This is a genomic window from Enterobacter sp. C3_dUdeg (assembly GCF_057536195.1).
Genome location: NZ_BAAKFX010000014.1, coordinates 1 through 57,061 on the forward strand (window position 1 = coordinate 1; position 57,061 = coordinate 57,061).

Genomic DNA, 57,061 nt, shown 5'->3' on the forward strand with positions numbered 1-57,061 from the left:
AGAAGTGAAACGCCGTAGCGCCGATGGTAGTGTGGGGTCTCCCCATGTGAGAGTAGGGAACTGCCAGGCATCAAATAAGTAGAGAGGCCATCCGAAAGGATGGCCTTTTTGCGTTTAAGCATCACAGAGATTTGTAGGCCGGATAAGGCAAAGCTGCCACCCGGCAAGTCAGATCGCACTCCACTCCACAATAAACTCCGCAATCCCATCCACATCATTTAAATCCAGCATCGGAACTTCAAGCGGCAATACAACATCACTGGCCACCGCAATCACATGCTCATCCAGCGTTAATTCGCTGAAATCATGCCCGGCATCGCTTCTGAACAGCAGGATCTTAGGCACGGCCTCATGCTTAAATCCCTCGACCAGCACCAGATCCAGCGTGGCGTGATCCATCCGGCTGACCAGATAAGCGAGATCCAGCGGTGCCTCATCCGGCGTTTCTGTCATCAGCGCCCAGCGTTGAGTACTTGCCACCATCGTTTGCGCTGCACCCGCTTTACGCAACGCATAGCTATCTTTGCCCGGTTTATCGACATCCATATTATGGTGGGTATGTTTAATCAATCCTGGACGGATACCTCTGGCACAAAGCGCAGGAATGAGCTTTTTCAGCAGAGTGGTTTTTCCGGTCCCACTCCAGGCAGAAATGGCGACAACAGGTATCATCTTTTCTCCTGCATCATCTGCAAATCGTCAGGCGTATTCACATTCACAAATGCTGATTTTAAATCGCTAAAATCAACGGGATGACCGCCAGACTCGCGCATAAAAGCCATCACCCTGCGCTCTCCCGCAGCCAGATAGTACTGCAGGGCTGGCGCCAGGGATCGGTGCATCAATGCGATAGCAGGATGATCACGCTCGCCGTCATGTACCCAAACCACAGGAGCCGTACCCCGAAGCAGCAACAAACGTTCGACAAGACAGGACGGAATAAACGGGGTATCGCAGGGACAGAAGATGAACCACTCTCCGTGAGACTGTTGCATGACCGAAAGCATGCCGGCCAGCGGTCCCGGGTAATCCTCAAGGATATCCTGATAAACGGCATACCCGCTGAGCTGGTAAGTGTCGATATGCCGGTTAGCACTGATGGCCATTGTCGACACCTGGCCTGCGAGCGTATCAGCGACACATTGCCACAAGGGTTTGCCGTTCAGGCGTTGAAGCCCCTTATCTTTTCCCCCCATTCGCGTCGCTCTGCCACCTGCTAGAACGACCCCAATGATTTCCTGGCTAAGATTCACGAATATCGCCTCTTTTATTGTGGGATTGACCCTGCTAACGTGTCACTCTAAATGAAAGGAGCACCACCATGAAATGTAAACGTCTGAATGAAGTTATTGAACTCCTCCAGCCCGCCTGGCAAAAAGAGCCAGAGCTAAATCTGATGCAATTTTTACAGAAACTGGCGAAAGAGTCAGGTTTTGACGGCGATCTGGCAGACCTTTCTGACGACATCCTGATCTATCACCTTAAAATGCGTGACTCTGCCAAAGATGCTGTTATTCCTGGTATTCAGAAAGATTATGAGGAAGATTTTAAGACCGCATTACTGCGCGCCCGAGGCGTAATTAAAGAGTAAAAGCTTGTAAGCGGCGGCACCGAAATCGCCACAAGATGATATCCTGAATCATTCGTATAATTTCCGGATGATCGGATGAACGACCAGGCTTTTACTTTCCAGACATTACACCCGGACACCATTATGGATGCCCTGTTTGAACAGGGTATTCGGGTGGATTCCGGGCTAACACCGTTAAACAGCTACGAAAACCGCGTCTATCAGTTTCAGGATGAGGATCGTCAGCGCTTCGTCGTAAAATTCTATCGTCCTGAACGCTGGTCCGCAGAACAAATTCAGGAAGAGCATCAGTTTGCTCACGATCTGCTGGATGACGATGTTCCCGTTGCCGCACCGCTAAAATTCAATAACCAAACGCTCCTCACGCACGAAGGGTTTTACTACGCTGTATTCCCGAGCCTGGGTGGCCGCCAATTTGAAGCGGATAATATTGATCAGATGGAGTGGGTTGCCCGCTATCTTGGGCGCATACACCAGACGGGACGCAAAAAAGCCTTTATTGCCCGCCCGACTATCGGGATTCAGGAATACCTTCTTGAGCCGCGCGGAATATTCGAAACGTCTGCCATGATTCCCACTGCGTTAAAGGATGATTTCCTCAACGCCACCGATAAGCTCATTGCTGCTGTTAAAACCTGCTGGCGCGACGATATTTCTGTCCTGCGCCTGCATGGCGATTGTCATGCCGGAAATATCCTCTGGCGTGATGGCCCGCTTTTTGTCGATCTCGATGATGCGCGTATGGGGCCAGCGGTTCAGGACCTGTGGATGTTGCTCAATGGCGACAAAGCCGAGCAACGCATGCAGCTTGAAACCATTATTGAAGCTTATGAAGAATTTAGCCCGTTTAATTCAGACGAAATTGCCCTGATTGAGCCTTTACGTGCGATGCGTTTTGTTTATTATCTCGCATGGTTAATCAGGCGTTGGGACGATCCCGCATTTCCCCGGAATTTCCCGTGGCTTACCGGAGAGGATTACTGGCGTAGCCAGATATCTACATTTACTGAGCAGGTCAAGGTTCTTCAGGAACCCCCTCTGCAATTAACGCCGATGTATTAATTGGACACACCCAGGAGAGAGTTAATCATGAAAAAAATTTGGCTGGCGCTGGCAGGTATGATTCTGGCATTTAGCGCTTCTGCTGCGCAGTTTACCGACGGCAAACAGTTCATCACGCTGGACAAACCGGTTGCTGGCGAGCCACAGGTTCTGGAGTTCTTCTCGTTCTATTGCCCACACTGCTATCAGTTCGAGCAGGTTCTGCATGTTTCTGACAACGTGAAGAAAAAGCTGCCAGAAGGCACCAAAATGACCAAGTACCACGTCGAGTTCCTGGGTCCATTGGGTAAAGACCTGACCCAGGCGTGGGCGGTTGCGATGGCACTGGGCGTGGAAGATAAGATCACTGCGCCAATGTTTGAAGCCGTACAGAAAACCCAGACCGTTCAGACCACTGCGGATATCCGTAAAGTGTTCGTTGATGCCGGCGTGAAAGGGGAAGAGTATGACGCAGCATGGAACAGCTTTGTGGTGAAATCTCTGGTTGCTCAGCAGGAAAAAGCGGCTGCTGACCTCCAGCTTCAGGGCGTTCCGGCGATGTTTGTTAACGGCAAATACCAGCTGAACATGCAGGGCATGGACACCAGCAGCATGGATATCTTCGTACAGCAGTATGCTGATACCGTGAAATACCTGGTTGAGAAGAAGTAATTTCGCGGATGTAAAAACGCCGGTCACTGACCGGCGTTTTTGTATGAAGATTTAATATTGTCTATCTGTTCGTCTTTCTCTTTCCAGAGCGTATTAAGCCACTGCTGGAAACGACGCTTGAAATTCTTATCGTTAACGTAATCACCGTGCAGCCCGGCATCTATCGGAACCAGATCGACACGCACAACAATGCGCGTCAGTTTGCCGCTGAGCATATCGTAGAACGGCGTCTTATTGTTTTCCGGATAGCAGAGTGTGACGTTCAGGAGTTTATCGAACTGTGATCCCAGCACGTTAAGCGCCATCGCAATACCCGCAGCCTTTGGCGGCAGCAAGTGCTGGTAAGGGGAGCGAGTTTGTTGATGCTTCTCTTCCGTAAACCGGGAGCCTTCAACAAAGTTCACGATGGTCGTAGGATGCGCGCGAAACTTTTCGCAGGAACGGCGCGTGGTATCCACATCTTTGCCGCGACGCTCGGGATGACGAATCAAATAGCTGCGCGAATAGCGTTTCATAAACGGCATATCAAGTGCCCAGCAGGCCAGCCCGATAAAAGGCACCCAGGCGAGCTGCTGTTTCAGAAAATATTTGTTCATCGGGATGTGTTTGCGAAAAAGTACGCATAACACCACGATGTCCGCCCAGCTGTGGTGATTGCAGATCAGCAGATACCAGTTCTTCTTGTTAAGACTCTCCAGCCCTTTGATATCCCACTTCAGATGCGAGTTCAGGCACAGCAGTATCGCCAGTCCTTCGCACCAGCAGTACATCATGAAGTTACAAAATGCGGACACGGCTCGCCACACCATGGGAACAGGCAGCAGCAGTTTAACGATCCCGGCGATGATGATCGGCACAGAGCAGGCGACAGTCACCAGGATAGTTAAAATGATGCTTAACAGTAATGTTATTGCTGCGAGCAATCTCGGCATGATGAGCTTTTTCAGGTAGTTAGCTGTAAGTGAGCGGTCGGCTATGCAACGCCGGGCGCTGATTTTACCAGAAAACAGACAAATTAATGGCGCTTTGACGTGATGATTTGGCCGCTTTTACCCTGTCGCAGACGATTTCTCTGTGATTGCGCGCTTAACAAGGCTTATATCCACATAGACTAAATTGCCATCAGTTGACCATATAGATAAGATCTAATGCTATAACAGCATGATAATTAAGATCTAAAAATTAACGCATATGTATTTTTTACGTCTGTTATTCATATGAAGTGAAAATATACACAAACTTATCCACAGTTTGATTTTTGCGAGCGATCCTCACGATCGCAAAATCTTTTCCTGTATCTGGCGCTAATACCTGATGTTTTCATCCTTCTGTGGCATCCTTTACCCATAAATTGATTAAAGGCACGGACATTATGGTTCAGATCCCAGAAAACCCTCTTATTCTCGTCGATGGCTCTTCTTACCTGTATCGGGCATATCATGCGTTTCCTCCTCTGACCAATAGCGCAGGGGAACCCACCGGCGCAATGTACGGCGTGCTGAACATGCTGCGCAGCCTGATCCTTCAGTATCAGCCAACCCATGCGGCTGTGGTCTTTGATGCGAAAGGTAAAACTTTCCGCGACGAACTGTTTGAGCATTACAAATCTCACCGTCCGCCAATGCCTGACGATCTGCGCGCGCAGATTGAGCCGCTGCACACCATGGTAAAAGCGATGGGGCTGCCGCTGCTGGCCGTCTCTGGCGTTGAAGCCGATGACGTCATCGGCACGCTGGCGCGTGAAGCAGAAAAGATGGGGCGTCCTGTGCTGATCAGCACCGGTGATAAAGATATGGCGCAGCTGGTGACGCCAGGCATCACCCTGATTAACACCATGACCAACACCATTCTGGGGCCAGAAGAAGTGGTCACAAAGTACGGCGTGCCGCCTGAGCTGATTATCGACTTCCTCGCGTTGATGGGCGACTCCTCGGATAACATCCCGGGTGTCCCTGGCGTCGGTGAAAAAACCGCGCAGGCGCTGCTCCAGGGGCTGGGTGGTCTGGATACGCTCTACGCGGAGCCAGACAAAATCGCCGGGCTCTCCTTCCGTGGCGCAAAAACCATGGCCGGAAAACTGGAAGAGAACAAAGAGGTGGCTTATCTCTCCTATAAGCTGGCCACAATCAAAACCGATGTCGAACTGGAGCTGGGCTGTGAGCAGCTTGAAGTGCAACAGCCTTCCGCTGACGATCTGCTGAGCCTGTTTAAGAAATACGAATTCAAGCGCTGGACGGCTGACGTGGAAGCCGGTAAATGGCTGCAGGCGAAAGGGGCCAAACCTGCTGCAAAGCCGAAGGAGACGATCGTCGTTGACGCAGAAGAGCAGGCGGAAGAAGAAGCCGTGGCGCTTTCCTTCGACAACTACGAAACCATTCTTGAAGAGTCACAGCTAATTGCCTGGATCGAGAAACTGAAAAAGGCGCCCGTCTTTGCCTTTGATACCGAAACCGACAGCCTCGATAACATCTCTGCCAATATGATTGGTCTGTCATTTGCGACAGAGCCTGGTATTGCCGCCTACGTCCCTGTGGCGCACGATTACCTGGATGCGCCGGAGCAGATCTCCCGTGAACGCGTGCTTGAACTGCTGAAGCCGATCCTGGAAGACGAAAAGGCGCTCAAGGTTGGACAAAACCTCAAGTACGACCGCGGCATTCTGCAAAACTACGGCATTGAACTGCGCGGGATTGCCTTCGACACCATGCTTGAATCCTACATTCTGGACAGCGTCGCGGGCCGCCATGATATGGATTCCTTGTCTGACCGCTGGCTCAAGCACAAAACGATCACCTTTGAAGAGATTGCCGGTAAAGGGAAAAATCAGCTCACCTTTAACCAGATTGCTCTGGAAGAAGCGGGGCGCTACGCGGCGGAAGACGCAGATGTCACGCTGCAGCTGCACCTGAAGATGTGGCCAAAACTGCAGAAGCATGAAGGTCCGCTGAACGTGTTCCAGCATATCGAGATGCCGCTGGTGCCCGTGCTGTCCCGCATTGAACGCAACGGCGTGAAGATTGACCCAACGGTGCTGCATAACCACTCCGGGGAGCTGGCGCAGCGTCTGACCGAGCTCGAGCAAAAAGCGCATGAGCTTGCAGGCGAGCCGTTTAACCTCTCTTCGCCGAAGCAGCTGCAAACCATTCTGTTTGAAAAGCAGGGCATCAAGCCGCTGAAGAAAACTCCTGGCGGCGCGCCGTCAACCTCTGAAGAGGTGCTGGAAGAGCTGGCGCTGGATTACCCGCTGCCAAAAGTGATTCTGCAGTACCGTGGCCTCGCGAAGCTGAAGTCTACCTACACCGACAAGCTCCCGCTGATGATCAACCCGAAAACGGGCCGCGTGCACACGTCGTACCATCAGGCTGTCGCGGCGACTGGTCGTCTCTCATCAACCGATCCCAACCTGCAGAACATCCCGGTACGTAACGAAGAAGGCCGCCGTATTCGCCAGGCTTTCATCGCACCAGAGGATTATCTGATTGTCTCTGCTGACTACTCGCAAATTGAGCTGCGCATTATGGCGCATCTGTCCCGCGACAAAGGCCTGCTGACCGCGTTTGCTGAAGGGAAGGATATCCACCGGGCAACTGCGGCGGAAGTCTTCGGCTTGCCGCTGGACAGCGTGACCAACGAGCAGCGCCGCAGTGCTAAGGCGATCAACTTCGGTCTGATTTACGGCATGAGTGCATTTGGTCTTTCGCGCCAGCTCAACATTCCGCGCAAAGAGTCGCAGAAGTATATGGATCTCTACTTCGAGCGTTATCCGGGCGTGCTGGAATACATGGAACGCACCCGCGCGCAGGCGAAGGAAAAAGGTTACGTCGAAACCCTGGATGGCCGCCGCCTCTACCTACCGGACATCAAATCCAGCAACGCGGCGCGTCGCGCTGGCGCAGAGCGTGCGGCGATCAACGCCCCGATGCAGGGTACCGCGGCGGACATTATTAAGCGTGCAATGATCGCCGTTGATGCCTGGCTGGAAAAAGAGAAGCCTCGCGTGAAGATGATCATGCAGGTACACGATGAACTGGTATTTGAAGTGCACAAAGACGACCTCGACGCCGTGTCGAAGAAGATCCACGAACTGATGGAAAGCAGCATGACGCTTGACGTGCCGTTGCTGGTGGAAGTGGGAAGTGGCGAAAACTGGGATCAGGCTCACTAAGGGTTCTTCGCATAACGCGCTTTTTATGTAAGTTTGCAACATAACAACGCGCGTTTTGTGACAATCATTAGAATTCCCTATGTAAAGAATGAAAAAAAACTACAAAAAGTGCTTTTTCTGCAGCACAAAAAGGGGTAGAGTTGTCGGCGTAGGGTACAGAGGTAAGATGTTCTATCTTTCAGACCTTTTACTTCACGTAATCGGATTTGGCTGAATATTTTAGCCGCCCCAGTCAGTAATGACTGGGGCGTTTTTTATTGCGGCAAAGAAAAATTCAGGCAAAAAAAACGCGGCTATCGCCGCGCTCGGTATTACGCTTCTTCCGCTTCCGTCGCGGGTTCCAGCTCGCTAAACCAGGTATCGAGCTTCTGACGCAGCTTGTCCACGCCCAGCTTTTTCAGCGAGGAGAACGGCTCAACCTGCACATCACCGTTGAACGCCAGCACCGCTTCGCGAACCATATTCACCTGCGCTTTACGCGCGCCGCTCGCCAGCTTATCGGCTTTCGTCAGCAGCACCAGCACGGCGATATCGCTTGCTACAGCCCAGTCGATCATCTGCTGATCCAGATCTTTCAGGGGATGGCGAATATCCATCAGCACCACCAGACCTTTCAGGCACAGGCGTTTTTCCAGGTATTCACCCAGCGCACGCTGCCACTTGATTTTCATCTCTTCCGGTACCTGCGCGTAACCGTAGCCCGGTAAGTCGACCAGGCGTTTGCCCTCTGCGACTTCAAACAGGTTGATCAGCTGGGTACGGCCAGGTGTTTTTGAGGTACGCGCCAGGCTCTTCTGATTGGTCAGCGTATTCAGGGCGCTGGATTTCCCCGCATTGGAGCGGCCAGCAAATGCCACTTCAATACCGGTATCAGAAGGAAGGTGGCGAATATCGGGCGCACTGGTGACAAAATGCGTCTGTTGGTAGTTCCAGGTAGTCACGTGGTCGTCTCCAAAATCGTAATCTGAAGGGGATTATACCCGAATGCAGCCAAAAGGCTTTTCTGATTGCTATGAGCTGTAGGCGAATGCCCCAACCGGTGTGAGAGATCGGCCAGTGATGCTATGGGAGATTTCAGAGAATTCGCAGGCGTCAAAAAAGCCAAACTGTTTTAAATCATAAGCTTATTTCCGGGTAATTGTCTGAAAAATCCTTTTTGTACCGTTTCGTTGCTTGTTAGTTTAACGGAACAAGGTAAAGTGTGCGTCAGGGCGAGGAAGCCAACAGGAAATCGACTTAAGGATTAGGGTCAGGAGCGCCAGGAGGCGAAGACGCAGGATTGTCAGGATGACCAACGCCTGGAGGCGTTTTAAAAGGAAATGGAACCGTATCACGGACGGTATTAGCCAAGGGATAAACAGGGTTTGTTGTTGGCAAACACGGAAAGTCTGACCCGCTAAGGGTTGTGAGTCAGGAAAAAAGGCGACAGATTGCTCTGTCGCCTTTTTTCTTTGCTTGCTTTCTGCTAGATTTCGCCGCAATTCTATACTGAAGAAAACGACTTAAAGATAAAACATCATGAAAAAACCAACCTCCGCTGCGGGCGCGAAACGCCCTGCAAAAGCACGCCGCAAAACGCGCGAAGAACTGAACCAGGAAGCGCGCGATCGCAAACGCGACAAAAAACATCGCGGTCACGCTGCGGGTAGCCGTGCCAACGGTGGTGGTGCAGCGGGTGCATCTGCAAAAGGCAAACAGCAGAAAGACCCTCGTATCGGCAGTAAAACTCCCATTCCACTGGGCGTGACAGACACCCCGGTCACTAAGCAGCACAAACCAAAGAGCGAGAAACCTATGCTTTCACCGCAGGCTGAGCTGGATTTGCTGGAGAACGATGAGCGCCTGGACGCGCTGCTGGAACGTCTTGAAGAGGGTGAAACCCTGACCGCTGAAGAGCAGTCATGGGTGGATGCCAAACTGGATCGTATCGATGAACTGATGCAGAAGCTGGGCCTGTCATACGACGATGACGAAGATGAAGAAGAAGACGAGAAGCAGGAAGATATGATGCGTCTTCTGAAGGGTGGAAACTAACATTTGCACCCGGCAGGCACGATAGTCCTGCTTATAACCCTTCCGGTTATATGTTATCTGGTGTGGTTATTCGTTAAACTACGGCGGTTGTCGCGGCGACAGAAGTGGCTGCGCACCCGAATGATGGCCCGCGATGGGGCCAGAACGGGCCGCCGTATACGAACGCGACACCAACGGAAGGAGTGAGCATGTCAGCACCAACTATCGACTGGGATTTGGCCCTAATCCAGAAATATAACTATTCCGGGCCGCGTTATACGTCATACCCCACCGCGCTGGAGTTCTCCGATGCCTTCGGCGAGGCTGATTTCCAGCAGGCTGTCGCGCGCTATCCTGAGCGTCCGCTGTCGCTCTACGTCCATATTCCGTTCTGCCACAAGCTTTGCTACTTCTGCGGCTGCAATAAAATCGTTACCCGTCAGCAGCACAAAGCCGACCAATATCTTGATGCGCTTGAACAAGAAATTGTGCATCGCGCGCCGCTTTTTGCTGGCCGTCACGTCAGCCAGCTGCACTGGGGCGGCGGTACGCCAACCTATCTGAATAAAGCGCAAATCAGCCGCCTGATGACCCTGCTGCGCGGCAATTTCAGTTTTAACGCCGACGCTGAAATCTCGATCGAAGTCGATCCGCGTGAAATTGAGCTGGATGTACTGGAACACTTACGCGCCGAAGGCTTCAATCGTCTGAGTATGGGCGTGCAGGATTTCAATAAAGAGGTTCAGCGTCTGGTGAACCGCGAGCAGGACGAAGAATTTATCTTTGCCTTACTCAATCACGCGCGCGAGATTGGTTTCACCTCGACCAATATTGACCTGATTTACGGCCTGCCAAAGCAAACGCCGGAAAGCTTCGCCTTCACCCTGAAGCGCGTGGCCGAACTCAACCCGGACCGCCTGAGCGTCTTTAACTATGCGCATCTGCCGACGCTCTTTGCCGCTCAGCGCAAAATCAAAGATGCCGATCTTCCTTCTGCCCAGCAGAAGCTGGATATCCTGCAGGAAACCATTACCTCGCTGACCGAAACCGGCTATCAGTTTATCGGGATGGATCACTTTGCCCGTCCGGATGACGAGCTGGCGATTGCGCAGCGTGAAGGCGTTCTGCACCGCAACTTCCAGGGCTACACAACCCAGGGCGATACCGATTTGCTGGGGATGGGCGTCTCCGCTATCAGCATGATTGGCGACTGTTACGCGCAGAACCAGAAAGAGCTGAAGCTTTACTACCAGCAGGTTGATGAAACGGGCAACGCGCTGTGGCGCGGCATCGCGTTAACGCGCGACGACTGCATCCGGCGCGATGTGATTAAGGCGCTAATCTGCAACTTCCGTCTCGATTTCAGCGACGTTGAGTCGCAGTGGGATCTGCACTTCAGCGATTATTTTGCGGAAGACCTGAAGCTGATTGCACCGCTGGCGAAAGACGGGCTGGTGGATGTGTCGGAGAGCGCGATTGAGGTCACGCCGAAAGGGCGTCTGTTGATCCGTAATATCTGCATGTGCTTTGACGCGTATCTACGTCAGAAAGCGCGACTGCAGCAGTTCTCGCGGGTGATTTAAGGCGCATTGCAAAATGCACAAAACGTAGGCCGGGTAAGGCGAAGCCGCCACCCGGCTTTTACGTTCAACTCGCTAGCTAAACAGCCCCACCAACGCCGCACACAACATAGCCGCAACGGCTGTCTGTGGCGTGTGGCTTTCAGCGGCTCCGCTAGAGAGCATATTTACGATTGTTTCCAGCATGATGTTCACCCCCAATTTCCGGGCACGATCATACAAAACTCATCGGAACAGTAAAGCGCAAAATAACGGCAATTTGCGCTCAATGAATAACCTTTACACAGCGGCGTACGATCACTCCATTCCCAGCTCTTTAAGCTTGCGCGTCAGGGTATTACGTCCCCATCCCAGCAGGCGAGCGGCTTCCTGCTTATGGCCCTGCGTATGACGAAGCGCGGTAGTTAACAGCGTACGCTCCATCTCCGGCTGAGCTTCAGACAGCAGGTTTTGATGACCGGAACGCAGCGCGCGGTCGGCCCACTGCGCCAGCAGCGTCGCCCAGCTGTCCGGCAGCGCGTGCCCGGTACTGCTTTCAGGCGCGGTCGCTTCAAACAGCTCGGCCGGTAAATCCTGAATCAGCACTTCCTGCCCGGCGGCCATCACGGTTAACCAGCGGCAGGTATTTTCCAGCTGACGCACGTTGCCCGGCCACGCCAGACGCGTCAGAGCGGCATCGGTTTCCGGGTGAAGCTGCTTGGCTTCCACGCCCAGCTCGCGGGCGGCTACCTGCAGGAAATGACGCGCCAGGCGGGGAATATCTTCCCGGCGTTCACGCAGCGGCGGCAGATGAACGCGAATAACGTTCAGACGGTGGAATAAATCCTCGCGGAATTTTCCTTCCTGCACGCGTTGCTCCAGGTTCTGGTGGGTCGCGGCGATAATGCGCACATCCACCTTCACCGGCGCATAGCCGCCCACGCGATAAAACTGCCCGTCGGCCAGCACGCGCAGCAGGCGGGTCTGGACATCCAGCGGCATATCGCCAATTTCATCCAGGAACAGCGTACCGCCGTCAGCCTGTTCGAACCGCCCCTGGCGAATGGTATTGGCGCCGGTAAATGCCCCTTTTTCATGGCCGAACAGTTCGGACTCAATCAAATCCTTCGGGATCGCCGCCATATTCAGGGCGATGAACGGCGCTTTTGCCCGTGGACTATGGCGATGCAATGCATGCGCCACAAGCTCTTTACCGGTTCCCGATTCACCGTTAATCAATACGCTAATGGACGAGCGGGACAAACGGCCAATAATGCGAAACACGTCCTGCATCGCCGGCGCTTCACCGATGATGTCTGTCGTTGGCCCAAAATCGGGCGCGTGGCGCGGCTGTTGCTGCTCCTGATAATGGCTAATCGCGCGCTCAACCAGCGCCACCGCTTCGTCGATATCAAAGGGTTTGGGCAGGTAATCAAACGCCCCTTGCTGATAGGCGCTCACTGCGGCATCCAGATCGGAGTGCGCAGTCATTATGATGACCGGAAGCATAGGGTGGCGTTGTTTGATCTGCTTTAACAGCGCCAGCCCGTCCATGCCCGGCATACGGATATCCGAAAGCAGAACATCTGGCGTTTTGGTGGTGAGTGCGTCGAGCACTTCGCTGCCGCTCTCAAACGTCGTGCAGCTTAATCCTGCCCCAGTGAGCGCGCGTTCAAGCACCCAACGGATGGAGCTATCGTCATCGACTACCCAGACTATCCCTCGTTGCATAAACGTCACCTTTATTTTTTAATCGGCAGGAAAACCGAAAACTCGGTATGTCCCGGCCAACTGGTAAATTCAATTTTCCCGGAGTGTTGATCGATCAAACTGCGGGCAATGGATAAGCCCAGGCCGGTCCCGCCTTCGCGACCGCTTACCATCGGGTAGAACAGGGTGTCCTGCAAATGCGATGGAATGCCGGGCCCGTTATCCTCAACGTCGATTCGGGCCGCCAGCCGGTAGCGCACGCCGTGTAACGTGAGCTGGAAGGCGGTGCGGGTGCGTAAAATAATCTCGCCGCCTTCAGGCCCAAGCGCCTGCAGGGCATTACGCACAATATTCAACAGGACCTGCTCAATCTGGTCCGGGTCGTGGGCCAGTTCCGGCAGGCTTGGATCGTAATCACGTACCAGCGTGACGTTCTCCGGCAGCTCCATTGAGACGAGCTTCACCACCCGCTCAGCCACTTTATGGATGCTTTCAGTAACGTGCATTCCCGGCTGCTGCGGACCGAGAAGACGGTCTACCAGATTCCGCAGACGGTCCGCCTGCTCAATGATGACGTTGGTATATTCCGCCAGCGCGGGATCGGGCAGCGCCTTGGTCAGAAGCTGCGCCGCGCCGCGTAATCCACCCAGCGGGTTTTTGATTTCATGCGCCAGGCCCCGCACCAGGTCACGGGCGGCAATCTGCTGCGCGTGCTGAAGCTGCTCCTGGCTCAGTCGACGCTGATTATCCATCGGCGCCATTTCCAGCAGGATCAGGCCTTCGGGAAGACGTTGCGCGGTTAGCGACAGAATGTGCGAGCGCCCGTCGATCACCAGCGTCACTTCGTTATCGGTAAACCCCTGGCCGGCCTGCAAACTTTCCTGCATCAGGCCAATATTCAGTGAAAAATAGCTCAGGAGTTCAGGAAGCGGGGTGCCGAACAGTTTACGTGCGCTTTGGGCGAGCAGCTGCTGCGCGGCCGGGTTGGCGTAATGAACGGCCAGCTCGTCATCGACCAGCAATATGCTGTTAATCAAAGAATTGAGGATCTGCCCAGCATCGGGCAGCGTGCCAGTTGCCATTCAGCAGTCTCCTGGAGTCGTTTGCACTAATTTTGTGCAGTATAGCGTTTTCGGCGTAAAAAGCGCGTGAGATCAGGTTGTTGGTGGAGAAAAAAGCCCATCCGGAGATGGGCTAAAAGTTTCCACGGCAACTACCCCCGGCGCTTATCACGCCGGGTAAAACAACTTTAATTAAACGCTGTAGTACAGCTCGAACTCTACCGGGTGTGGCGTCATACGCACGCGGTCGTTCTCTTCCATACGCAGGGCGATGTAAGCATCGATAGCGTCGTCAGTGAATACGCCACCTGCAGTCAGGAACTCGCGGTCTGCGTCCAGCGCCTGCAGGGCTTCTTCCAGAGAGCCAGCAACCTGTGGGATCTCTTTCGCTTCTTCTGGCGGCAGGTCGTACAGGTTTTTGTCCATCGCTTCGCCCGGGTGGATCTTGTTCTTGATACCGTCCAGACCGGCCATCAGCAGTGCTGCGAAGCACAGGTATGGGTTAGCCGCTGGGTCCGGGAAGCGAACTTCGATACGACGTGCTTTAGGAGAAGCCACCACCGGGATACGGATAGAAGCAGAACGGTTACGTGCAGAGTAGGCCAGCATCACTGGCGCTTCGTAGCCCGGGACCAGACGCTTGTAGGAGTTCGTGGTTGGGTTCGCCAGGGCGTTGATCGCTTTAGCGTGTTTGATAACACCACCGATGTAATACAGCGCCTGCTCGGACAGACCGGCATATTTGTCGCCAGAGAACAGGTTGGTACCGTTCTTGGACAGAGACATGTGGCAGTGCATACCGGAACCGTTATCGCCAAACATTGGTTTTGGCATGAAGGTCGCGGTTTTACCGAAACGGTGCGCAACGTTGTGCACAACGTATTTGTAGATCTGAATTTCGTCCGCTTTTTTGGTCATGGTGTTGAAGCGGGTTGCCACTTCGTTCTGACCAGCAGTCGCCACTTCGTGGTGGTGAGCTTCAACAACCAGGCCCATCTCTTCCATCACCAGACACATAGTGGAACGAATGTCCTGTGCAGAGTCGACCGGAGGAACCGGGAAGTAACCGCCTTTCACGCCAGGACGGTGACCTTTGTTACCGCCTTCGTATTTGGTGGAGGAGTTCCATGCACCTTCGATGTCGTCGATAGCCACGTGGGAGCCAGAAATAGAGGCACCGAAGCGGATGTCATCGAACAGGAAGAATTCTGGCTCTGGCCCGAACAGAACGGTGTCTGCGATGCCGGTAGAACGCAGGTACTCTTCAGCGCGTTTCGCGATAGAACGTGGGTCGCGGTCGTAGCCCTGCAGCGTGCCTGGCTCGAGGATGTCGCAACGGATGATCAGGGTTGGTTCTTCGAAGAACGGATCAATGACCGCAGTGGTCGCGTCTGGCATCAGAACCATGTCGGATTCGTTAATGCCTTTCCAGCCACCAATGGAGGAGCCGTCAAACATTTTGCCTTCTTCAAAGAATTCGGCGTTCACCTGATGAGCAGGGATTGTGACGTGCTGTTCTTTACCTTTGGTATCGGTGAAGCGCAGATCAACAAACTTCACTTCATGTTCGTTCAGCATCGTCAAAACGTGTTCAGCGGACATACTTAACTCTCCAGATTGGTCATTGTCGTCGTGGTAACGAGGTCTTCAATTTCTGTTTGTACTGGCTGGTGCCATGTATTTTTTATAAAGCGAAATCTGTGCCAACTTTTAAATCACCCCAAAAAGGCGTTATCATGCGCACCATAGTGCAAAAGGGCTGCACCACAATGGATTTGTTGCACCAGTATGGTGCTTCAATGTGAACATTGAGCACCATATTGGTGCAATTTACGTTAAAGTGCCCTTTTACCGCTCCGTGAAAGCGATCACAAAGCATCTCTGCAATACTTGTTTGCGGGGGATGTTTGTGATCCTGTTTTGTAGTGCGATTAATCCGTGTACAATAACGCGCTATTTCTAAATGCCTGAGGCAAAGTTGTGATCGAAAATTTGCGTAACATCGCCATCATCGCGCACGTTGACCATGGTAAAACTACCCTGGTCGACAAGCTGCTGCAGCAATCCGGTACGTTTGATGCGCGTGCCGAAACCCAAGAACGCGTGATGGACTCCAACGATTTGGAGAAAGAGCGTGGGATTACCATCCTCGCGAAAAACACCGCGATTAAATGGAATGACTACCGTATCAACATCGTTGATACCCCAGGGCACGCCGACTTCGGTGGTGAAGTTGAACGTGTAATGTCCATGGTAGACTCCGTTCTGCTGGTCGTTGACGCAATGGATGGCCCAATGCCACAGACGCGCTTCGTGACCAAAAAAGCTTTTGCCCATGGTCTGAAGCCAATCGTTGTTATCAACAAAGTTGACCGCCCTGGCGCGCGTCCTGACTGGGTTGTTGACCAGGTCTTCGACCTGTTCGTTAACCTCGACGCGACCGACGAGCAGCTGGACTTCCCTATCGTTTACGCCTCTGCGCTGAACGGTATCGCAGGTCTGGACCACGAAGACATGGCTGAAGACATGACCCCGCTGTATCAGGCGATTGTTGACCGTGTTCCTGCACCAAACGTCGATCTCGACGGCACCCTGCAGATGCAGATCTCTCAGCTCGACTACAACAACTACGTTGGCGTAATCGGCATTGGTCGTATCAAGCGCGGTAAAGTGAAGCCTAACCAGCAGGTTACTATCATCGATAGCGAAGGCAAAACCCGTAACGGTAAAGTCGGTAAAGTACTGACTCACCTGGGTCTTGAGCGTATCGAGAGTGACGTTGCGGAAGCGGGCGACATCATCGCTATCACCGGTCTGGGTGAACTGAACATCTCCGACACCATCTGCGATCCGCAGAACGTCGAAGCGCTGCCAGCCCTGTCCGTTGATGAACCAACCGTATCCATGTTCTTCAACGTCAACACCTCTCCGTTCTGTGGTAAAGAAGGTAAATTCGTTACCTCTCGTCAGATCCTTGACCGCCTGAACAAAGAGCTGGTGCACAACGTTGCGTTGCGCGTTGAAGAAACCCAGGATGCCGATGCATTCCGCGTTTCTGGTCGTGGTGAGCTGCACCTGTCTGTTCTGATCGAAAACATGCGTCGTGAAGGTTTCGAAATGGCGGTTTCCCGTCCGAAAGTAATCTTCCGCGAAATCGACGGCCGTAAACAAGAGCCGTTCGAAAACGTAACGCTGGACGTTGAAGAGCAGCACCAGGGTTCTGTGATGCAGGCTCTGGGTGAGCGTAAAGGCGACCTGAAAAACATGAATCCAGATGGCAAAGGCCGCGTACGTCTCGACTACGTGATCCCAAGCCGTGGTCTGATCGGCTTCCGTTCAGAGTTCATGACCATGACCTCCGGTACCGGTCTGCTGTACTCCACCTTCAGCCACTACGACGACGTTCGTCCGGGCGAAGTGGGCCAGCGTAACAACGGCGTGCTGATCTCCAACGGTCAGGGTAAAGCGGTTGCGTTTGCGCTGTTCGGTCTGCAGGATCGCGGCAAGCTGTTCCTGGGTCACGGTGCTGAAGTTTACGAAGGCCAGATCATCGGTATTCACAGTCGTTCTAACGACCTGACCGTAAACTGCCTGACCGGTAAGAAACTGACCAACATGCGTGCGTCCGGTACTGACGAAGCAACGGTTCTGGTTCCACCGATCAAGATGACTCTGGAGCAGGCTCTGGAATTCATCGATGATGACGAACTGGTAGAAGTGACTCCACAGTCAATTCGTATCCGTAAACGTCACCTGACCGAGAACGACCGTAAACGTGCTATGCGCGGTGCGAAAGAAGAGTAATACGGTCAATCCGTAGGCCGGGTAAGCGTGAGCGCCACCCGGCAACTAAAAAGCCGCTGATCTCTCAGCGGCTTTTTTATTCGATGATCGCCAGAATTCTTCATTACCTGGGGCGTTATGTCCCGAAGCTATCTCTTTCCTGCGAAATTCAGGGATTAGGGTAACTCTGCTCCATTTATCACGAACACCCGATCTGCCGATGCAATCGTGGTTTCGCGATGCGCGATAATAATCCTGGTGATGTTCATCTCCTGTATAGACTGATTGACCTGACTTTCACTGGTTTTATCAAGGTGGCTGGTCGCCTCGTCCATGAATAAAATACCCGGTTTGCGGTATAATGCCCGGGCAATATAAATCCGCTGTTTTTGACCCCCGGACAACCCTTCCCCAAGTTCACCAATCAGTGTCTCGTAACCCATTGGTAGCTTTAAAATGTCATTATGAATATGGCTTGCGATGGCGCATTGCACCATCCACTGCTCGTCAATGTCAGGCCGAAAACCGGCGATATTCTCTTTGATAGAGCCTGAAAACAACTTATCTTCCTGCATGATACAGGCAATGCGTTCAGCATAATGCTCAAAACCAAGTTGCTTAATATCAATGCCATTAATTCGGACGCAGCCGTTCGACGGTTCGAATAAACCGCACAACACTTTCATCAAGGTGCTTTTACCTGCACCCGATACGCCCGTAATAGCAATACTCTCCCCGGCATGAATGGTCAGATTCAGTTTGCTGAATATAGGGTCCGCATGGTTATCATAACGGTAGGTCAGATCCTGAGTTTCGAGCGTTAAGGCTCCGTGTGGTAAACGCAGCGGGCTGGTGGCCGTTGAAGAAGATGCTTCCTGCAGCGCAATATCGGCTACGCGTTCATTATGTAAGTTGATGAGCTTCAGCTGAATGATAAAGTTGATCAGGGCATTTATTCGGTCATAGAACTGACTCCTGAAGGTATTAAACGCGATAAACATACCGATGGTTAAATGACTATCCATCATCAGCCTGCCGCTAACCCACAGGATAACAATTTGGTCGCAGGCAGCGATAAAAGAGACGACACCACCAAAGAAGAGATCCATTCGCGTCAAACGAATGCCGGTATTGACCTTATCTGAAAAAAGATTAAACCAGTTATTGATTCTCAGGTCAGTCATCCCCTGAATCTTAATCGTCGCGATACCGTACAGGGTTTCCATAAAATAAGAATTAAGACGTGCTTCCTTGATTAACTCTTCTTCGGATAACTGGCGATAGTATCGATAGGTAGCAAACCGAATGAAGGTGTATATTGCGGTAAAAGAGACCACTATCATGCTGAGCTGAAGGTTGTATAAAAACATCATTACCAGCAAACCCATGAGCATTAGCGTATCAATAATGCTACCAGTTAAACCTGTGGTAAAAGTGGCCCGTATAACATCAAGTGAGTGGAAACGAGACTGAATGTCCCCCAGTTTGCGTCTTTCAAAATAGGTGGTTGGTAGCTTAATAAGGTGAGAAAAAAGGCTAAAACTCCACTGGACGTCGATGAGTGTTCCCAGTATCAGCGTGGTCCAGGAGCGAATGATACTGACCGTCAAACGTAACAGAATCAGAATAAACAGCCCAAGACAGATGATATTAAGTAAACCGTAATCTCCGGATGCAATGACATGATCCGTGACTAATTGTGTTCCCACAGGCAACAGCAGGCTGATCAACTCAATCACCAGCGATAAGAAAAATATCTTCGCCAGTGATGTCATCAGTCCGTTGATATTCTTTAATAACGTGGAGGCTTTTAACCTGTTTTTCTTCTTTTGAACTGAGAAAGTGGTTCCCGGCCATACCTCAAGCACAACACCAGTAAAATGTTGGGACAATTCAGGCATGCTAATCACCCGTCGTCCAAACGCAGGGTCGTGGATCACCGCGCTGTTCTTATCGACCTTAATCAGTACGACAAAATGGTTAAAATCCCAATGCAATATGCAGGGCTTACGCACGGCATGTAATTCCTGAAGGTCCACGGACAATGCGCGTGACGACATCTCCAGTTCACTGGCAATTGCTTTTATCGCATGAAGGTTGACCCCACGTGATGACAAATTGAATTGTTGCCGGAGTTGCAGTAGATCGACCTGCTTGCCATAAAAACTGCATATCATTGAAAGACAGGCCAGGCCACATTCAGACGCTTCAGTTTGAAAGACAACTGGGATGCGTTTAAATATCCTCAAATCCAACTTGTGCAGCAGCGTCTCAAGTGTATAAAGTTTATTCATTACCCGCGTCCGTTACGCTCATTTTCATTTCGTAAAAGGGCGATAATAACCACTCATAGATATGTCTCTTTTCAAGGAAAAGAGAAATCTGCGCTTTGGCTCCCTGGCTCAGTGAGAGTTGTTTTCCATGAACTTGCACAGACTGTAGGTCAGGTTTGATCATGATTTTGTACCAGGACTTTTTATCGTCATAGAATTCGTGTGCGATGGTCTGTTTTGACAGGAGTTCTGGCTTCGATGCCGGAAGCCTGGATATTGCTGATATTGATGCCCTGAACTGACCAAATTTTTCATAAGGAAAGGCGTCGTAACTGACATTAACGCGCTGGCCAATCGCCAGATAAGGAAGAACTTCATCGGGAACCCAGGTTTCGAGATAGCATGGTGAATGGATATTCTGCTGAACTCGCGCCAGTACATCGCCTGCGCCGATCATCTTACCTTGCGCCGTATTGATGGAGTCGATTAAGCCATCGGCTGTTGCCTCGATGACATAATTACCTTCCGCTTCTGTATTTAACTTTTCTTTTTCCAGCTCGTATTTTTGTTGCTCAAGCTGGTAAATCTGATGGTCATAATCAGCGCCCTGGGACTGGATCTGCTGATTGAGCGTATCGACCTGAACCTGGTCTTGTGATTTTCTGGCGACCAGGTCAGAAACATTGCTCTGCTGTTGATAGAGTAGTGCGTTTTGACTGCTCATCTGGTCTTTGGTGACCAGACCTTTTTCCTGATAACTACGGTAATCGTTAACGTTCTTCTCAATCTGATTCAGTTCCCGTTCAGCCTGCACGAGTAACCCAGATGAGGTATTAAAACTGGACTGATAATGATCTTTTTGAGTTGTTAGCGCAGCGAGAGTACGTTTTTTTGAAGCGTTCAAATTTGCCATCATTACGCTGATACTGTTTATCTGTAGCGCGATCTCCTTTTTTTTATTTTCATCAACCAGGCCTGATTGCGTCGATACACCCGAATGAATGAGAAAGAGGGCGTCACCTTTTTTTACGCGATCGCCTTCATTAACAAAACTCTTCACGACTGTACCCTGCATTGATGCAGAGATATTCACTGAGCCAGGGAAAGTGGTTACCTCACCGTGAACGATGACGCGACGGGTATAGGAACCTTTGGTAATAAAAATAGAAATGGAAGCAATAAAAACAATGCTGAGCAATATGATAAAAGCAAAAGGGATGCCCGGCAGAAGAACGGCTTTCCCTTCCCACCGGGTACTCTGATATTCAATAGCTTCCTTGCGAAACATATCTGGCCTCTTGCAGGGTGGAAATAGCCGCTAAATATCAGCGGCTATGAGTTATAATGATTCAGGAATTAATGTCTACCGTGATCATTACCCTGGCGGCCGCCACCACTTTTCGAACCACCATTACCTTTTGATGAACCACCGCTTTTACCACCAACGTTAACCGAGCAACCACCGCTAAAGGATGTGCTTTCAGAGTGAGAACCATCTTTATTAGTGGTGCTGGTGTGAGAATAGCTGCCATTACAACCAGCACTACCACCACCGAACATCCCACCAATCGCACTACCGATAGAACCCCACATTCCTGCGCCGCTGACGTTGCTTAATTCACTTTCATTGAGTTCACGCATTATTAATGTTCCTTGCAATAGTGAGCAAAAGGTATACCCATAATATCCATAGACTTTTTCCATACCATTTCACCATCCGTGAATGAAATGTTTTTTACGCCAAAACGCGTAAAATCCTTTTCGCTGTACGTCGACAGACCTGTGTCTGGATCACCAATATTTTCTTTTTGCCCGCAAAGTGGCATCATCCATGACACATTTATATCTTTGTAGAATGCTTTATCCGTTTTTCTTATTTCTGAGAAAATGCGATCTGTTATCGTTGTGTCTGTATTGATTTCTCCGTTAACTGTAGTTGTTAACTTATTGTCATCAGAATTAGGTGACCCATGGAAACCAATAATCGAACCATAGTTGATGATTTTGTTTTTTGCCGCTGGGAAAAGATAGTTAGCACAGGAAGAAAGGCATAATCTCCTGATCTCAATGTTAATTTCTTTATCATGAATAATTCGTGCTATATTGATTGCAGTTTCGACATCGCCGCCACCACTGTTTATCGATATTGTTCTGACAGGGATAAGGTTTTTTTTGATAAGTCCCACAATGATTTTGTCATCATCTTTGGATATGTTTCCGTCGATATATAACGTATCAAAAACGAGGTGGGTTGAAGATTTTGGTTCAAGCCCTTGCTTCACAATTAATTGGCTAGAGAGTTGATATAAAATATCTCTGCTGGCTTTTTTAAATTGGTAGGCATTGTATGAATAAATAGCGAATGCGCAGAGTATTGCTATTAAAACGGCACTGAGGACGTATCCCTTTTTAATCTTCACGAAAGTGCAGCTCCATGTGTAAAGTAATGTAAACTTAGCATTATAAAAAAGAAGATAAATAGAGTATTTGTATCTAAATGTAAATTTAAGTAAAGTAGACTTGTTGCAATTTCTCGCAAAGCCGCGAGAAATGGGATTGCCATGGCAAAAACTGGGGAATATGGTGATGAGAAAAAGTTTATGGAAGCGTTTTTCTATAATTTTTTGCAAAATGAACTAAAAAGTATATCCTCGCAAAAACGCACTTAAATAAAACCCATCCCAGCCTATCGCCCGAAAGCCAATATCATCTTCCTGGGCTAAATTTTTGTTTTTCATACTGCTGCCTCTCAGCTGAATCTCGTGCATAGCCAAACTTTATCTTTCCCGCTACAGTTACCTCTCCACGGCGAGCAGGAGATAAACATGCTTTATATCTTTGATTTAGGAAACGTAATCGTCGATATCGATTTTAATCGTGTGCTGGGTGCATGGAGCGACTTTAGCCGCGTTCCGCTGGCGACACTGAAGCAAAATTTCGCGATGGGCGAGACCTTCCATCAGCATGAACGCGGCGAGATCGACGATGAAGAATTTGCTGAACGTTTCTGCCAGGAGATGGATCTACCGTTAAGCTACGAGCAGTTTTCTCACGGCTGGCAGGCAGTATTTGTCGCCATCCGGCCTGAAGCGATCGACATCATGCACAAGCTTCGCGAGCAGGGCCATCGGGTCGTTGTGTTGTCAAATACCAACCGCCTGCATACCACGTTCTGGCCTGAGGAATATCCTGAAGTTAAGGCGGCGGCCGATAACATCTATCTCTCGCAGGAGATGGGCATGCGTAAACCTGAAGCACGCATTTATCAGGCTGTTCTCCAGGCGGAAGGATTCACCGCGGCCGATGCGGTCTTTTTTGACGACAACGCCGATAATATAGAGGGAGCTAACCAGTTGGGTATAACGTCAATTCTGGTGACCGGAAAAGAGACGATACCAAACTACTTTGCGAAGCAGCTATGCTAAAAACCGTTCATCAAAAAGCCACGCATCATACTCGCCCCCTAAGGGCCTGGCTGAAACTGCTCTGGCACCGTATTGATGAGGACAACATGACCACGCTGGCGGGTAACCTCGCCTACGTGTCGTTGCTTTCATTAGTGCCGCTGGTGGCGGTCATCTTTGCCCTGTTTTCCGCCTTTCCGATGTTTGCGGACGTCAGCCTGCAGCTTCGTCATTTTGTCTTCGCGAATTTCATTCCTGCAACCGGGGATGTCATTCAGAACTACATTGAGCAGTTTGTTGCCAATTCCAGCAAGATGACGGCAGTGGGGGCGTGCGGTCTTATCGTTACCGCGCTGCTGTTGATGTACGCCATTGATAATGCGCTGAACACGATCTGGCGAAGTAAAAAAGCGCGGCCAAAGGTCTATTCCTTTGCCGTGTACTGGATGATTCTTACGCTGGGGCCGCTGCTGGCCGGGGCGAGCCTGGCGATCAGTTCGTATCTTCTCTCCTTGCGCTGGGCGAGTGATTTAAACGGCGTAATTGATAATGCGCTTCGCATCTTTCCGCTGATCCTGTCGTGGCTTTCTTTCTGGCTGCTCTACAGCGTCGTGCCGACCACGCGCGTGCCTAACCGCGATGCGGTTGTGGGCGCGCTGGTGGCGGCGTTGCTTTTTGAGCTCGGTAAAAAAGGGTTTGCCCTCTACATCACCATGTTTCCGTCCTATCAGCTGATTTACGGCGTGCTGGCGGTGATCCCCATTTTGTTTGTATGGGTCTACTGGACCTGGTGTATCGTCTTGCTTGGTGCCGAAATAACTGTCACTCTCGGTGTGTACCGCGAACTTAAAAAAGCAGCAGAAGCTGAAAAACAATTAGAAGCAGACCAACCATGATTGCATTGATACAGCGCGTAACCCGTGCCAGCGTCACCGTGGAGGGAGAGGTGACGGGTGAAATTGGCCCAGGACTTTTGGTGTTGTTAGGTGTCGAAAAGGATGACGACGAACAAAAAGCCAACCGCTTGTGTGAGCGCGTGCTGGGCTACCGTATTTTCAGCGATGCGGAAGGCAAGATGAACCTGAACGTCCAGCAGGCGGGCGGCAGCGTGCTGGTGGTTTCCCAGTTTACGCTGGCTGCGGATACCGAGCGCGGCATGCGTCCGAGCTTCTCCAAAGGCGCCGCGCCGGATCGTGCAGAAGCACTTTACGAGTACTTTGTTGAGCGTTGTCGCCAGCAGGAAATGAATACACAAACTGGACGATTCGCTGCAGATATGCAGGTTTCGCTGGTGAACGATGGCCCCGTCACATTCTGGCTCCAGGTATGAGCCAACTGGCGGCGTGGCCGCGGGTAACAAGAGAGAGTACAGCTATGTATCACCTTCGAGTACCGCAAACGGAAGAAGAGTTAGACGCTTATTACCAGTTCCGCTGGGAAATGCTGCGCAAGCCACTGCATCAGCCAAAAGGATCTGAACGCGACGCCTGGGATGCGATGGCCCACCATCAGATGGTGATGGACGAAGAGGGTAACCTCGTCGCCGTCGGGCGTTTGTATATCAACGCCGATAACGAAGCGTCGATTCGCTTTATGGCAGTTCATCCCTCCGTTCAGGACAAAGGTCTGGGAACGCTAATGGCGATGACCCTTGAGTCCGTCGCCCGTCAGGAAGGCGTTAAGCGCGTTACCTGTAGTGCCCGAGAAGATGCCGTAGATTTTTTCGCCAAACTCGGCTTTGTGAATCAGGGGGAAATCACGACCCCACAAACCACGCCGATTCGTCATTTTTTGATGATCAAACCCATCGCCACGCTGGATGATATTCTTCATCGCGCCGACTGGTGTGGACAGCTGCAGCAGGCCTGGTATCAGCACATTCCGCTCAGCGAAAAAATGGGTGTGCGCATTCAGCAGTACACCGGACAAAAATTTATTACCACCATGCCGGAAACCGGCAATCAAAACCCGCACCACACTCTGTTTGCCGGAAGTCTTTTCTCACTTGCCACGCTCACCGGCTGGGGGCTCATCTGGCTGATGCTTCGCGAGCGCCATCTGGGCGGCACCATTATTCTTGCTGATGCTCACATCCGCTATAGCGCACCGATAAGCGGCAAGCCGAGCGCCGTGGCCGATCTGGGGTCACTGGGCGGCGATCTGGACCGCCTGGCGCGCGGCCGCAAAGCCCGCGTACAAATGCAGGTTGAACTGTTTGGCGATAAAACACCGGGTGCGGTGTTTGAAGGCACCTACATTGTTCTTCCAGCGAAGCCCTTCGGCGCGTATGAAGAGGGTGGGAACGAGGAGGAGTAATCTTCTGTTCACTCTCCTCGGGCGTGGTTAATCCGCCCGGCGATATCCCGCATAACGTCTCGCGCTGACTGGCTGACGCCGCCAAGCTGAAAGAAGCCATGGATGACGCCCAGCCAGCGCTGAGCGGTACACTTCACACCCTGCTCAGTCAGATGCTGATACAACATTTCTCCCTCATCGCAAAGCGGATCGTACTCTGCGGTAATGATATGCACTGGCGGAAGCCCGTAAAAATCATCGCGCCACAGCGGGCTGGCTTCCGGATGCTGGCGGTCAGTCTCTGCAAGATACATTTCATACCCGCTGAGCAGGGTATCGCGGGTGATAATATAATCCGTGCCATTGAGGGCATAGCTTTCAAAACTGGCGGTGGCGTCGAGCATAGGATAGATAAGAATGAGCTGTACGGGTTTCCATTGTCCTCTAGTGTTGAGCCGCAATGACGTCACCAGCGCCAGATGCCCTCCCGCGCTGTCTCCACAGAGGGTGAGCCGGTTCTTATCCACGCCTAATTTGTCCGCATACTTCCAGACCAGATCTGCACCTCTTTCAGCATCGTCATGTGCGGCGGGGAAGGTATGCTCCGGCGCCAACCTGTACTGAACCGCGATCACCCGGCAATTGCCGTAGCAGGCTAACTGACGGAGTTGGTTGTCATGGGTATCAAAGCCGCCGCTGATAAAGCATCCGCCGTGATAGTAGATGGCAGCAGGCAATATTTCAGGGGCATTAAGAGGTGAAAATACCCGAATGGTAAGGCCCTCAAGCACTAGCGTCTCTACCTGAACGCGCGTTTCTGTCTTCCCGGCAAGCCCCGTGCTGGCAATGTACCCTGCTCGTCGTACCTCAATGGTCTGTCGACGTGACGAAGGCCGGCCTGCAGCGATAAATCCCTTAACCAGCTGCGCAATACCCTGTTCCAGTGCCATGAAAATTCCCTTTAACTGTATGGATATACAGCTTTATAACCTGGTTTGATTCAAAAGAAAATAAGAAAATTGTCGAGGACTATAAATCTGGAAAGCGCTTCGCAAATAGCAGGAAAACTATAGCTACGGGCTTTAACCCTTCTGAATGAAAGCGTATGTTGCCTTGAAAATAGACAATAGTGATATACTAAGGTGATATATGATTCTTTCCGCGGATCTTGATATGGGCAGAATTCTGATCGATTTGTCTGATGACGTAATTCAACGACTGGATAATCTGAAGCAGCTGCGTAACCGGCCTCGTGCCGAATTGCTTCGGGAAGCCATTGAGCAATATCTCGACCAGCAGAGTTCATCGGTTATCCGCGATGCGCTTGGCTTGTGGGGAAACCAGCAGGAAGATGGGCTTGAGTATGAACGCAAGCTGCGTGAGGAGTGGTAATCATGGAGCGCATGGCGGTGTTCGATACCAATATACTCATCGATCTTTTTAATAATCGCGTTGAGGCTGCGGATGCAATTGATCGCACAGCTTCTCATCGAGCCATTAGTCTGATCACATGGATGGAAGTCATGGTGGGGGCCCGCAAACATGGTCACGAAGCGAAAACTGCGACAGTGATGGGCGTATTTGAGATTATTGATATCACCCGAGATATCGCTGAAAGAAGTGTAATTTTGCGCGAGAAGCATGGAATGAAACTGCCTGATGCTATCATTCTGGCCACAGCTCAGAGCAGAAGTTGCCCGTTAATCTCACGCAATACGAAAGACTTTTCGGGCATCACCGGGGTCGTTTCACCTTACCAGCTGTAGGCCAGGCAAGCTCGCACCGCCCGGCATTGTCAGAGGGAATTACTCCCCTTCACCCGGGAACAGGAACGGGTTGATCGAGCTGCGGGCAAAGCCCTCCTGCTCCATCTTCGCGTCCAGAATCAGCGAGGCGAGATCGTCGGCCACGGCTTCGACTTTCGGGTCTTTTTCCTGATACAGAATCTTCAGGTAAGTGCCGCAGTCGCCGCAGCTTTCGGCTTTCACTGCCGCTTCTTCATTTTCCAGCGACCAGTAGTTCAGATCGCGGGTCTGCTCGCAGTTGCTGCACTTGATGCGCACCACGTGCCACTCGGTTTCACACAGGTTGCAGTGCAGGTAGCGCAGCCCCTGAGTGGTGCCGATTTGCACCATGCTCGATACCGGCATGGAGCCGCAGACTGGGCAGAACTGGCGCGCCTCGCCGTATTCGGCGCGGGCTTTACCGGGGATCAGGCTTGCCATTTGCGCCCAGTAGAGCGACAGCGCAGCCCAGATAAACGGCGCTTTATCGCTGCTCACCAGAGCGAAGTCGGAGGCAAACAGCGCGCTCGCCATCTCTTCCAGCTCCAGGTCAGAGGCTTTTTCCAGATTCTCAATGACCGCCAGCGCGGTACCGCTCATCTCCGGCTTCAGCTCGGCAATCAGAGAATGCAGTAGTTTTTGCCAGTGCTTGTCGCGCGGCAGGACGTGAATGTCCAGCGGCGGCTTGCCCTGCGCGTTGGCTTCTTTAATGCGCGCGGTCAGATCCATTTGCAGCGGGTGGTCGTACAGCACCACTTCCTGCGCGTGGGCAACCAGCGCGGCAAAGCGCAGAAAATCACCCAGCGGGTTGTTCTCTGCCAGCTCGCGCAGACGCTCTGCGCGGCGGTTGTAGAGGTTCTTGAGTCTGGGGAATAACAACGGCGGAATATAATCCGCCGTGCGTTTCTCGCTCGACCCCAGCTCATCTTGCGGGATTATGCGAATACTCATTCAGATGACTTTTCCTGTTTCTGGCGGACTTCACGGTACCAGCGCGGGTGATGCTTCTTCGCCCACGTACTGGTTACCCATCCTTCCACCATCGCGGTAATGGTGCCTTTCACCCAGAGGGCGGCGTAGATATGCACCATGATAACCACAATTAACGCCACTGCGGCAAATGAATGCAGCATCAGCGCAAATCGGATCACCGGGATTGAGAAAGCAGGCGCAAAGTACGGACGCCAGATGATCACGCCGCTCACCAGCAACAGGACCAGGAAGATAATCGCCGCCCAGAATACGCATTTCTGGCCGAAGTTATAACGCCCGGTATCACCCACTTCCTCGTTGACGACGATCTTACGAATATTCTTCGCCCAAAAGATATCATCCCGATTGATTAGGTTATGGTGCCAGTAGCGGAAAAACATGATGATAAACGAGGCAAACATCACCACACCCACGAACGGGTGAAGGATGCGCGCCAGCTGCGGCGTACCCAGTACCTGCATCAGCCAGTTGAAGGACGGGAAGAAGAACCCCAGCCCGCTTATCGCCGCCAGCATGAAGCAGAAGGCGGTGACCCAGTGGTTGATGCGTTCCGGCGCGGTGTAGCGCACGATGGTGTCACGTTTTCTCATTTGCGCACCTCGTCTTTCTCTTCATGCAGGTTGTCGTCTTCCTCTTCCGCGCGGTTCGGACCAACGCCGACGTAGTGGAAGATGCTCGCTGCGAAGGTGGCAGCAAAACCGACCGCTGCCAGCGGTTTCCAGATGCCTTTCCAGAACTTCACGGTGGCGCTAATTTCCGGGTTCTCCGGCAGGCCGTGATACAGGTTCGGCTTGTCGGCGTGGTGCAACACGTACATCACGTGCGTACCGCCAACTCCTGCCGGATCGTACAGGCCCGCGTTGTCGTAACCACGGGTTTTCAGCTCGCCCACGCGCTCTGCCGCCAGCGTTTTCATATCCTCTTTGGAGCCAAAGTGGATTGCGCCGGTTGGGCAGGTCTTCACGCACGCTGGCTCCTGGCCGACGGTGACGCGGTCAACGCACAGCGTGCATTTGTAGACGCGGTTGTCTTCCGGGTTCAGGCGCGGTACGTCGAACGGGCAGCCCGCGATGCAGTAGCCGCAGCCGATGCACTGTTCGGACTGGAAGTCGACGATACCGTTGGCATACTGAATGATAGCCCCTTCTGACGGACATGCCTTCAGGCAGCCCGGATCCGCACAGTGCATACAGCCGTCTTTGCGGATAAGCCATTCCAGTTTGTCGTTCTGCTCAACTTCCGAGAAACGCATCACCGTCCAGGACTTGGCGGTCAGGTCCGCCGGGTTGTCGTACACCCCGACGTTGTGACCCACTTCGTCACGCAGGTCGTTCCACTCCGAGCACGCCACCTGACAGGCTTTACAGCCGATACAGGTGGTCACGTCGATAAGCTTCGCCACTTCCTGCTGGTGGTCCCGCGCCTGAGGCGCGGGCGTGAAACTGTTTGTCGCGGAACGACGGATAATGTCTTGAGATTGATAAGCCATAAGTCGTCTCCGTTACACCTTTTCCACGTTCACGAGGAAGGCCTTAAACTCCGGCGTCTGCGTGTTCGCATCGCCGACGAACGGCGTCAGGGTATTCGCAATGAACCCTTTCTTCGCCACGCCCTCATAGCCCCAGTGGATCGGAATACCGATGGTATCCACCTGCTGACCGTGAACGTTCAGCGTGCGAATACGCTTGGTCACCACCGCCTTGGCCTTGATATAGCCGCGGTTAGAGGAGACCTTCACGGTATCGCCATGGGCAATGCCGAGCTTGCCCGCCAGCTTCTCGCCGATCTCCACGAACTGTTCCGGCTGCGCGATGGCGTTAAGCAGCGCGTGCTTGGTCCAGTAGTGGAAGTGCTCGGTCAGACGGTAGGTGGTACCCACGTACGGGAACTTGTCCTTTTTACCCAGCGCTTCGAAATCGCCCTTAAAGATACGGGCTGCCGGGTTAGAGACCACATTCGGGTGCAGCGGGTTGGTACCCAGCGGCGTCTCAAACGGCTCGTAGTGTTCCGGGAACGGACCTTCCGCCATCTTATCGATAGCAAACAGACGTCCCATTCCTTCAGGCTGCATGATAAACGGCCCAACGTCGCTGCCCGGTGCGGCAGTGCTGTAGTCCGGAATATCAACGCCGCCCCATTTCGCGCCGTCCCACTTCAGAAGCTGACGCTTCGGATCCCACGGGTTGCCCTGCGGGTCAGCGGATGCGCGGTTATAGAGGATGCGGCGGTTGAGCGGCCATGCCCATGCCCAGCCCAGCGTATTGCCGAGGCCCGACGGGTCGGCGTTATCGCGGTTGGCCATCTGGTTGCCCTTCGGCGTCCAGCTACCGGCAAAGATCCAGCAGCCGCTTGACGTGGTACCGTCATCGCGCAGGTGCGCGAAGGTACTAAGCTGATCGCCTTTCTTCGCCAGCACGGTACCGGTGGCCGGGTCGATAACGTCCGCCAGCGCCTTACCGTTGCTCTCCATCGCCACTTCTTCCGGCGCTGGGTTTTCCGGCGTCGAGTAGTTCCAGGTCATGTTCAGCACCGGTTCCGGGTTCGCGCCGCCTTCTTCCGCATACATCTTACGCAGGCGTAAGAAGATGCCGGCCAGGATCTCGCCGTCGTTCATGGCGATGCCCGGGGCGTCCGCACCTTTCCAGTGCCACTGCAGCCAGCGTCCGGAGTTGACGATAGAACCGTTCTCTTCCGCGAAGCAGGTCGACGGCAGACGGAACACTTCGGTCTGAATCTTCGACGGATCGACGTCGTTCGATTCACCGTGGTTCTGCCAGAAGGTTGAGGTCTCGGTATTGAGCGGGTCAATCGTCACCAGGAACTTCAGCTTCGACAGAGACTCAACAACCTTGTTCTTGTTCGGGAACGAGGCAACCGGGTTAAAGCCCTGGCACAGATAGCCGTTCACTTTGCCCTGGTGCATCATCTCGAAATACTGCAGAACGTCGTAACCCTTGTCCCACTTCGGCAGCCAGTCAAAGCCCCAGCTGTTTTCAGCCGTCGCTTTGTCGCCGAAGAAGGCTTTCATCATCGAGACGAAGAACTTCGGATAGTTGCCCCAGTAGTTTACCTGGCCTTCGAGCAGCGGTTTAGGCGTGCTGGCAGTCAGGTAGGTTTGCAGATCGGTCTGTTTCTCGCTTGGCAGGTTCATGTAACCCGGCAGGCTTTGAGACAGCAGGCCGAGGTCGGTCAGACCCTGAATGTTGGAGTGACCGCGCAGGGCGTTGACGCCGCCGCCTGCCATTCCCATGTTGCCGAGCAGGAGCTGAACCATTGCCATGGTACGGATGTTCTGCGCGCCGATGGAGTGCTGCGTCCAGCCGAGGGCGTACAGGAACGACGCGGTTTTATCTTTCGCGCTGGTTTCGGCGATAAGCTCGCACACCTTCAGGAAGTCAGCCTTCGGCGTACCGCAGATATTCTCAACCACCTCCGGCGTATAGCGGGAAACGTGCTCTTTCAGCAGGTTCCACACGCAGCGCGGATGTTGCAGGGTGGTGTCGCGCTTCGCAAAGCCTTTTTCATCCAGCTCGTAGTTCCAGCTGGTTTTATCGTATTTGCGTTTTTCGGCGTCGTAACCGCTGAACAGGCCATCTTCGAAGTGGTAATCCTCACGCACGATCAGGCTGGCGTTGGTATAGGCTTCGGTGTATTCGCGGTTATATTTTTCGTTGGTCATCAGGTACAGCAATACGCCTGACAGGAAAGTGATGTCAGTACCTGAACGAATTGGGGTGTAGAAATCCGCCACTGACGCAGTACGCGTAAAGCGGGGATCGATCACAATCAGTTTCGCACCGTTGTGGATTTTGGCTTCCATCGCCCAGCGGAACCCGACAGGGTGCGCTTCAGCGGCGTTACCGCCCATCACCACAATGAGGTTGGCGTTCTTGATGTCGACCCAGTGGTTGGTCATCGCACCGCGACCAAATGTTGGAGCAAGACTTGCTACCGTTGGTCCGTGTCAGACACGCGCCTGGTTGTCGACCGCGAGCATACCGAGTGCGCGCGTAAATTTCTGGGTTAAATAACCGGTTTCGTTGCTGGAAGCAGAGGCACACAGCATCCCGGTGGAGAGCCAGCGGTTGACCGTGACGCCGTCGGCGTTCTTCTCAACAAAGTTGGCATCGCGGTCTTCTTTAATGTGTTTTGCGATGCGGTCGAACGCCTCTTCCCAGCTGATTTGCTGCCATTTATCGGAGCCAGGCGCGCGATATTCAGGGAACTTGAGGCGGCTTTCGGAGTGGATAAAGTCCACCAGACCGGCCCCTTTCGGGCACAATGCGCCGCGGTTGACCGGATGATCCGGGTCGCCTTCGATATGGAAAATAGACGCTTTGGCGTTTTTAGCACCGTCGCCGAGGCTATACATCAACAGCCCGCAACCGACAGAGCAGTACGTACAGGTATTACGGGTTTCACGGGTGCGCAGCAGTTTATACTGCCGCGTTTCCGCCAGCGCTACGCCGGGCGCAAAGCCCAGTGCCGCTGCCGTGGTGCCTGCCATACCGCCAGCGCAGATCTTAAAGAACTGCCTTCTGCTGACCTGCATGGGTCACTCCTTGTTTCGACATTGCTTACATATGTAGTTTTAACTTCGCGGTTGAGAATTGACCGCAAAGGAGAAAAATTTGCGTTAATCCCTCAATTCCACGAGGGATATCATCAGAATACCACAATGTCGGTACAGCTGTTCTAATGGCGTTAATACAAAGTGAACGTATTATCACCCTGTTGACTATAAAGTGTGATATTAATCACATTATTAACCCCGCATGTTAAAGGGGTGTAGCATGCGTTTTGTTGTACCTCTCACAAGTGAGTAGGTAAACTTGATGCTGAAAAGTTGATCCATACTATGCGTAAGCCCTGTTGTTTGTGATGCAATAGCAGGCTCACCTCCGTGGTTGTTCAGGAATACCGCTGTGTCTAAACAAAACCGTGATCCCCACTCGTCCCCCCTGCCTGCGGGCATTGTGGAACTGTCGGTACACAGACCGCCCCACATTACCCATGCCACGCCGGATTTTCTGGCGGAAGAGGTGCCCGTTGCGCTCGTTTACAACGGTATCTCCCATGTGGTGATGATGGCTTCGCCGAAAGATCTCGAGCTGTTCGCCATCGGTTTTTCCCTCTCGGAAGGCATCATTGACCATCCGCAGGAGATCTACGGCATGGATGTGGTGCAGGCTTGCAACGGCCTTGAAGTGCAAATCGAACTCTCCAGCCGCCGCTTTATGGGGCTGAAAGAGCGCCGCCGCGCGCTGGCCGGGCGTACCGGCTGCGGCGTGTGTGGCGTTGAGCAGCTGAATGATATTGGCAAACCCGTTGCGCCACTGCCGTTTACTCAGACCTTTAATCTGGCTCACCTCGACCATGCGCTCGAGCACCTGAACGATGTACAGCCCATCGGCCAGCTGAGCGGCTGCACGCATGCGGCGGCATGGGTGTTGCCGTCGGGCGATATTGCCGGGGGCCACGAGGACGTGGGCCGCCACGTGGCGCTGGACAAGCTGCTCGGTCGCCGTGCGCGTGAAAGTGCTGTCTGGATGCAGGGGGCGGCACTCGTTTCCAGCCGCGCCAGCTATGAGATGGTGCAAAAATCGGCGATGTGCGGTGTGGAAATTCTGTTCGCGGTGTCGGCGGCGACCACGCTGGCGGTGGAGGTGGCGGAACGCTGCAACCTGACGCTGGTGGGCTTCTGCAAGCCGGGAAGGGCGACGATTTATACCCATCCGCAGCGATTAATTGTTAATCAATAATTTTGAATGATAATAGCAAATCCTTCCGCTTTTAGTTGTTCGAGATGAGGTCTAGTATTTATCTCATCAAGGCACGGTGCCTTACCTAAACAACTTAATGAAAGGGTTTATATCATGAAAAGCATCAAAACTTTTGTCGCTGTAATCGTTCTGGCTACTTCTTTCGGTTCTTTCGCTGCACAGACCGTGACCGCAACCGCCTCTACCATTGATGGCGCAGAAGCTAAAATCGCGGCTCAGGCTCAGGATGCTGGCGCATCATCTTACAAAATTACCCAGGCGTTCTCAGGTAACCGCGTACACATGACTGCTGAACTGACTAAATAAGCTGTCACACCGTCGAAAGAGCGCCCCCGGGGCGCTTTTTTAGTTTATGCCCGCCACGCGCAGCAGCGCGGTTACCACTGCCGCCGCCACGATCACCACAATTAACGGCATTTTCCGCCAGGCCAGAAATACCGCAAACGCCACGCCCAGCACGCGCGCCATGCCGGCAAAGTGGTCACCTTCATAAAAGGTGGTCGCCAGCGCCACGGAAAACAGCAACACCGTTGCCGCATCTGACAGCAGCGCCTGTGAACGCTCTGACAATGCCAGCCTGCTGCCCAGTTTCGCCCCGCCAAGACGCATCAGATACGTTCCCGCAGACAAAATGGCGATGCCGAGAATAAAAAACGTCATATTTCCCATTATTTTTTCCTCGCAGCGAGACCCAGTAAGGAGAGCAGCACCGGTAATCCCACCGGGGCAAACGGCACGGCGGCCAGTGACAGCGCGGCGCCGCTGCAGGCGCGGATCAGCGTGGTACGGTTTTTAAACGCGGGAACCACTAGCGCCAGCAATATGGCAGGGAATACCGCATCCAGCCCGATGGTTTCCGGATCCGGCAGCAGCTTGCCGACCATAGCGCCCAGCAGGGCCCCCAGCGGCCAGACAATCGCCACGCCTAAACCACATAGCCAGTACGCCGCTTTGCGCTGTTCGGGCGTTTTTTGCGACAGGCCAAACACCACGCTTTCGTCGTTCATGATGTGGCAGCCCAACAGGCTCAGGCCACGTTTGCCGACCAGTTCACGCACCGTCACGCCAAACGGCACGTGCCGCGCGTTGACCAGCAACCCCGCGGCTGCGGCCGCCAGCGGGTTACCGCCGCTTGCCACGATGCCAATAAACATAAACTCTGACGCGCCCGCGAGTACGGTGATGGAGAGTACAAACGGTACCCAGACCGGGAAACCGTAGGCCATCGCCAGGGAGCCGTATGACATCCCGACCACGCCGACCGCGAGGCAGACCAGGATGATTGCTTTTATGGTGTCGCCTTTCAGGCAAGAGAGATGATGCTTCATACATTTTTAGCCATATCGAACGGGTATCCATTATAATGAACGCAACAGAAGTGTTTTTCAAGATGAACGATTCGTTCGATTTAAAGAACAAAGAGGCCGTTTTATGACGCAGCCAATCAGCGTAATCGCAAAAAGCTTGGTGCGAGAACGCCTGCGAACCGGGCTTTCACTGGCGGAAATCGCTCGCCGTGCCGGGATCGCAAAATCCACGCTTTCTCAGCTTGAATCAGGCAACGGTAACCCGAGCCTCGAAACGCTGTGGTCGCTTTGCGTGGCGCTGGATATTCCTTTCGCCCGCCTGCTTGAACCACAGCAGCCTACCACTCAGGTGATCCGTCGTGGTGAAGGTACGAAGGTCGTTGCCGGACAGGCCAACTACGAGGCGATACTGCTGGCAGCATGTCCGCCGGGCGCGCGACGCGACGTATACCTCCTGCTTACCCAGCCGGGCGCAGACCGCATTTCCCAGCCGCATCCGCCGGGGTCCGTTGAACACATTATTGTGACGCAGGGGCGCGCGTTAGTCGGCCTGATCGACGCGGCGGAAGAACTCGGCCCGGGAGATTACATCTGTTATCCCGCCGATCTGCCGCATATTTTTAAGGCGCTGGAGCCGGATACGCACGCGCTGCTGGTGGCGGAACAAAACTAACAGAGATACGGAAACTCATGTCGCTTAAAGCCATTGCTAAAGAACTGGGGCTGTCAGTCACCACCGTCAGCCGCGCCCTCAACGGATATGACGACGTCTCCGCCGAGACGCGCGCACGCGTGGAAGCAGAGGCTCAGCGCCGTGGTTACCGACCGAACACCTTCGCCCGTCGCCTGAAGATGGGCAAAATTGACGCCGTCGGGCTGGTGTTTCCCGTACATCCTGTTCCGCTCAATAACAGCGTATTTATGGACATGGTCGGCGAAATTAGCCACGAACTGGCACGACATGAGATCGACCTGTTGCTCATCGCCGACGACGATCTGGCGGATAAGCACAGCTATATGCGCATGGTGCAAAGCCGCCGCGTCGACGCGCTGATCGTGGCGCACACGCTGGATCACGATCCCCGTCTTGAGCAGCTGCAGGCCGCCGGTTTTCCTTTCCTGGCGCTCGGGCGCAGCCACCTTCCGCAGCCGTACGCGTGGTTTGACTTCGACAACTACGCCGGTACCTGGCAGGCGACCCGCTGGCTGATCGAGAAAGGCCATCAGCGTATCGCGCTACTTGGCGAAAGCAACAATCAGGCGTTTATCACCCAGCGCCGTCAGGGCTATCTGGACGCCCTGCGGGAAGCCGGGCTTTCCAGCGAATGGCTGCGCGCCATGCCGCCTTCGCGCCGCGTCGGGTATGCCACCACCAAAGAACTCCTTGCTCTGCCGCAGCCGCCCACGGCCATCATCACCGACTGCAACACCCACGGCGACGGCGCGGCGATGGCGCTGGCGCAGCTGGGGCGTTTATCCGGCGACAACGCCGTCTCGCTGGTGGTCTATGACGGCCTGCCGCAGGACAGCATCGTTGATATTGAGGTGGCGTCGGTGATCCAGTCCACCCGCCAGGGCGTCGGGAAACAGATTGCCGATATGGTGCGCCAGCTGATTAGCGGCGACGATATTGAACAGCTTCAGGTGCTCTGGCAGCCTGAATTCTCTCCGGGCCAGACGGCCTAAACCACTAAAATTCCAAACCCGATCACAGAACCGAAACGTTTTGGTTTGTATCCGAAACGTTTCGGATCAACACTCAGATCATCCCGATGACTGGAGATGTCTGATGCAAGATCCCGTTTTACGACTCGAAACCACGACGGTAGACGTGGTGATCAAAACCCATCCGTTCGCCGAAATTCTCTACTGGGGGCCTCACCTTCAGCACTTTTCGCCGCAGGATGTTGCTACGCTCGCGCGTCCTGTTGCCAACGGCAGGCTTGACGTCGACTCCCCGGTCACGCTGATGGCCGAGCTGGGGCATGGTCTGTTTGGTTCGCCTGGCATTGAGGGTCATCGCCAGGGGCTGGACGGTTCCCCGGTGTTCAAAACCACGCAGGTGCAGCAGGACGTAAACACCCTGACGATTACCGCCGAAGATGAGCATGCGGGCCTGCGCCTGACCAGCGAGCTGGTGCTGGATGCCAGCGGCGTGCTGGTGGTTCGTCACGGTTTAACGAACCTGAAAGCGATCCCCTGGCAGGTTGACCGTTTCGCCGTCACGCTGCCGGTGGCCGAGCGCGCGCAGGAGGTGATGGCCTTCCACGGACGCTGGATCAGAGAGTTTCAGCCGCACCGCGTAAAGCTTGAACACGACAGCTTCGTGATTGAAAACCGTCGAGGTAAAACCTCCCACGAGCACTTCCCGGCGCTGATTGCCGGTACGCCGTCGTTCAGCGAAATGCAGGGCGACGTCTGGGGCGTGCATCTGGGCTGGAGCGGTAATCACCGCCTGCGCGCGGAAGCGAAAACCGACGGTCGTCGCTATCTTCAGGCCGAAGCGCTCTACCTGCCGGGTGAAATGGCGGTTGAGGAGGGCGATACGCTCTGGACGCCGCGCCTGTACGCCAGCTACTCCACGCAGGGCCTGAACGGCATGAGCCAGCCGTTTCATCGCTACCTGCGCAACAACGTCATCCGCTTCCCGGAAAACAAACCGCGCCCGGTGCACCTCAATACCTGGGAAGGGATCTACTTCAACCACGATCCGGACTACATTAAGCGCATGGCCGACGAGGCTGCCGCGCTGGGCGTGGAGCGTTTCATCATTGATGACGGCTGGTTCAAAGGCCGTAACGACGACCATGCCGCGCTGGGCGACTGGTATCTGGACGAGAAAAAATACCCGAACGGCCTGACGCCGGTGATCGACCACGTCAAACGGCTCGGCATGGAGTTTGGCATCTGGGTTGAGCCGGAGATGATCAACCCGGATTCAGATTTGTACCGCGCGCATCCTGACTGGGTACTGGCGCTGCCGGGCTATCCCCGGGCGACCGGACGACACCAGCTGGTGCTCAATCTCAACATCCCGGAGGCCTTTGATTACCTGGTGGAGCGCATGAGCTGGCTGCTGGGCGAGCATGCGGTCGACTACGTGAAGTGGGACATGAACCGCGAGCTGGTGCAGCCTGGACACAACGGTAAAGCCGCCGCCGACGCCCAGACCCGCCAGTTTTACCGCCTGCTGGACGTGCTGGGCGAGCGCTTCCCGCATATTGAGTTTGAATCCTGCTCCTCCGGCGGCGGGCGCATTGATTATGAGGTACTGACCCGCAGCCACCGCTTCTGGGCGTCCGACAACAACGACGCGCTGGAGCGCAGCACCATCCAGCGCGGCATGAGCTACTTCTTCCCGCCGGAGGTGATGGGTGCGCATATCGGTCATCATCAATGCCACGCCACCTTCCGCCAGCATAGTATCCAGTTTCGCGGGCTGACTGCTCTGTTTGGCCATATGGGGCTGGAGCTGGATCCGCTCACCGTGGACGCACAGGAGCGCGAAGGCTATCGCCATTACGCCGCGCTGCACAAGCAGTGGCGGAATGTCATTCATCACGGCACCCAGTGGCGAATTGATATGCCGGACGCCACCACGCTGGCGCAGGGTATTGTTAGCGAAGATAAGGCTCAGGGGCTGTTTATGGTCAGCCAGCTCGCGATGCCGGACTACAGCCTGATGATGCCGCTGCGCATGGCGGGGCTGGAGGCCAGCGCGCGGTACCGCGTCACGCTGCTCGATCACCCGAATATTCAGATTACGGGTGAGGGAGGGCACACCATGCGCAAGCTGCCGGTGTGGATGGAAACGCCGCAAACGGTGAGCGGCGAGTGGCTGATGCAGGCGGGCATTGCGCTGCCGATTCTGGATCCGGAAACCGCCATTCTGATTGGCGTCGAACGCGTGTAAGGGTGACGGGCCGGGGAACCGGCCCTCCGTTGAGGATAAAAATAATGAACACAACAACCTGTACCCACAAAGACAACCCTAACTTCTGGATCTTTGGGCTGTTCTTCTTTCTCTACTTCTTCATCATGGCCACCTGCTTTCCGTTCCTGCCGATTTGGCTGTCGGACATCATCGGCCTGAATAAAACCCACACCGGGATTGTCTTCTCCTGCATCTCGCTGTCGGCTATCGCCTTCCAGCCAGTGCTGGGCGTGATTTCGGACAAGCTGGGGCTGAAAAAACACCTTCTGTGGATCATCGCGGTGCTGCTGTTTCTGTTCGCGCCGTTCTTCCTGTACGTCTTCGCGCCGCTGCTGAAAGCCAATATCTGGCTGGGCGCGCTGAGCGGCGGGCTGTATATCGGTTTTGTATTTTCGGCCGGATCGGGGGCGATTGAGGCCTACATTGAGCGCGTGAGCCGCAACAGCTTCTTTGAGTACGGCAAGGCGCGGATGTTTGGCTGCCTCGGCTGGGGCTTGTGCGCCTCAACGGGCGGCATCCTGTTCGGCATCGATCCATCGTACGTTTTCTGGATGGGATCGGGAGCGGCATTGCTGCTGATGCTGCTGCTGGTGGTGGCGAAGCCAAAGCCCAACCAGACGGCGCAGGTCATGGATGCCCTGGGCGCGAACCAGCCGCAAATCACCGCCAAAACCGTGTTCAACCTGTTCCGCCAGCGCAGAATGTGGATGTTTATCCTCTATGTGATTGGCGTGGCCTGCGTGTATGACGTTTTCGACCAGCAGTTTGCCACCTTCTTTAAAACCTTCTTCGCCACGCCGCAGGAAGGAACCCGCGCCTTTGGTTTCGCAACGACTGCGGGGGAAATCTGTAACGCCATCATTATGTTTTGCTCGCCGTGGATCATTAACCGCATCGGCGCGAAGAACACGCTGCTGATCGCCGGGGTGATTATGGCGACGCGCATTATCGGTTCATCGTTCGCCACCACCGCCGTGGAGGTGATTGCCCTCAAGATGCTGCACGCGCTGGAAGTCCCCTTCCTGCTGGTGGGTGCATTTAAGTACATCACCGGGGTGTTTGATACCCGACTGTCAGCGACTATCTATCTGATCGGCTTCCAGTTCGCCAAGCAGTCGGCGGCCATTTTCCTCTCCGCTTTTGCCGGGAATATGTATGACCGGATCGGCTTCCAGGAGACGTATCTGATGCTGGGCTGTTTCGTGCTGGCGATTACGGTGGTGTCGGCGTTTACGCTGAGCAGCAGGCAGGAGATCGCCGCCGCCGCGGGGGCAGCAGCGTTAACACATCAGTCCAGGTAAAAGACCTCTTTAAGCTCCGTACTCACCGGGCTGTTATCCGGGTTCGACGGCATGACGTCGCCCATATGTTTCCACCAGCGCTGGCAGACGTCGGTATTCGCTACCGCGCTCCAGCGCTCCTCCGATTCAATCTCTACGGTCGCAAACAGCAGGCTGCGGGCCCTATCGAGATAAATGGCGTAGTGGTGTGCGCCGTGGTCTTTCAACACCTTTTCCAGCTCCGGCCAGATCGGATTGTGTCGACGCGCGTACTCCTCGTGCGCGTCCGGGTTTACCTGCATCATAAAGGCTTTGCGGATCATAGTGCCTCCAGGTACAGCTCGCGGACCTCATCGCGGCTGGCGGCGCGCGGATTGCACGGCGCACACGGATCGGCGAGCGCTTTATCCAGCCAGCCTTCAATATCGGCTTTGGTCACGCCGAGCTGGCTAAAGCCCGCAGGGATGCCGACGCGAGCGCTCAGGTCGCGAATCGCCTGAATGGCGGACATGTTGGCGGCTTCATCGCTCATGCCGCGGGTATCGACGCCCATCGCCTGCGCCACGCGGGCAAAACGCGCGACCGCGTTCGGGCGGTTAAAGCTTTCGACGATCGGCAGCAGGATGGCGTTGCATACGCCGTGCGGCAGGTTGTGCGTCGCGCCCGGCTGGTGCGCCAGGGCATGCACAAGGCCGAGACCCGCACTGTTAAACGCCATGCCCGCCAGATACTGGCCAAACGCCATCTGCTCGCGCGCCTCAAGGTTATGACCGTCTTCGACCGCTTCCGGCAGCCACAGGTTGATCAGGCGAATTGCTTCCAGCGCGTTGGCGTCGGTGAGCGGGTGCGCGCCAACGGATACGTAGGCTTCAATGGCATGGGTCAGGGCATCCATACCGGTTGCGGCAGTCACGGAGGCGGGAATATTGAGCATCACGCTGGCATCGTCTACGGCGATGTCCGGGATGATGTTCGGGTCGATAATCACCTCTTTCACCTGCCGCGCGAAGTTGACGATCACCGCATTGCTGGTCATCTCCGCCGCCGTGCCTGCGGTGGTATTAATTGCCACCAGCGGCACGCCCGCATTTTTCACCTTGCCGACGCCGGAATAATCGGTTGACGGGCCGGGGTTGGCGGTGAGGATTTTAATCGCCTTGGCGGTGTCAATCGGGCTGCCGCCGCCAAAGGCAATCACGTAATCACACTCCGCGTCCCGGTAAGCCGAAATTCCTTTTTGCACAAGCGCTTCCGTCGGATTCGGGAACACCTCATCGAACAGGTGATACGACATCTGATGGGCGTCCAGCGCGGTAAACAGGCTGTCGAGCAGACCCAGCTTTACCAGCTGGCCGTCGGTGACAATCAGCGCTTTTCCCCACTGCTTGTTCGCAACCAGGTTGACCATATCGCCGATTGCGCCCGCGCCGTGAAGGCTGATTTTTGGAAGTGCCAACATAAAGCTCATGATAATTCTCCTTAACAATCAACGTTTTTCCTGCGAAGGCGTTATGCGTATAAATCCAGCGCGGATTGCAACGGGCTCACGCCAAAGCGCTTGCCGAGGGCGATGAGTTCTTCCCGGGAAATGGTCTGCTTCATGCCGCCCATGGAGTACACCTTCACCAGCACTTCCGCTGATTTTTCGGCGGTGTCGATCAGGCCAAAGGTTTCATCCAGCGTTGGGCCGCTGCCGAACACGCCGTGGAACGGCCACAGCACCAGAGCATGTTTTTGCATATCGACGGCGGTTGCCTGGCCGATTTCGTCGGTACCCGGCACCATCCACGGCAGAATGCCCACGCCGTCCGGGAACACCACCAGACACTCGGTACTGCCTTCCCACAGCTTGCGGGTGATGAAGTCGGCGCTGTTTTCCAGCACGTAGGTCAGGGCGATCAGGTTGGTGGCGTGGCAGTGCATGATCACGCGGTCTTTGCCGTTCGTCGCCCTGATGCGCTCGCAGTGGGAGAGGAAGTGCGCCGGCAGTTCGGAGGTGGGCACCGCCTCGTCGGTCAGTCCCCACAGAATGTGGTAGCCCGCGCCGTCGCTGTCCACTTTCACCACGCCGAGGTTGGCCTCCGGGTCGAGCTGGACGTTACGGAAGAACTTGCCGGAACCGGTGACGATAAACGGCGTGTTGGCGAGCAGCGGCATCGGCTGGCTCAGCGCGATATAGCGCGGCTTCTGGTGGAAATCGGCCGCGAACGGTTCAATATCCGCGTCGTCCAGGCGCAGCGTCAGGTTGCCGCCGTTGCGCTCGTCCCAGCCTTTCAGCCAGGCGTCGGAGGTGGCTTTGATCATGCCCTGGACGAACCAGGAAGTGGTGATGGTCTGCATAGTCTTCATTTTCCAGTTATCGCGGTGAGGTTGAACCCTCACCCCGGCCCTCTCCCACAGGGAGAGGGGGTAAAAGTTCCCTCTCCCTGTGGGAGAGGGTTAGGGTGAGGGCAAAATTACCCGCGCTGACTCAACACGTCTTTCTCGTATGCCCGCACGTTGTCCAGCCACTGGCTGCCCGCCGGGGCGTCGTTACGCTGACAGTACATCTCCCACACCGCCTGCCACGGCAGGGATTTCTGCTCTTCCAGCAGCGCCAGACGGGCGGTGTAGTCGCCGTTAGCCTCCAGCTGTTTCAGCGCGGCGACAGGCTCCAGCAGCGCGCGCAGCAGGGCTTTCTTCATGTTGCGGGTGCCGATAACCCACGCTGCGATGCGGTTGATGGAAGCATCGAAGAAGTCGAGGCCGATGTGTACGCGGTCAAAGAGGTCGTGACGGATGATTTCGCTGGCAATCGCCTGGGTTTCGTCATCCAGCAGCACCACGTGATCGCTGTCCCAGCGCACCGGACGGCTGACGTGCAGCAGCAGGCGCGGCACGTAGAGCATGGCGGCGGAGATTTTGTCGGAGATCACCTCGGTCGGGTGGAAGTGGCCGGCATCCAGACACAGCGCGGTCTGGCGGCTGGTGGCGTAACCCATGTAGAACTCGTTCGAGCCCACGGTGTAGCTCTCGGCGCCAATGCCGAACAGCTTGCTCTCTACGGCGTCGATGTGGTACGCCGGGTCCAGCTTCTCGCTGATGGCCTCATCCAGCGCGGCCAGCAGGCGCTGGCGCGGGGCCAGACGGTCGACGGTGATATCCTTCATGCCGTCCGGGATCCAGATGTTCATCACCGACGGCGTGCCGAGCTGCTCGCCGAAATACGCCGAAACGCGGCGGCTGGCCTTCACGTGGTCGATCCAGAACTGGCGGATGTCGTCGTCCGCGTGGGCGAGGGTAAAACCGTCCGCGCTCAGCGGATGTGAGAAACAGGACGGATTAAAGTCCAGGCCCAGCCGGTTGGCTTTGGCCCACTCCACCCAGTTCTTAAAGTGTTCCGGTTTGATTTCATTGCGCGCCACTGGCTCGTCGGATTCGAGGTAAATCGCATGCAGGTTCAGGCGTTTTGGCCCCGGGATCAGGCTCAGCGCCAGCTCCAGGTCGGCGCGCAGTTCGGTCGCGTTACGCGCTTTGCCGGGGTAGTTACCAGTGGCCTGAATACCACCCGTCAGGGAACCGCCTGGGTTCTCGAAACCGGCGACGTCATCGCCCTGCCAGCAGTGCATGGAGACGGGCAGACGGTCGAGCTGGCGCAGCGCCTCTTCGACATCCACGCCGACGGCGGCGAAACGCTGTTTAGCCAGGCCCCAGGCTTGTTCTAATTGAGTTGTCATGCGCAAAGCTCCTTAGTCAGTCGGTTTTGCTGAAACTGCGCCCGAAAGCGAGCAATTTCACGGCAGGGATTGGGGGTGAAGGTGGTCAGGCTGGCGTTAGCCGCCACCACCGAACGGAAGTCGTCAACGCTGGAAAGTTCGTCCAGGGTCATCAGCTGAATGCCGATATTCCCGAGCGTGGAGGCCTCCACGGGACCCGCCACCACGGTGATGCCGCAGGCATCGGCGCAGAGCTGGTTCAGCAGCTGGTTCTGGCAGCCGCCGCCCACGATATGCAGCTGGCTAAACGGTTTTCCGCGAAGGCTCGCCAGCTCGCTGAGGATGTCGGCATACAGCAGGGCGAGGCTGTCAAAAATGCAGCGCGCCAGTTCTGAAGGGCTCGACGGCACCGGCTGCCCGCCCTCGACGCAGGCGGCCTGAATTTCGGCGCTCATGTGCGCCGGGTTGATAAAGCGGTCATCGTTCGGGTTGATCAGGAACGTACAGGCCTTCAGCTTCTCGGTTTCGGCGATAAGCGCGGGCAGGTCGGTAATGTTTTGCTCTTTCAGCACCCGCTGGAGCAGCCACAGCCCCATGATGTTTTTCAGTACGCGGTAGCGGCCTTCGGCACCGCCTTCGTTGGTAATGTTTGCGGCCATCGCGGCATCGCTGGCGTACGGGGTTTTGCTCTCAAAGCCCATCAGCGACCAGGTGCCGGACGAGAGGTAAGCCGCGTCTTTGCTTGCAAGTGGGGACGCTATTACCGCGCTGGCGGTATCGTGGCTGGCGACGGCAACGACAGGGATTGCGTTCCCCTGGGGGCAAATCCAGTGACCGATCACGTTACCCGGGTGGGTGGGTGTGCCGAACCAGGAAGGCGACGCCCCCGTCCAGGCCAGCAGATGTTCATCCCAGCTATCCGAGTTGATATTGACCAGTTGCGTGGTGGTGGCGTTGGTATATTCCCAGTTCATGTTGCCGGTCAGGCGATAGCTCAGGTAGTCCGGGATCAGCAGCGCATGAGCCACGTCCGCGACCAGCTCCGGCTGTTGCTCGACCAGGGCACGCAGCTGATAAAGCGTGTTAAACGGCAGAAACTGAATGCCGCTGCGCCCGTAGATGTTGTCCTTGCCAAGCTGGGCGATAGCGTTCGCCATCAGGCCGTCGGTACGGCTGTCGCGATAAGAAACCGGCAAGCCGACGCGCTCGCCATGGCTATCAAGCAGAACGTAGTCCACGCCCCAGGTATCAATGCCGATGCTGTCGATGCGAATGCCACCGTTGCAGACGTTGTTCAGTCCGGTACGGATCTCTGCCTCCAGGGCATCGATATCCCAGGTATCAAAACCGTCCTGCTTTTGCAGGCAGTTGGCGAAACGGTGCATTTCGCGAAGCGAAAGCGCGTGCTGCTCACGGTCCCAGCTCGCGAGCATTACGCGGCCGCTGGATGCGCCTAAATCGACAGCCACACAATGGCGAAAAGTCATGGTCGGGTCCTTTCTTAAGTCATTAGCGGTGAGTGTAAAAAAGGGAAGAAAAAGTCACCTTCTCACCACTGACAGGCCAAATCTCGCGCTGGCAAGAAAGCAAAGGTGAATGTGAGGGCGTTCACAGTTTCCAGCAGTGACGGGATGCTCAGGCAGTGTGACGCTGGGCGCATTTCCCGATCTTTCCCCCTGTTTCTTGAAAAATGGACAGCTTTTGCGAGGTTTACTGCCAAAAATTGAAGGTGAGTGTGGGAGGCCTTAATTACTATTTTGAGAACATTTTTCATTGGTGGGGGCCGTTATGACCGTACTGCACTGCGTGGATTTTTTTCCTTCAGGAGGTTCGCCTGTCGCGATTGAGCCACGGCTTCCTCAGGCTGCGTTCCCGGAGCATCATCATGATTTTCACGAAATTGTGATTGTTGAGCGCGGGACGGGTATTCATGTTTTCAATGGCCAGCCTTATACCATCAGCGGCGGTACGGTGTGCTTCGTGCGCGACCACGACCGGCACCTGTATGAACATACCGACAACCTGTGTCTGACGAATGTGCTTTACCGTTCCCCGGACGCGTTCCAGTTTCTTTCGGGGCTGAGCCAGCTGTTGCCCCAGGAGCAAGACGGACACTATCCGTCGCACTGGCGGGTGAATCAGTCCATCCTGCAGCAGGTGCGTCAGCTGGTGAGCCAGATGGAGAAGAGCGAGGACGGGCAGGAGACGCACGCCATTGCCACGCGCGAATTGCTGTTTATGCAGCTTCTGGTGCTGCTGCGCCGCAGCAGCCTGGTGGAAGGGCTGGAAGATAACAACGCGCGCCTGAACCATCTGATGGCCTGGCTGGAAGAACATTTTGCCGAGGATGTCTGCTGGGAAACGCTTGCGGATGATTTTTCCCTGTCGTTGCGTACCCTGCATCGCCAGCTTAAACAGCACACCGGACTGACGCCGCAACGCTACCTTAACCGTCTGCGCCTGATCAAAGCGCGTCATCTTTTACGTCATACCGACGATAGCGTCACGGATATTGCCTATTGCTGCGGTTTTGGCGACAGCAATCACTTTTCAACGCTGTTTCGCCGGGAATTTAACTGGTCTCCGCGCGATATTCGCCAGGGAAAAGACGCGATGCTTCAGTAACGCGAGGGCAGTCACCGTTTTATTTCCGCAAAAAAGCTAATAGTGTCAGGTTATTCGGCGTAGAGGTCGTGGTGTGGCTGCTCAGTTAATTCTTCGCAAAGATGATTTTTTTGCCTCCGCGAGTCAGGCCGTCACGGTGGCCGATCGCTACCCGCAGGACGTCTTTGCCGAACATACCCACGAGTTTTGCGAGCTGGTGCTGGTTTGGCGCGGTAACGGCCTGCACATCCTCAACGACCGCCCCTACCGCATCACGCGCGGAGACCTGTTCTACATTCGCGCGGATGATAAACACTCCTACGCCTCGGTTAACGACCTGGTGCTGCAAAACGTTATTTACTGTCCGGACAGGCTCAAGCTTAACGTGGACTGGGCCGCGAGCATTCCGGGCTTTCTTGATGCTAAGGGTTCTCCGCACTGGCGCTTAAGCAGTAGCGGCATGGCTCAGGTACGGCAGGTTATTTCTCAACTGGAGCAGGAGAGCCAGAAGAACGACCCCGTTGCTAACCAGCTGGCGGAGTTGCTTTTCGCCCAGCTGGTGATGACGTTGAAGCGCCATCGTTACGCCACTGATAACCCCTCCGCCACAACGCAGGAAGCGCTGCTGGATAAGCTCATCACCCGGCTTGCGGGCAGCCTGAATAAAAACTTTGTACTGGATAAATTCTGCGAGCAGGAACAGTGCAGCGAGCGCGCGTTGCGCCAGCATTTCCGCACCCTGACCGGGATGACGGTGAACCACTACCTGCGCCAGCTGCGCATCTGCCATGCACAATATCTCCTCCAGCATACGGAGTGGATGGTCAGTGATGTGGCGATGCGCTGCGGCTTTGAGGACAGTAACTACTTTTCGGTGGTGTTTAACCGCGAGGTGGGGATGACGCCGGTACAGTGGCGTCATCGCAGTCGAAAGGGGGCGTAATCAGTTTGCCATGCCGAGGCCGACGATATTGGCAGCGATAATAATCACCACGCAGCCGAGGCTCAGTACGCCAACCGGACGGCGTCCGGCGTTCGTCCACTCTTTCAGCACCAGCCCAACCAGCCCGCCGCAAAGTACGTAGAAACTCATGTGCAGCATCCAGCTTATATAGTCGTATTGCGCCGGAATACTGGCGTGGCCCCAGGCGTAGAAGAAGAACTGCAAATACCACATCAGGCCGCCCAGAGCGGAGAGCAGCACGTTGGTGATGATGAGCGATGTTGCCAGCGAGAAATCGGTTTTTACCGACAGGTTTTTTACTTTTGTCAGACGAATGAAGCAGAAGCCCAGGTTAACCATCGCGCCGCCACCCATAATCACGACATAGCTTGGTAGCGCAACGTACAGCGGGTCGACGCCCAGCGCGGCCGCCGCTTCGTGCATCGGTTTGGCGGCGTTCATCGCGAACGACATGCCGGCCGAGAAAATGCCGCACATCACCGCCAGCAGCAGACCTTTCTTCAGGTTAAAATCTTCAGCTTTAATGCCCATCTTGCGCTCTTTCAACTGCCCCGCACGCGTCACAATTCCTACGCCAATGACCGCCACCAGCACGCCCAGGAGCGTCATCCGCCCACCCTGAGTATTAATAAGCACGTCGAAGTTGCCGTTGAGAATTGGCGTCATCAGGGTACCGACGATCAGCGTGATGCCAATCGCGATACCAATCCCCATCGACATGCCGAGATAACGCATGGTGAGGCCATAGTTGATGTTGCCGACGCCCCACATCGCGCCGAACAGGAACACTGGCAGCAGGGTGGCGGCGCTGAAGGAGGAGAAGTAGCCCCAGAAATCGGGCAGCAGCATGGCGCTAATGGTCCAGGGCAAAATCAGCCAGGACACGATACCGCCAACGGACCACATGGTTTCCCATGACCAGCCTCTCACTTTTTTAAACGGAGCATAGAAACAGGCTGCACTGGCAGCGCCTATCAAATGCCAGAAGATACCCATCGTAATCGCATGATTCATTTTTACACCCTCATCGTTTTTATCGTCAGTGGCTTCCCACCGACTTGAGGAGTGTAAAAATTAGGCGGTTTGGAGACCTTCAGAAGGTTGCCGCAGATGTGTTCTGGATGGCAATCAGCACGTTAACCGCGTGAGCAGACTCACAATTTCGCGATTAATCGAAAAACGAATAACCTTATAAAAACTACGGCATTGATAATCATTTTCAATATCATTTAATTAACTATAATGAACCAACTGCTTACGCGGCATTAACAGCTGTGCCGCCCGACAATAATGGAGAGGATTATGAGTTATACACTGCCATCCCTGCCGTATGCCTACGACGCACTGGAACCGCATTTCGACAAGCAGACGATGGAAATCCATCACACTAAACACCACCAGACCTATGTGAACAACGCGAACGCCGCGCTGGAAAGCCTGCCAGAGTTCGCTAACCTGTCTGCTGAAGAGCTGATCACCAAGCTGGACCAGCTGCCAGCGGACAAGAAAACCGTTCTGCGTAACAACGCTGGCGGCCACGCTAACCACAGCCTGTTCTGGAAAGGCCTGAAAACCGGTACCACCCTGCAGGGCGACCTGAAAGCGGCTATCGAGCGCGACTTCGGTTCCGTTGACAACTTCAAAGCGGAATTCGAAAAAGCCGCTGCAACCCGTTTCGGCTCTGGCTGGGCGTGGCTGGTTCTGAAAGGCGACAAGCTGGCGGTGGTTTCTACTGCTAACCAGGACTCCCCGCTGATGGGTGAAGCGATTTCTGGCGCATCCGGCTTCCCAATCCTGGGTCTGGACGTGTGGGAACACGCTTACTACCTGAAATTCCAGAACCGTCGTCCGGACTACATCAAAGCCTTCTGGGACGTGGTGAACTGGGACGAAGCAGCAGCGCGTTTCGCCGCTAAAAAATAAGGTTGCATTGACGCCTGTGAGAAGCGAGTCTTATGACTCGCTTTTTTTGTATCTGTATACCCGTCATACTTCAAGTTGCAGGTGCGTTGGCTGCGTTCGCTCACCCCAGTCACTTACTTGAGTAAGCTCCTGGGGATTCACTCTCTTGCCGCCTTCCTGCAACTCGAATTATTTAGGGCATATAAAGGAGCAGCAATGCATTACCCGGTGAACGTGTTTACAGGCAAGGTAAGGGAGTACGACGGCAGCCGCCCGAGTGCCATCGCCAAAATTCAGGTCGACGGTGAGTTGACGTTAACCGACCTCGGGCTTGCGGGTGACGAGCAGGCCGAAAAGAAAATCCACGGCGGGCCCGATCGCGCGCTGTGCCACTACCCGCGCGAACACTATCAGCACTGGAAAACCGAGTTTCCCGAGCAGGCGGACCTCTTCGTCGCCCCCGCGTTTGGCGAGAATCTCTCCACCGAAGGGCTCACCGAAAAGAACGTGTTTATCGGTGATATCTACCGCTGGGGCGATGCCCTGATTCAGGTGACGCAGCCACGCTCGCCGTGCTTCAAGCTCAACTACCACTTCGGTATTCAGGATATGTCGGCCCAGCTGCAAAAAGCGGGTAAAACCGGCTGGCTGTATCGCGTGGTGCTGGCTGGGCAGGTTTCAGCGGACGCGCCGCTTGAGCTGGCGTCGCGCCTGAGCGATGTGTCTGTTTATGACGCCTGCGCCATTGCCTGGCATATGCCGTTTGACGACGAACAGTATCACCGCCTGCTGTCGGCCGCGGGGTTATCCATCAGCTGGACAAGAACGATGCAGAAGCGGCGTTTAAGCAGCAAGATCGAGGATAATTCGCGGAGATTGTGGGGGGAATAGTCCTCCGCAGAAAGTAGGCCGGGTAAGGCGAAGCCGCCACCCGGCACTAACAGCTACGAACGCTTATACAACGGTAGCCACAGCGTTAAACGTAGTCCACCCAGCGGGCTATCGTCGGCTTTCACCCAGCCGCGGTGCTGCTGCATGGCGGTTTCAACAATCGCCAGACCCAGTCCCGTGCCGCCCGATTCCCGGTCGCGCGCCTCATCGGTACGATAGAACGGACGGAAAATCTGCTCGCGGTCTTCCGGGCTCACGCCTGGGCCGTCATCATCGACAATGACGGTGATCCCGTCTTTATCCACCGAGAACGCCACCTCAATCTTCGTATGCGAGTAGCGAAGAGCGTTACGCACGATGTTCTCCAGTGCGCTTTCCAGCGTGTTGGGGTTACCGTACAGCGGCCACGGGCCCGGCGGGAAGTTGACGGTAAAGGATTTACCCATCTGTTCCGCTTCGAACGCCGCGTTGTCCAGCACCTCGTGCCAGAGGTGATTCGCTTTCACCGTTTCGCTAACCAGCGCGTTTTTCTGCTGATTGCGCGACATCACCAGCAGGTCGTTGATCATGCTGTCCAGGCGGTGCGCTTCCGTTTCAATACGCTCCAGCTCTTTGCTCTCACCGCTGCGGCGGCGCAGCAGCGCGGTGCCAAGCTGCAAGCGCGTAAGCGGGGTACGCAGCTCGTGCGAGATATCCGACAGCAGACGTTGCTGTGCGGTCATCATGCGATCGAGAGCGCTCACCATCTGGTTAAAACTGGTTCCGGCGGCAAGGAACTCCTGCGGACCTGCTTCCAGTTCAGGGTGTTGTCGCAGGTTACCCTGCGCCACCTCATCGGCGGCATTCTTCAGTTTACGCGCCGGTTTTGCCAGGCTCCACGCCAGCCATAACAGCAGCGGTGAGCTGACCAGCATGGTGACAATCAGCAGCAGGAGAGGGCGGTCAAACAGCAGGTTGATAAAATCAGACTGGGAGTTGCTCGCCGGACGGATCAGATAGAGCTGATAATTATCCTCTCCGTCCCTGACGGAGAAAGGCCCTACCATCTCTACGCGGCCATATTTCTTCTTCTGGGGATGATCGGCATTATCCGCCTGGCCAATGAAGTTGCGGATAATCTGCATTTCATTGCGATCGGCCCCAATCACGCGGCCTTCGCTGGTCACCAGCAGCAGGCGTTGTCCGGGCGGCGCCCACTTGTCGATAGCGCGAAACAGCCTGCGCCACCACATTAAATCGTTTGGCGGATCGTTTGCCAGCTCGGCTTCCACGTGCTGCTCGATCATCACGCCCTGACGTTGCTCGCTGTCGAGAAGCTCCGTCATCTGGCGTGAGTCGAGTTTTGGCAACATCAAAACGAGCATTAAAACCAGTGCCAGCGTCAGCCAGAAGATGGCGAAGATGCGGGCGGTTAAGCTTCCTATCATGAAGCGGAAACCATCAGATAACCGCGACCACGCAGGGTTTTAAACCATGGGTGACCGTCTTTACGCTCCGGCAGCTTACGGCGCAGGTTAGAGATGTGCATGTCGATGGCGCGGTCAAACGGGGTGAGGCGTTTGCCCAGCACTTCCTGGCTTAGATGTTCACGCGATACCACCTGGCCGAGGTGCTGAGCCAGCAGATACAGCAGGGTGAACTCCGTGCCGGTCAGTTCCAGCGTCTGGCCATCAAAGCTCGCTTCCTGACGGCCCGGGTTGAGGCTCAGGGAGTCGACTTCAAGAGTAGGTGAGCTGTTGTCGGTATTTTGCTGCTGTTCGCTCCAGTGGGAACGACGCAGGATAGCGCGAATACGGGCAACCAGTTCACGGTCGTTAAACGGCTTGGGTAAATAGTCATCCGCGCCCAGCTCAAGGCCGAGTACGCGGTCAAGTTCGCTGCCGCGCGCGGTCAGCATAATAACGGGAGTCTGGTGTGTCTGGCGAAGCTCTTTCAACGTATCAATACCGTTTTTCTTCGGCATCATCACGTCGAGCAAAAGTAAATCGATGCTGTCGTCAAGGAGACTCAGCGCCTGCTCGCCATCATGGGCAACCAGGACGTTGAAACCTTCCATGTCGAGCAACTCCTTTAAAAGGGATGTGAGCTCTCGGTCATCATCAACTAACAGGATTTTATTCATTGTTTAAATACCTCCGAGGCAGAAATTACGACATCAAGGCTGTCTAATCCATGACTTTACGTTGTTTTACACCCCCTGACGCATGTTTGCAGCCTGAATCGTAGACTGTCTCTCGTTGAATCGCGACACGAAAGATTTTGGGAGCAAGTGATGCGCAAAGTTACCGCTGCCGTCATGGCCTCAACGCTGGCGTTCAGTGCGTTTAGCCAGGCTGCTGAAGCTATCATCAGTGATAACAGTCCCTTACAAGAGGGCGCAACGCAGAACAGCAGCCAAAGCCATATGTTTGACGGCATAAGTTTAACCGAACATCAGCGTCAACAGATGCGAGATCTGATGCAGAGGGCACGACACGACCAGCCCCCTGTTAATGTTAGCGAAATGGAGACAATGCATCGCCTTGTCACCGCAGAAAATTTTGACGAAAGCGCTGTTCGCGCTCAGGCCGAAAAAATGGCACAGGAACAGGTTGCCCGCCAGGTAGAGATGGCGAAGGTCCGCAACCAGATGTTCCATCTGCTAACGCCCGAGCAGCAAGCGGTTTTGAATGCCAGACATCAGCAGCGAATGGACCAGCTGCGTGAGGTTGCACGGATGCAGCGAAGCTCAGAAACGACGTTTTTCAGTAGCAATAGCAGTACCCGTAGTAACCAGTAAACCCTGTTTTCCTTGCCATAGACACCATCCCTGTCTTCCCCCACATGATGTGGGGGTTTTTTTTGCCCCGCATCCGCGCTGTTAACCGTTTATTCATCCTTAGACTCCCCATGCTTCCGTTATACTAGCGGCATGACATGACAGGAGCGTTTATGAATCAATCCTATGGAAGACTGGTAAGCCGGGCCGCCATTGCGGCGACCGTCATGGCCTCCAGCCTGTTGCTGATTAAAATCTTTGCCTGGTGGTATACCGGCTCGGTCAGTATTCTGGCGGCGCTGGTGGACTCGCTGATGGACATTGCCGCCTCGTTGACCAACCTGCTGGTGGTGCGTTACTCGCTGCAGCCAGCGGATGAAGAGCACACATTTGGGCACGGCAAAGCGGAGTCGCTGGCCGCGCTGGCGCAAAGTATGTTCATTTCCGGCTCTGCGCTGTTCCTGTTTTTAACCGGCATTCAGCATCTCGTTTCGCCGACACCGATGAACGATCCCGGCGTGGGCGTAGTTGTGACGATCGTTGCGCTTATATGCACACTTGTTCTGGTAACGTTCCAGCGCTGGGTTGTTCGCAAAACGCAAAGTCAGGCTGTACGGGCGGATATGCTTCATTATCAATCTGATGTTATGATGAATGGGGCTATTCTTATTGCGCTCGGTCTGGCCTGGTATGGCTGGCATCGCGCCGATGCGTTATTTGCGTTAGGGATTGGTATCTATATTTTATATAGCGCCCTGCGGATGGGGTATGAAGCGGTGCAATCACTGCTTGACCGCGCCCTCCCGGACTCAGAACGTAATGAAATTTTTTCTATCGTGACCTCCTGGCCCGGCGTCAGCGGTGCACACGATCTTCGAACGCGGCAGTCAGGGCCGACCCGCTTTATTCAGATTCATATTGAAATGGAAGACAACCTGCCACTGGTTCAGGCTCACGTTATTGCTGAGCAGGTCGAGCAGGCGATTTTGCAGCGTTTTCCTGGTTCAGACGTCATCATTCACCAGGATCCCTGCTCGGTTGTACCCGGTCATGTTGGGCTTTCGTAATTCGTTGTAAAAAAGTGAGCCAGGCCAGCATTTTGTGTATAAATTACCGCCGTTTGGTCTGACCTGAATCAATTCAGCTGGAAGGGATTGATATACTATTTGCAGTATTCGTTGGTCGATAAGTTTCTTCCGGCAACAGATTTCAATTTTGCATTCCTAAGTTCAGAGGTAGTCATGATTAAGAAAATCGGTGTGTTGACAAGCGGCGGTGATGCGCCGGGCATGAACGCGGCAATTCGTGGTGTTGTCCGTGCAGCGCTGACGGAAGGCCTGGAAGTTTTTGGCGTTTATGACGGTTATCTGGGCCTGTATGAAGATCGTATGGTTCAGCTCGACCGTTACAGCGTGTCTGACATGATCAACCGTGGCGGTACTTTCCTCGGTTCCGCGCGCTTCCCGGAATTCCGTGATGAACACGTTCGTGAAGTGGCTATCGAAAACATGAAGAAACGCGGCCTGGACGCCCTGGTGGTTATCGGTGGTGACGGCTCCTACATGGGTGCAAAACGTCTGACCGAAATGGGCTTCCCGTGCATCGGTCTGCCGGGCACCATCGACAACGACATCAAAGGTACTGACTACACGATCGGCTTCTTTACTGCACTGGGTACCGTTGTTGAAGCGATTGACCGTCTGCGTGACACCTCTTCTTCTCACCAGCGTATCTCTATCGTTGAAGTGATGGGCCGTTACTGCGGCGACCTGACGCTGGCGGCAGCCATTGCGGGCGGTTGTGAATTTATCGTCGTGCCGGAAGTCGAATTTAGCCGTGAAGATCTGGTGGCTGAAATCAAAGCGGGCATCGCGAAAGGTAAAAAACACGCGATCGTGGCTATCACCGAGCACATCTGTGACGTTGACGAGCTGGCGAAGTACATCGAAGCCGAAACCAAACGCGAAACCCGCGCGACCGTACTGGGTCACATCCAGCGCGGCGGTTCCCCAGGCCCTTACGACCGTATTCTGGCGTCCCGTATGGGCGCGTACGCTATCGATCTGCTGCTGCAGGGTCACGGCGGCCGCTGCGTCGGTATTCAGAACGAAAAACTGGTTCACCACGACATCATCGACGCGATTGAAAACATGAAGCGTCCGTTCAAAGGTGACTGGCTGGACTGCGCGAAAAAACTGTACTGATCGGCGTTTGTTTTGTGCCGGGTGGCGGCAAGGTAAATGCAAAACGGTAACCCCTGGGTTACCGTTTTTTATGGTTGCTCCCTCTCCCGTGGGAGAGGGTCAGGGCGAGGGCATCAGGCCGTTCATCCACTTCTTTTATTCCACTACGTTATAGCCAATCTTTTTTTATTCTTTAATCCTCGATTCGCTTTCTGGCACGCTGCATTCATCAAAACACTACACAAGAGAGCTGGGCGATGAATAAATGGGGCGTGGGTTTAACATTATTGCTGGCATCGACCAGCGTTCTGGCTAAGGATATCCAGTTACTGAACGTGTCATACGACCCGACGCGTGAACTGTACGAGCAATACAACAAAGCGTTTGCGGCACACTGGAAACAGGAAACCGGCGACAACGTGGTGGTTCGTCAGTCGCATGGCGGCTCCGGCAAGCAGGCGACGTCCGTGATAAACGGTATTGAAGCCGACGTGGTGACCCTGGCGTTGGCCTACGATGTCGACGCGATCGCCGAGCGCGGCCGCATCGACAAAAACTGGATCAAACGCCTGCCGGATAACTCCGCACCCTACACCTCGACCATCGTCTTCCTGGTGCGTAAAGGAAACCCGAAACAAATTAAAGACTGGAACGACCTGATCAAACCGGGCGTTTCTGTGATTACCCCGAACCCGAAAAGCTCCGGCGGCGCTCGCTGGAACTACCTGGGCGCATGGGGCTATGCACTGCATCACAACAATGGCGACCAGGCCAAAGCGCAGGAATTCGTGAAGGCGCTGTATAAAAACGTTGAGGTGCTGGACTCCGGCGCGCGTGGCGCCACCAACACCTTCGTCGAGCGCGGGATTGGCGACGTGCTGATCGCATGGGAAAACGAAGCCCTGCTGGCCACCCACGAGCTGGGCAAAGACAAATTTGAGATCGTGACCCCGAGCGAATCGATTCTGGCTGAGCCGACCGTCTCCGTGGTCGATAAAGTGGTTGAGAAGAAAGATACCAAAGCGGTGGCGGAAGCCTACCTGAAGTATCTGTACTCGCCAGAAGGCCAGGAAATTGCGGCGAAAAACTTCTATCGTCCACGCGATGCGGCGGTCGCCAAGAAATACGAAGGGGAGTTCCCAAAACTGAAGCTATTCACTATTGACGATGTGTTCGGCGGCTGGACCAAAGCGCAGAAAGAGCACTTCTCCAATGGCGGTACTTTCGACCAAATTAGCCAGCGCTAACCATTAGCCTGTGAAACGGTGACCCGGCGTGAGAAATCCGCCGGGTTTTTTATTTGGTCATCATTTTGCGTTACTCTTTTGCCTCTACTGAAAACAGGGAACGCGTTGTGAAAAAAATTATCTTATTGCTCCTCATTGTCATCGCCCTTGCCGCTGGCGGTGTGTACTG

General features: G+C 54.4%; 56 protein-coding genes (1 of these 56 cut by a window edge). 29 read left to right on the forward strand and 27 right to left on the reverse strand.

Translation table 11 applies throughout. The annotated features are described in order from the left end of the window. Window positions 1–168: 168 nt before the first annotated feature. Window positions 169–672: a molybdopterin-guanine dinucleotide biosynthesis protein MobB gene (gene mobB / locus AC27FC_RS20595; RefSeq protein WP_033146978.1), complete on the reverse strand. Its 504-nt coding sequence runs from the start codon at window positions 670–672 to the stop codon at window positions 169–171. Then, on the reverse strand, window positions 669–1,253 hold the full coding sequence (mobA, locus tag AC27FC_RS20600; RefSeq protein WP_094935267.1) for a molybdenum cofactor guanylyltransferase MobA: 585 nt from the start codon (window positions 1,251–1,253) through the stop codon (window positions 669–671). Before mobA ends, mobB begins: the two co-directional genes overlap by 4 nt. Window positions 1,254–1,321: 68 nt before the next feature. Here mobA and AC27FC_RS20605 point away from each other — a divergent pair, with 68 nt between their 5' ends. From AC27FC_RS20605 to dsbA, 3 genes are all read left to right on the forward strand, one after another. Beyond that, window positions 1,322–1,591 (forward strand): YihD family protein, encoded by a 270-nt coding sequence (locus AC27FC_RS20605; protein ID WP_008501866.1) that lies wholly within the window; start codon window positions 1,322–1,324, stop codon window positions 1,589–1,591. Window positions 1,592–1,666: 75 nt separating this feature from the next. Beyond that, complete coding sequence (locus AC27FC_RS20610; RefSeq protein ID WP_039264179.1) at window positions 1,667–2,653, forward strand: serine/threonine protein kinase; 987 nt, start codon at window positions 1,667–1,669, stop codon at window positions 2,651–2,653. A gap of 27 nt (window positions 2,654–2,680) precedes the next feature. After that, window positions 2,681–3,304, forward strand: coding sequence for a thiol:disulfide interchange protein DsbA (dsbA, locus tag AC27FC_RS20615; RefSeq protein ID WP_033146975.1), 624 nt, complete (start codon window positions 2,681–2,683; stop codon window positions 3,302–3,304). A 23-nt stretch (window positions 3,305–3,327) separates the two neighbouring features. On the opposite strand, the gene AC27FC_RS20620 is transcribed toward dsbA, so the two are convergent. Next, window positions 3,328–4,236 carry a 1-acylglycerol-3-phosphate O-acyltransferase, YihG family gene (locus AC27FC_RS20620; RefSeq protein WP_048981039.1) on the reverse strand — a complete coding sequence of 303 codons (909 nt, stop codon included), beginning with the start codon at window positions 4,234–4,236 and terminating at the stop codon, window positions 3,328–3,330. Between the two features lie 440 nt (window positions 4,237–4,676). Between AC27FC_RS20620 and polA the strand changes: the two genes are divergently transcribed. Continuing rightward, on the forward strand, window positions 4,677–7,469 hold the full coding sequence (gene polA / locus AC27FC_RS20625; RefSeq protein WP_094935270.1) for a DNA polymerase I: 2,793 nt from the start codon (window positions 4,677–4,679) through the stop codon (window positions 7,467–7,469). Between the two features lie 166 nt (window positions 7,470–7,635). After that, a complete protein-coding gene (spfP, locus tag AC27FC_RS20630) occupies window positions 7,636–7,683 on the forward strand; it encodes a small protein SpfP (RefSeq protein WP_071892919.1) in 48 nt (15 codons plus the stop codon). 97 nt (window positions 7,684–7,780) lie between these two features. Here spfP and yihA read toward each other — a convergent pair whose 3' ends face one another. Next, complete coding sequence (gene yihA, locus AC27FC_RS20635) at window positions 7,781–8,410, reverse strand: ribosome biogenesis GTP-binding protein YihA/YsxC (protein WP_087822903.1); 630 nt, start codon at window positions 8,408–8,410, stop codon at window positions 7,781–7,783. 577 nt (window positions 8,411–8,987) lie between these two features. Here yihA and yihI point away from each other — a divergent pair. Further along, window positions 8,988–9,503, forward strand: coding sequence for a Der GTPase-activating protein YihI (gene yihI / locus AC27FC_RS20640; RefSeq protein ID WP_032644299.1), 516 nt, complete (start codon window positions 8,988–8,990; stop codon window positions 9,501–9,503). A gap of 188 nt (window positions 9,504–9,691) precedes the next feature. Beyond that, the gene (gene hemN, locus AC27FC_RS20645) at window positions 9,692–11,065 is read left to right on the forward strand and encodes an oxygen-independent coproporphyrinogen III oxidase (RefSeq protein ID WP_094935271.1); all 1,374 of its coding nucleotides are present in this window, start codon (window positions 9,692–9,694) and stop codon (window positions 11,063–11,065) included. 72 nt (window positions 11,066–11,137) lie between these two features. Here hemN and AC27FC_RS20650 read toward each other — a convergent pair whose 3' ends face one another. From AC27FC_RS20650 to glnA, 4 genes are all read right to left on the reverse strand, one after another. Continuing rightward, entirely contained in the window at window positions 11,138–11,248 is a 111-nt protein-coding gene (locus AC27FC_RS20650; RefSeq protein ID WP_023333898.1) for a YshB family small membrane protein, read from the reverse strand. Window positions 11,249–11,359: 111 nt separating this feature from the next. Continuing rightward, window positions 11,360–12,772, reverse strand: coding sequence for a nitrogen regulation protein NR(I) (gene glnG, locus AC27FC_RS20655; protein ID WP_023309765.1), 1,413 nt, complete (start codon window positions 12,770–12,772; stop codon window positions 11,360–11,362). A gap of 11 nt (window positions 12,773–12,783) precedes the next feature. Beyond that, on the reverse strand, window positions 12,784–13,833 hold the full coding sequence (glnL, locus tag AC27FC_RS20660; protein WP_008501857.1) for a nitrogen regulation protein NR(II): 1,050 nt from the start codon (window positions 13,831–13,833) through the stop codon (window positions 12,784–12,786). 171 nt (window positions 13,834–14,004) lie between these two features. Next, window positions 14,005–15,414, reverse strand: coding sequence for a glutamate--ammonia ligase (gene glnA / locus AC27FC_RS20665; RefSeq protein WP_023309763.1), 1,410 nt, complete (start codon window positions 15,412–15,414; stop codon window positions 14,005–14,007). A gap of 378 nt (window positions 15,415–15,792) precedes the next feature. On the opposite strand from glnA, the gene typA reads away from it, so the two are divergent. Further along, window positions 15,793–17,616 (forward strand): ribosome-dependent GTPase TypA, encoded by a 1,824-nt coding sequence (typA, locus tag AC27FC_RS20670; protein WP_023333895.1) that lies wholly within the window; start codon window positions 15,793–15,795, stop codon window positions 17,614–17,616. A gap of 155 nt (window positions 17,617–17,771) precedes the next feature. Here typA and AC27FC_RS20675 read toward each other — a convergent pair whose 3' ends face one another. The 4 genes from AC27FC_RS20675 to AC27FC_RS20690 form a co-directional block, all read right to left on the reverse strand. Beyond that, a complete protein-coding gene (locus tag AC27FC_RS20675; RefSeq protein WP_094935272.1) occupies window positions 17,772–19,889 on the reverse strand; it encodes a peptidase domain-containing ABC transporter in 2,118 nt (705 codons plus the stop codon). Further along, window positions 19,882–21,156, reverse strand: coding sequence for an HlyD family secretion protein (locus AC27FC_RS20680; protein ID WP_045888496.1), 1,275 nt, complete (start codon window positions 21,154–21,156; stop codon window positions 19,882–19,884). The genes AC27FC_RS20675 and AC27FC_RS20680 overlap by 8 nt, the downstream gene beginning before the upstream one ends. 68 nt (window positions 21,157–21,224) lie before the next feature. Continuing rightward, complete coding sequence (locus AC27FC_RS20685; protein ID WP_023309759.1) at window positions 21,225–21,509, reverse strand: hypothetical protein; 285 nt, start codon at window positions 21,507–21,509, stop codon at window positions 21,225–21,227. A gap of 2 nt (window positions 21,510–21,511) precedes the next feature. After that, entirely contained in the window at window positions 21,512–22,288 is a 777-nt protein-coding gene (locus tag AC27FC_RS20690) for a hypothetical protein (RefSeq protein WP_047059145.1), read from the reverse strand. A gap of 405 nt (window positions 22,289–22,693) precedes the next feature. Here AC27FC_RS20690 and yihX point away from each other — a divergent pair, with 405 nt between their 5' ends. From yihX to fabY, 4 genes are read left to right on the forward strand one after another with little or no spacing between them, the layout of a single operon-like run. After that, window positions 22,694–23,293 (forward strand): glucose-1-phosphatase, encoded by a 600-nt coding sequence (gene yihX, locus AC27FC_RS20695; protein ID WP_094935274.1) that lies wholly within the window; start codon window positions 22,694–22,696, stop codon window positions 23,291–23,293. Next, complete coding sequence (locus tag AC27FC_RS20700) at window positions 23,287–24,168, forward strand: virulence factor BrkB family protein (protein ID WP_033146965.1); 882 nt, start codon at window positions 23,287–23,289, stop codon at window positions 24,166–24,168. The genes yihX and AC27FC_RS20700 overlap by 7 nt, the downstream gene beginning before the upstream one ends. Continuing rightward, window positions 24,165–24,602, forward strand: coding sequence for a D-aminoacyl-tRNA deacylase (dtd, locus tag AC27FC_RS20705; RefSeq protein ID WP_008501836.1), 438 nt, complete (start codon window positions 24,165–24,167; stop codon window positions 24,600–24,602). The genes AC27FC_RS20700 and dtd overlap by 4 nt, the downstream gene beginning before the upstream one ends. 44 nt (window positions 24,603–24,646) lie before the next feature. Further along, complete coding sequence (fabY, locus tag AC27FC_RS20710; protein WP_039264191.1) at window positions 24,647–25,588, forward strand: fatty acid biosynthesis protein FabY; 942 nt, start codon at window positions 24,647–24,649, stop codon at window positions 25,586–25,588. 8 nt (window positions 25,589–25,596) lie between these two features. Here fabY and AC27FC_RS20715 read toward each other — a convergent pair whose 3' ends face one another. After that, window positions 25,597–26,517: an alpha/beta hydrolase gene (locus AC27FC_RS20715; RefSeq protein WP_094935275.1), complete on the reverse strand. Its 921-nt coding sequence runs from the start codon at window positions 26,515–26,517 to the stop codon at window positions 25,597–25,599. A 199-nt stretch (window positions 26,518–26,716) separates the two neighbouring features. Here AC27FC_RS20715 and AC27FC_RS20720 point away from each other — a divergent pair, with 199 nt between their 5' ends. Both AC27FC_RS20720 and AC27FC_RS20725 read left to right on the forward strand, forming a co-directional pair. Then, the gene (locus tag AC27FC_RS20720; RefSeq protein ID WP_094935276.1) at window positions 26,717–26,959 is read left to right on the forward strand and encodes a ribbon-helix-helix domain-containing protein; all 243 of its coding nucleotides are present in this window, start codon (window positions 26,717–26,719) and stop codon (window positions 26,957–26,959) included. A 2-nt stretch (window positions 26,960–26,961) separates the two neighbouring features. Further along, entirely contained in the window at window positions 26,962–27,333 is a 372-nt protein-coding gene (locus AC27FC_RS20725; protein ID WP_094935277.1) for a type II toxin-antitoxin system VapC family toxin, read from the forward strand. A gap of 39 nt (window positions 27,334–27,372) precedes the next feature. Here the strand turns inward: AC27FC_RS20725 and fdhE are convergent, their stop codons facing one another. The 4 genes from fdhE to fdnG are packed head-to-tail and all read right to left on the reverse strand — an operon-like array spanning window position 27,373 to window position 32,896. Next, window positions 27,373–28,302 carry a formate dehydrogenase accessory protein FdhE gene (gene fdhE, locus AC27FC_RS20730; protein WP_023309751.1) on the reverse strand — a complete coding sequence of 310 codons (930 nt, stop codon included), beginning with the start codon at window positions 28,300–28,302 and terminating at the stop codon, window positions 27,373–27,375. Then, window positions 28,299–28,934 carry a formate dehydrogenase cytochrome b556 subunit gene (gene fdoI / locus AC27FC_RS20735; RefSeq protein WP_010436852.1) on the reverse strand — a complete coding sequence of 212 codons (636 nt, stop codon included), beginning with the start codon at window positions 28,932–28,934 and terminating at the stop codon, window positions 28,299–28,301. Before fdoI ends, fdhE begins: the two co-directional genes overlap by 4 nt. Beyond that, complete coding sequence (fdxH, locus tag AC27FC_RS20740) at window positions 28,931–29,833, reverse strand: formate dehydrogenase subunit beta (RefSeq protein WP_010436855.1); 903 nt, start codon at window positions 29,831–29,833, stop codon at window positions 28,931–28,933. Before fdxH ends, fdoI begins: the two co-directional genes overlap by 4 nt. Before the next feature lie 12 nt (window positions 29,834–29,845). After that, window positions 29,846–32,896: a formate dehydrogenase-N subunit alpha gene (gene fdnG / locus AC27FC_RS20745; RefSeq protein ID WP_094935278.1), complete on the reverse strand. Its 3,051-nt coding sequence runs from the start codon at window positions 32,894–32,896 to the stop codon at window positions 29,846–29,848. 373 nt (window positions 32,897–33,269) lie between these two features. On the opposite strand from fdnG, the gene fdhD reads away from it, so the two are divergent. After that, window positions 33,270–34,106, forward strand: coding sequence for a formate dehydrogenase accessory sulfurtransferase FdhD (gene fdhD / locus AC27FC_RS20750; protein ID WP_196355214.1), 837 nt, complete (start codon window positions 33,270–33,272; stop codon window positions 34,104–34,106). 114 nt (window positions 34,107–34,220) lie between these two features. Next, on the forward strand, window positions 34,221–34,433 hold the full coding sequence (locus tag AC27FC_RS20755; protein ID WP_196355213.1) for a YdgH/BhsA/McbA family protein: 213 nt from the start codon (window positions 34,221–34,223) through the stop codon (window positions 34,431–34,433). 39 nt (window positions 34,434–34,472) lie between these two features. Here the strand turns inward: AC27FC_RS20755 and AC27FC_RS20760 are convergent, their stop codons facing one another. Both AC27FC_RS20760 and AC27FC_RS20765 read right to left on the reverse strand, forming a co-directional pair. Then, window positions 34,473–34,796 (reverse strand): AzlD domain-containing protein, encoded by a 324-nt coding sequence (locus tag AC27FC_RS20760; protein ID WP_033146957.1) that lies wholly within the window; start codon window positions 34,794–34,796, stop codon window positions 34,473–34,475. Further along, on the reverse strand, window positions 34,796–35,455 hold the full coding sequence (locus AC27FC_RS20765) for an AzlC family ABC transporter permease (RefSeq protein ID WP_023309745.1): 660 nt from the start codon (window positions 35,453–35,455) through the stop codon (window positions 34,796–34,798). The genes AC27FC_RS20760 and AC27FC_RS20765 overlap by 1 nt, the downstream gene beginning before the upstream one ends. A 103-nt stretch (window positions 35,456–35,558) precedes the next feature. On the opposite strand from AC27FC_RS20765, the gene AC27FC_RS20770 reads away from it, so the two are divergent. The 4 genes from AC27FC_RS20770 (at window position 35,559) to AC27FC_RS20785 (ending at window position 40,669) form a co-directional block, all read left to right on the forward strand. Beyond that, window positions 35,559–36,107 carry a helix-turn-helix domain-containing protein gene (locus tag AC27FC_RS20770; RefSeq protein WP_033146956.1) on the forward strand — a complete coding sequence of 183 codons (549 nt, stop codon included), beginning with the start codon at window positions 35,559–35,561 and terminating at the stop codon, window positions 36,105–36,107. Between the two features lie 17 nt (window positions 36,108–36,124). Beyond that, window positions 36,125–37,120: a LacI family DNA-binding transcriptional regulator gene (locus AC27FC_RS20775; RefSeq protein WP_196355212.1), complete on the forward strand. Its 996-nt coding sequence runs from the start codon at window positions 36,125–36,127 to the stop codon at window positions 37,118–37,120. A 103-nt stretch (window positions 37,121–37,223) separates the two neighbouring features. After that, window positions 37,224–39,347: an alpha-galactosidase gene (locus tag AC27FC_RS20780; RefSeq protein WP_196355211.1), complete on the forward strand. Its 2,124-nt coding sequence runs from the start codon at window positions 37,224–37,226 to the stop codon at window positions 39,345–39,347. 44 nt (window positions 39,348–39,391) lie between these two features. Then, entirely contained in the window at window positions 39,392–40,669 is a 1,278-nt protein-coding gene (locus AC27FC_RS20785; protein WP_045888507.1) for an MFS transporter, read from the forward strand. Here AC27FC_RS20785 and rhaM read toward each other — a convergent pair. The 5 genes from rhaM to rhaB all read right to left on the reverse strand — a co-directional run bounded on the left by rhaM (window position 40,657) and on the right by rhaB (window position 45,830). After that, window positions 40,657–40,971, reverse strand: coding sequence for an L-rhamnose mutarotase (gene rhaM, locus AC27FC_RS20790; protein ID WP_048976990.1), 315 nt, complete (start codon window positions 40,969–40,971; stop codon window positions 40,657–40,659). The genes AC27FC_RS20785 and rhaM overlap by 13 nt on opposite strands. Further along, window positions 40,968–42,116, reverse strand: a complete 1,149-nt coding sequence (fucO, locus tag AC27FC_RS20795) for a lactaldehyde reductase (protein ID WP_487160351.1) — start codon at window positions 42,114–42,116, stop codon at window positions 40,968–40,970. The genes rhaM and fucO overlap by 4 nt, the downstream gene beginning before the upstream one ends. A 41-nt stretch (window positions 42,117–42,157) precedes the next feature. Then, entirely contained in the window at window positions 42,158–42,988 is an 831-nt protein-coding gene (rhaD, locus tag AC27FC_RS20800) for a rhamnulose-1-phosphate aldolase (RefSeq protein ID WP_047059155.1), read from the reverse strand. 116 nt (window positions 42,989–43,104) lie between these two features. Next, window positions 43,105–44,364, reverse strand: coding sequence for an L-rhamnose isomerase (gene rhaA, locus AC27FC_RS20805; RefSeq protein ID WP_196355209.1), 1,260 nt, complete (start codon window positions 44,362–44,364; stop codon window positions 43,105–43,107). Next, entirely contained in the window at window positions 44,361–45,830 is a 1,470-nt protein-coding gene (gene rhaB, locus AC27FC_RS20810; RefSeq protein WP_196355208.1) for a rhamnulokinase, read from the reverse strand. Before rhaB ends, rhaA begins: the two co-directional genes overlap by 4 nt. Window positions 45,831–46,131: 301 nt before the next feature. Between rhaB and rhaS the strand changes: the two genes are divergently transcribed. Together rhaS and rhaR are read left to right on the forward strand one after the other, a co-directional pair. Beyond that, window positions 46,132–46,968 carry an HTH-type transcriptional activator RhaS gene (rhaS, locus tag AC27FC_RS20815; protein ID WP_167819369.1) on the forward strand — a complete coding sequence of 279 codons (837 nt, stop codon included), beginning with the start codon at window positions 46,132–46,134 and terminating at the stop codon, window positions 46,966–46,968. Between the two features lie 73 nt (window positions 46,969–47,041). Next, entirely contained in the window at window positions 47,042–47,890 is an 849-nt protein-coding gene (gene rhaR, locus AC27FC_RS20820; protein ID WP_064673062.1) for an HTH-type transcriptional activator RhaR, read from the forward strand. On the opposite strand, the gene rhaT is transcribed toward rhaR, so the two are convergent. Next, a complete protein-coding gene (gene rhaT / locus AC27FC_RS20825) occupies window positions 47,891–48,925 on the reverse strand; it encodes an L-rhamnose/proton symporter RhaT (RefSeq protein WP_196355207.1) in 1,035 nt (344 codons plus the stop codon). It abuts the gene before it with no gap. A gap of 288 nt (window positions 48,926–49,213) precedes the next feature. On the opposite strand from rhaT, the gene sodA reads away from it, so the two are divergent. After that, window positions 49,214–49,834 (forward strand): superoxide dismutase [Mn], encoded by a 621-nt coding sequence (sodA, locus tag AC27FC_RS20830; protein ID WP_004203668.1) that lies wholly within the window; start codon window positions 49,214–49,216, stop codon window positions 49,832–49,834. 195 nt (window positions 49,835–50,029) lie between these two features. Continuing rightward, entirely contained in the window at window positions 50,030–50,704 is a 675-nt protein-coding gene (gene yiiM, locus AC27FC_RS20835) for a 6-hydroxyaminopurine reductase (RefSeq protein WP_058841955.1), read from the forward strand. 53 nt (window positions 50,705–50,757) lie between these two features. On the opposite strand, the gene cpxA is transcribed toward yiiM, so the two are convergent. Both cpxA and cpxR read right to left on the reverse strand, forming a co-directional pair. Then, window positions 50,758–52,131 (reverse strand): envelope stress sensor histidine kinase CpxA, encoded by a 1,374-nt coding sequence (gene cpxA / locus AC27FC_RS20840; RefSeq protein WP_023309731.1) that lies wholly within the window; start codon window positions 52,129–52,131, stop codon window positions 50,758–50,760. Continuing rightward, window positions 52,128–52,826: an envelope stress response regulator transcription factor CpxR gene (gene cpxR / locus AC27FC_RS20845; RefSeq protein ID WP_006179159.1), complete on the reverse strand. Its 699-nt coding sequence runs from the start codon at window positions 52,824–52,826 to the stop codon at window positions 52,128–52,130. Before cpxR ends, cpxA begins: the two co-directional genes overlap by 4 nt. A gap of 150 nt (window positions 52,827–52,976) precedes the next feature. Here cpxR and cpxP point away from each other — a divergent pair, with 150 nt between their 5' ends. The 5 genes from cpxP to AC27FC_RS20870 all read left to right on the forward strand — a co-directional run. Beyond that, entirely contained in the window at window positions 52,977–53,483 is a 507-nt protein-coding gene (gene cpxP / locus AC27FC_RS20850) for a cell-envelope stress modulator CpxP (protein WP_032662714.1), read from the forward strand. Window positions 53,484–53,635: 152 nt separating this feature from the next. After that, entirely contained in the window at window positions 53,636–54,529 is an 894-nt protein-coding gene (gene fieF / locus AC27FC_RS20855) for a CDF family cation-efflux transporter FieF (RefSeq protein ID WP_023309697.1), read from the forward strand. Between the two features lie 174 nt (window positions 54,530–54,703). Continuing rightward, window positions 54,704–55,666 carry a 6-phosphofructokinase gene (gene pfkA, locus AC27FC_RS20860; protein WP_023309696.1) on the forward strand — a complete coding sequence of 321 codons (963 nt, stop codon included), beginning with the start codon at window positions 54,704–54,706 and terminating at the stop codon, window positions 55,664–55,666. Window positions 55,667–55,902: 236 nt separating this feature from the next. Next, on the forward strand, window positions 55,903–56,892 hold the full coding sequence (locus AC27FC_RS20865) for a sulfate ABC transporter substrate-binding protein (RefSeq protein WP_023309695.1): 990 nt from the start codon (window positions 55,903–55,905) through the stop codon (window positions 56,890–56,892). Window positions 56,893–56,999: 107 nt separating this feature from the next. Further along, a protein-coding gene (locus AC27FC_RS20870) for a CDP-diacylglycerol diphosphatase (protein WP_058841956.1) crosses the window boundary here: on the forward strand, window positions 57,000–57,061 show its beginning. It continues 682 nt past the right edge of the window; 62 of the gene's 744 nt are visible here — the first part of the coding sequence; its start codon is at window positions 57,000–57,002; its stop codon lies beyond the right edge, outside the window.

Excerpts from the sequence above, each read along its gene's own strand:
- rhaM (WP_048976990.1), bottom strand. The coding sequence starts at position 40,971 with ATGATCCGCAAAGCCTTTATGATGCAGGTAAACCCGGACGCGCACGAG.
- AC27FC_RS20785 (WP_045888507.1), top strand. The coding sequence starts at position 39,392 with ATGAACACAACAACCTGTACCCACAAAGACAACCCTAACTTCTGGATC.
- cpxA (WP_023309731.1), bottom strand. The coding sequence starts at position 52,131 with ATGATAGGAAGCTTAACCGCCCGCATCTTCGCCATCTTCTGGCTGACG.
- AC27FC_RS20775 (WP_196355212.1), top strand. The coding sequence starts at position 36,125 with ATGTCGCTTAAAGCCATTGCTAAAGAACTGGGGCTGTCAGTCACCACC.
- AC27FC_RS20780 (WP_196355211.1), top strand. The coding sequence starts at position 37,224 with ATGCAAGATCCCGTTTTACGACTCGAAACCACGACGGTAGACGTGGTG.
- dtd (WP_008501836.1), top strand. The coding sequence starts at position 24,165 with ATGATTGCATTGATACAGCGCGTAACCCGTGCCAGCGTCACCGTGGAG.
- yiiM (WP_058841955.1), top strand. The coding sequence starts at position 50,030 with ATGCATTACCCGGTGAACGTGTTTACAGGCAAGGTAAGGGAGTACGAC.
- AC27FC_RS20680 (WP_045888496.1), bottom strand. The coding sequence starts at position 21,156 with ATGTTTCGCAAGGAAGCTATTGAATATCAGAGTACCCGGTGGGAAGGG.
- rhaS (WP_167819369.1), top strand. The coding sequence starts at position 46,132 with ATGACCGTACTGCACTGCGTGGATTTTTTTCCTTCAGGAGGTTCGCCT.
- glnA (WP_023309763.1), bottom strand. The coding sequence starts at position 15,414 with ATGTCCGCTGAACACGTTTTGACGATGCTGAACGAACATGAAGTGAAG.
- AC27FC_RS20675 (WP_094935272.1), bottom strand. The coding sequence starts at position 19,889 with ATGAATAAACTTTATACACTTGAGACGCTGCTGCACAAGTTGGATTTG.
- rhaA (WP_196355209.1), bottom strand. The coding sequence starts at position 44,364 with ATGACAACTCAATTAGAACAAGCCTGGGGCCTGGCTAAACAGCGTTTC.
- yihX (WP_094935274.1), top strand. The coding sequence starts at position 22,694 with ATGCTTTATATCTTTGATTTAGGAAACGTAATCGTCGATATCGATTTT.
- fieF (WP_023309697.1), top strand. The coding sequence starts at position 53,636 with ATGAATCAATCCTATGGAAGACTGGTAAGCCGGGCCGCCATTGCGGCG.
- glnG (WP_023309765.1), bottom strand. The coding sequence starts at position 12,772 with ATGCAACGAGGGATAGTCTGGGTAGTCGATGACGATAGCTCCATCCGT.
- AC27FC_RS20760 (WP_033146957.1), bottom strand. The coding sequence starts at position 34,796 with ATGGGAAATATGACGTTTTTTATTCTCGGCATCGCCATTTTGTCTGCG.
- dsbA (WP_033146975.1), top strand. The coding sequence starts at position 2,681 with ATGAAAAAAATTTGGCTGGCGCTGGCAGGTATGATTCTGGCATTTAGC.
- polA (WP_094935270.1), top strand. The coding sequence starts at position 4,677 with ATGGTTCAGATCCCAGAAAACCCTCTTATTCTCGTCGATGGCTCTTCT.
- AC27FC_RS20605 (WP_008501866.1), top strand. The coding sequence starts at position 1,322 with ATGAAATGTAAACGTCTGAATGAAGTTATTGAACTCCTCCAGCCCGCC.
- fucO (WP_487160351.1), bottom strand. The coding sequence starts at position 42,116 with ATGAGCTTTATGTTGGCACTTCCAAAAATCAGCCTTCACGGCGCGGGC.
- fdhE (WP_023309751.1), bottom strand. The coding sequence starts at position 28,302 with ATGAGTATTCGCATAATCCCGCAAGATGAGCTGGGGTCGAGCGAGAAA.
- mobB (WP_033146978.1), bottom strand. The coding sequence starts at position 672 with ATGATACCTGTTGTCGCCATTTCTGCCTGGAGTGGGACCGGAAAAACC.
- AC27FC_RS20755 (WP_196355213.1), top strand. The coding sequence starts at position 34,221 with ATGAAAAGCATCAAAACTTTTGTCGCTGTAATCGTTCTGGCTACTTCT.
- AC27FC_RS20700 (WP_033146965.1), top strand. The coding sequence starts at position 23,287 with ATGCTAAAAACCGTTCATCAAAAAGCCACGCATCATACTCGCCCCCTA.
- cpxR (WP_006179159.1), bottom strand. The coding sequence starts at position 52,826 with ATGAATAAAATCCTGTTAGTTGATGATGACCGAGAGCTCACATCCCTT.
- fdxH (WP_010436855.1), bottom strand. The coding sequence starts at position 29,833 with ATGGCTTATCAATCTCAAGACATTATCCGTCGTTCCGCGACAAACAGT.
- rhaT (WP_196355207.1), bottom strand. The coding sequence starts at position 48,925 with ATGAATCATGCGATTACGATGGGTATCTTCTGGCATTTGATAGGCGCT.
- AC27FC_RS20650 (WP_023333898.1), bottom strand. The coding sequence starts at position 11,248 with ATGCTGGAAACAATCGTAAATATGCTCTCTAGCGGAGCCGCTGAAAGC.
- AC27FC_RS20765 (WP_023309745.1), bottom strand. The coding sequence starts at position 35,455 with ATGAAGCATCATCTCTCTTGCCTGAAAGGCGACACCATAAAAGCAATC.
- AC27FC_RS20720 (WP_094935276.1), top strand. The coding sequence starts at position 26,717 with ATGATTCTTTCCGCGGATCTTGATATGGGCAGAATTCTGATCGATTTG.
- glnL (WP_008501857.1), bottom strand. The coding sequence starts at position 13,833 with ATGGCAACTGGCACGCTGCCCGATGCTGGGCAGATCCTCAATTCTTTG.
- hemN (WP_094935271.1), top strand. The coding sequence starts at position 9,692 with ATGTCAGCACCAACTATCGACTGGGATTTGGCCCTAATCCAGAAATAT.
- AC27FC_RS20725 (WP_094935277.1), top strand. The coding sequence starts at position 26,962 with ATGGAGCGCATGGCGGTGTTCGATACCAATATACTCATCGATCTTTTT.
- AC27FC_RS20770 (WP_033146956.1), top strand. The coding sequence starts at position 35,559 with ATGACGCAGCCAATCAGCGTAATCGCAAAAAGCTTGGTGCGAGAACGC.
- pfkA (WP_023309696.1), top strand. The coding sequence starts at position 54,704 with ATGATTAAGAAAATCGGTGTGTTGACAAGCGGCGGTGATGCGCCGGGC.
- yihI (WP_032644299.1), top strand. The coding sequence starts at position 8,988 with ATGAAAAAACCAACCTCCGCTGCGGGCGCGAAACGCCCTGCAAAAGCA.
- rhaB (WP_196355208.1), bottom strand. The coding sequence starts at position 45,830 with ATGACTTTTCGCCATTGTGTGGCTGTCGATTTAGGCGCATCCAGCGGC.
- fdoI (WP_010436852.1), bottom strand. The coding sequence starts at position 28,934 with ATGAGAAAACGTGACACCATCGTGCGCTACACCGCGCCGGAACGCATC.
- sodA (WP_004203668.1), top strand. The coding sequence starts at position 49,214 with ATGAGTTATACACTGCCATCCCTGCCGTATGCCTACGACGCACTGGAA.
- fabY (WP_039264191.1), top strand. The coding sequence starts at position 24,647 with ATGTATCACCTTCGAGTACCGCAAACGGAAGAAGAGTTAGACGCTTAT.
- AC27FC_RS20620 (WP_048981039.1), bottom strand. The coding sequence starts at position 4,236 with ATGCCGAGATTGCTCGCAGCAATAACATTACTGTTAAGCATCATTTTA.
- cpxP (WP_032662714.1), top strand. The coding sequence starts at position 52,977 with ATGCGCAAAGTTACCGCTGCCGTCATGGCCTCAACGCTGGCGTTCAGT.
- AC27FC_RS20715 (WP_094935275.1), bottom strand. The coding sequence starts at position 26,517 with ATGGCACTGGAACAGGGTATTGCGCAGCTGGTTAAGGGATTTATCGCT.
- rhaD (WP_047059155.1), bottom strand. The coding sequence starts at position 42,988 with ATGCAGACCATCACCACTTCCTGGTTCGTCCAGGGCATGATCAAAGCC.
- AC27FC_RS20865 (WP_023309695.1), top strand. The coding sequence starts at position 55,903 with ATGAATAAATGGGGCGTGGGTTTAACATTATTGCTGGCATCGACCAGC.
- AC27FC_RS20685 (WP_023309759.1), bottom strand. The coding sequence starts at position 21,509 with ATGCGTGAACTCAATGAAAGTGAATTAAGCAACGTCAGCGGCGCAGGA.
- AC27FC_RS20610 (WP_039264179.1), top strand. The coding sequence starts at position 1,667 with ATGAACGACCAGGCTTTTACTTTCCAGACATTACACCCGGACACCATT.